Here is a 57,671-nt window from a genome sequence, read left to right as displayed (position 1 = left end):
CAGGAGATCCGTCGTCTGGCCCGCGCCCTGCCGAACGTCAAGCTGGTGACCCTGTGTGGCGGCACCCCGACCGCACCGCAATCTGCCACCCTGGGCTTCGGTGCCCACATCGCCGTCGGCACTCCGGGCCGCATTCTCAAGCACCTGGAGCAGGGCACCCTGGAACTCTCCAGCCTGGAGACCCTGGTGCTGGACGAAGCGGATCGCATGCTGGACATGGGCTTTGGCGAAGACATCAACAGGGTCATCAGCTATGCGCCCGAGCGCCGTCAGACCCTGCTGTTCTCCGCCACCTATCCGGAGGGGATCGCCCAGATGAGCCGCGGCGTGCAGCGCAACCCGGTCGAGGTGAGCGTGGAGTCCCTGCACGAGGGCAGTGCCATCGAACAGAAGCTGTATGAAGTGCCGGCCGGTCAGCGCCTCGACGCCCTCACCTGGCTGCTGAGCCACTATCAGCCGGGCTCCTGCGTGGTGTTCTGCAACACCAAGCGCGCCTGCAACGACGTGGCCGATCACCTGGCCGCCAAGGGCTTCTCGGCCCTGGCGCTGAACGGCGATCTGGAACAACGGGAACGGGATCAGGTGCTGGTACGCTTCGCCAACGGCAGCGCCACCATCCTGGTCGCGACCGACGTGGCGGCCCGTGGCCTCGACATCAAGGAGCTGGGCGCCGTCATCAACTACGAGCTGACCTATGACCCCGAGGTGCATGTGCACCGCATCGGCCGTACCGGTCGTGCCGGCCAGCAGGGCCTGGCCCTGAGCCTGTATCAGCCCAGCGAAGCGCAACGCGTCAACCTGATCGAGGAGTACCAGCAGGCCCCGATGCCGCTGGGTAATCTCGACAGCATAGGTCGCGAGATCAAGCCGATTGCACCGCAGATGGTGACTCTCTCCATCGATGCGGGCCGCAAGACCAAGGTGCGGGCCGGTGATATCCTGGGTGCGCTGACCGGCGAAGGCGGCATTGCCGGTGCCGACGTGGGCAAGATCCAGATCTCCGAGCAGTACTCCTACGTGGCGGTCAAGCGTCAGGTGGCGAGCGCCGCCCTCAAGCGACTGCAGGAAGGCAAGATCAAGGGGCGCAGCTACCGTGCCCGCAAACTGGGCTAAGGTTCTTTACAAGCCATTGGCCAGACCACAGGCGCCTGACAGGCGCCTGTTTCATATACTTGGATGCCGCCATGCGGCAAGACAGGCACCATGACCCAAGCAATCCAAACCGATGTGAGCTGCCAGAACTGTGAAGCCTGCTGCTGCCGTCTCGAAGTGATGCTCTTTACCGACACCGGCGTGCCGGATCGCTATGTACTCGATCGGGAAGGGGAGATCCCCGTGATGCGCCGGCTGGAAGATGGCTGGTGTGCGGCGCTCGACCGCAACACCATGATGTGCCGCATCTATGAGGTACGACCGCTGATCTGCCGTGAATTCGAGATGGGCGAGCCCGACTGCGTCGACGAACGGGACAAGTGGTTTATCAAGCTGGAATGAGACTGGCAGACAGAACAGCCTCGGGCTGTCGGGTCAGCTCACCGGTGTGACGTCGCCGCCGAGCCGCTCCCCCAACCAGTGGATGGCCGCAGCCTCCTGCTCAAAGTAACGCACCGCCCTGAACGGCAGATCGCTGAAGACCTGATCCGCCAGATAGCGTTTGAACCCACCCACCGCCACCACCGCCAGAAAGGCGCAGCCATTGGCGGTACACCAGCCAAACTGACGACGAAACCGCGCCAGCACCTCGGGACCGGCGGCTTCGAACTCGGTCGCCACCTCGACAATACCCCAGGGCGCATCGCGCAATCCTGCGATCTGCTGGCTGAACGCCGCCTCATAGGCCATGGCGCCCGCCAGATTGAAAGGGCCGCTCGGGCGGCAAATCAGCACCTGCCCCTGTCGCTGCATCTCGAAATGACCGTGTGGTTGCAAGTGCACGCCCCCTCCTCCCATGCGTTTTTCGCCGCGCCGGCGCCGCCTGATGTTGCAACAAGGTAAGGATTTATCTACAGAAAGTCCATGCCACCCCGCATGGCCAAGCCCTTGCTCCACCACCAGATCGCCCATGACTGGCCTGGCGACCCCGCCAGTATGGATTGGTCTCCCCTCTCGCCATGTTCTGTTGCAGTTAATAAAACGTTGCTGCTATCATCCGCGCCGCCACCAACATTCCACCAACTGAAACGTTGGTCATTGACACAAGGATCAGAGATGAAAAACCGGGACTCGAGTCACTACCAGCGGATCTGGCGCTGGCATTTCTATGCCGGTCTCTTCGTCGCCCCCTTTCTGATCCTGCTCTCTCTCACCGGCATCCTGTATCTGTACAAACCCCAGCTCGACAACCTGCTGTACCCTGAGCTGATGAAGGTAACCCCCGCCACCCAGACCCTGAGCGCCGATCAACTGCTGGCCAAGGCGACGATCGCCATGCCCGATGCCAGCCTGCGCAAATACCTGCCCCCGGCGGCCACTGACGCGAGCGCCCAGCTCGTCGTCAACCAGGGGGATCGCGAGCTGACCCTGTTCATGGATCCCGCCAGCGGCGCCCTGCTAGGCACCATAGATAACAAGTGGAACCTGCAGGCGGTGGCCCGCGCCCTGCATGCGGAACTGCTGCTCGGCACCACGGGGGATCGCCTGATCGAGCTGGCCGCCGGTTGGGGAATCGTGCTGCTCGTCAGCGGACTCTACCTGTGGTGGCCCCGCAGGGGGCCCGGTGTGGGTGGCATCCTCTGGCCCAGAATGCACCAGCGCGGCCGCCTCTGGTGGCGGGATCTGCACGCCGTGGTCGGCTTCTGGGGCGCGGGTTTCCTGCTGTTGCTGCTGCTGAGCGGCATGACCTGGACCGGTTTCTGGGGCGATCAGTTTGCCGCCGTCTGGAACCGCTTCCCGGCCGCCATGTGGAACGAGGTACCGAAATCCGCTCCTCTCGCCCGCACCCTCAACCATGCCCATGAACAGACGGTGCCCTGGGCCGTCGAGAGCACTCCCATGCCGAGCTCGCAGCCGGTTCCGGAAAATCATGATCACAGCGCCATGAACCATGGCGGAGAGCACGACGGCATGGTCATGGCCAGCCACCGCATCCCCCTGCAACGGGTGGTGGAGATCGCCACCGAACGTCGGGTTCATCCGGGTTACAGCATCACGCCGCCGGCCGGTGACACCGGCGTCTACACCATAGCCCTGTTCGCCGACGATCCGCGCAACGACGCCACCCTGCACATAGATCAGTACAGCGGCAAGGTGCTGGCCGACGTTCGCTGGCAGGATTATGGCGCGGTCGCCAAGACGGTGGAAACCGGCGTCATGCTGCACACCGGCAAGCTCTACGGCTGGCCCCACCAGCTCGTCATGCTGCTCATCTGCCTGATGGTGCTGGCCAGCTCGGTGAGCGGGCTCTGGATCTGGTGGAGCCGCCGTCCCCGGGGCAGGCTCGCCGCCCCGCCGCTGCCTGCCAAGCTGCCTCCCATGCGCGGTGCCATCGCCGTGCTGGTGCTGCTCGGGATCTGCTTCCCGCTGGTGGGCGCCTCCATGCTGGTCATCTGGTTGCTGGACTGCCTCTTCTTCGCTCGCCGCACGGCCGTGGCACCCGCCAACTGAGATCACTCCCCTGCGGGCGGCAAACAACCAGAAGGGCTCCTCATCAGGAGCCCTTCTGGTCTCTTCCCCGCCCTATCTCATCGCCTCGACCAGTGCGATGATCTTCCGTGCCTTCTCGAAGTGGTCGAGTCTATGGGTCTGGATCCACCAGGTCGCCGCCTCCATCAGCAGCTCGGGGTCGTCGTTCCTGTTGGCGAAAAAGGCATAGAAGGAGACTCCCACCCCCTCCCCCTTCCGGGCAATTTTCTGGTGGCAGACCTGGATGATTTTCTGCTTGAGCGAGTCGCGCATGGTGACGTTCCTGCCTGATGAGTGAAATGGCGGACAGCATACCTCAGCCTGCAAAAAGGGCTCCCATTCGGGAGCCCTTTGCATGACCGATAGCATGCCACTGGGTCAGGAGAGGGCCAGCCCCGCTGAGAGCAGCAGGCTGAACAGGAAGGCGCTGATGGCGGTCTTCTTGAGGGCGCCGGTCAACACCTCGCCATCGAGGCTCTCCCGCAGGGTACGGGCGGCATCGGTGAGCGGCTTCATGGCGGGCAGGAAGATCCAGGGCCAGACGCTCGCGGGCTGAGTCAGCAGGAAGGCGATGGTGGCCAGCAGCGCCGCCCCCAGCAGCACCCAGTGGTAGGCGATGGCGCGGTGGCGGCCAAGCCGCACCGCCAGAGTGATCTTGCCGCTGGCGGCGTCCGTCTCGATGTCCCGCACGTTGTTGATGTTGAGCACAGCGGTCGCCAGCAGGCCACAGGCGGTGGCAGGCAGCAACAGGTCCCACTCCAGGCTATGGGTGAACAGGTAGTAGGAGCCGAGCACCCCCAGCAGGCCGAAGAACAGGAATACCGAGATGTCCCCGAACCCCCGATAACCATAAGGAGTCTTGCCCACCGTGTAGGTGATGGCCGCGACGATGGCCGCGCCCCCCAGCAGGATGAACGTCAGGATCTGCTGCCAGGCCTCCCCGAAGGCGCAGACCAGCAGGGAGAGCCCGCTCACCACGGCCGCCAGCGCGGTCAATCCCATGGCCACGCACATCTGGTGCCTGGTGATGAGGCCGGAGACCACGGCGCGCTGGGGCCCGATCCGCTCCCCGTTGTCGGCACCGGAGACCGCATCACCATAGTCATTGGCCAGGTTGGAGAGGATCTGCAGCAGGATGGCGGTCAACAGGGAGAGACCCATGATGGCGCCGTCGAAGGCCCCCCGGCTGGCTGCGAGCCCCGAGCCCAGCAAAATGGAGGAGCACGCCAGAGGCAGTGTTCGCAAACGCGCCGCCAGCAACCAAACAGAGAAGGTATTTGTCATATTGTGATGGCCAAACAATCAGATATTGATCGTGTTAAGGGTTATCGAACCGGATTTCGGTATACTTGGCCCCTAGGGAGGTAGCTCCCCGGGCGATTTACATGGAAGAATGGGCAGATAATATATAGGAAATCATCGCCCTTTGGCATCAACCTGCGCCATCCTCCCCCGGAGCGATTGCGACTATCCGGCTCAGACAAGACATCCATGTTGGCTCAGACCCATCTCAAGCAACAACTGGACGCCCTGCGTCACAGCACTGTCAGCGGTTTCGTGCGGCTGCGCGTGGCGGCCAACGTCGACCTCTTCCCGGGCTGGCTGGCGGCGCAGACCCTCTACCCCCGCATCTATTGGCAGGCCCGTGGCCCCAAGAGCCCGGAGTATGTGGCGCTCGGCGCCATCCACGAGCTGACCCGGCCAGAGGATATCCAGCGAGTCTGCGATCTCGCCAATACGAGCAGTGAAGACAGCCCCCGCTACTACGGTGGCCTGGCGTTCGATCCGGCACAGCCCGGTTGGCAGGGGTTCGGTCCCTGCCGCTTCGTGCTGCCCCGTATCGAGCTGGTACGCCGTGGGGAGTGCATCAGTCTCTGCCTCAATCTCTGGTTGCCCGCCCAGGATAAGGTGCACGAGTTCGATGCCGAGCTGCAGGCGGCCGAGGCTGCCCTCGACGCCCTGCAACCGGAAGCGCCCCTGCCCTCACTGCAAAAACGGTCGTGGCAGCGCCGGGATGTCCCGGGCCCGGCCCAGTGGCAAACCCTGGTAGAGCGGGTGACGGACCCCGCCTTTCAGGCCCACACCCCCAAGGTGGTGCTGTCGCGGGAGAGCCTGCTCGAAAGCGAGGAGAGCATTCCCCCCCTCTGCCCCTGGTCCCTGCTGACCCAGTGGGCCCGTCACGCCCAGGAGTGCTTCCACTTCGGCTTCCAGTTCTCCCCCGAGCAGAGCTTCATCGCCTGCTCCCCCGAGCGCCTCTATCGCCGGGAGCAGTGCCACCTCTTCACCGAAGCACTGGCGGGCACCATTCGCCGTTCCGGGGACGAGGCGACCGACGCGGCCCTGGCCGCCGAGCTGCTGGCAGACAGCAAGAACCGGCTGGAAAACCGGCTGGTACACGCCGACATCCTCAGCCGACTGGCGCCGCTCACCACGGACGCCACCCTGACCGAGCCGCGCATCCTGAAACTGCGGCTGCTGCAGCACCTCAAGTGCGACATCGAGGCCGAGCTCAAACCCGGCGTGTGCGACTGGCAACTGCTGGCCGCCCTGCACCCGACCCCGGCGGTGGGCGGTGCCCCCCGCGAGGCGGCGCTCGCCTTTATCCGCGAGAGCGAACCCTATGATCGCGGCTGGTACGCTGGCGCCTGCGGCATGCTGAGCCGGGAGACCTCGGAGTTCTCGGTCGCCATCCGCAGCGCCCGCATCACGGCACAGGGCATCAGCCTGTTTGCCGGCGCCGGCATAGTGGCAGGCTCGGAGCCCGCCGCCGAATGGGCCGAACTCGACAACAAGATCGCCAACGTGCTCTCCCTGCTGGGATAGCGTTTTTCATCGACCCCTCACCGCGAGAGCCTTATGCCCGCCAGCCAATTGCCTGAGCACCGAGCGTTTACCAGCCAGCATGCCACCTTCAATCACGTCTGGTCTTCCCTCCTGCTGGAAGAGCTCCATCGCCTCGGCGTGCGCGACATAGCGCTGGCCTCCGGCTCCCGCTCGGCCCCGCTCACCATGGCTGCTGCCGCCCACCCCGGCTTTCGCCGTCATCTCCACTTCGACGAGCGCGGCCTCGGGTTCATGGCGCTGGGGCTGGCCAAGGGAAGCGGTCGACCGGTGGCGGTGATCATGACCTCGGGCACCGCGGTGGCGAACCTCTGGCCCGCCGTGGCCGAGGCGCAGCTGACCGGTGTGCCGCTCATCATCCTCTCCGCCGACAGGCCCCCCGAACTCATCGACAACGGCGCCAACCAGGCCATCGATCAGCAGGGGATCTTCGGGCGCTACCCCGTCCATCAGCAGAATCTGCCGAGCCCCACCCCCAGTATTCCGGCCGCCTTCGTGCTGAGCTCGGTGGATCAGGCGCTGGCCAAGCAGGCACTGACCCCCGGGCCGGTGCACTTCAACTGCATGTATCCCGAGCCCCTCTATCCCGGCGAGGCGTACCTGGACTTTTCCGACTACCTGGCGCCGCTCGGTGACTGGCTGCATTCAAGCGAGCCCTGGAGCCCCTGGCTACAGGGCGAACAACACTGCCCACACCAGCCCGACTGGGACGAGCTGCAGGGCAAACGCGGCGTCATCATCGCCGGCCGCATTCAGGATCCGGCCGAAGCGCATAGGGTGATCCAGCTGGCCGAGCGCCTCGGCTGGCCGTTGCTGGCGGACTTGCAGAGCCAGATCCGCTTCGACAGCCGCAATCTCATCCACATGGATCTCGCCCTGCAAAACAGCGGCTTCGTGACCGAGCTGGCCCGGGCCGAGGCGCTGTTGCAGTTCGGTGCCCGCCTCATCTCAAAGCGGCTCGGGCAGTTCATCAAGCAGCACCCCTGGCAGGATTACTGGCTGGTAGACCCACAACCGGCCAGGCTGGATCCGGACTACCGGCTGCGTCGCCGGCTGGTGTGTACACCCAGAACCTTTGCCACGGCTCATCCGGTGCACCATCGCCATCTGCCCTGGCACCGGCTGGCGGAACGCCAGCAGGGCATCAGCCAGCAGGTGCGCAGCGCCTGCGATCGCTTCTCCGAACTCGGGGTCTGCCATCGGTTGAACCGGCTCATCCAGGGCCAGCTGTTTGTCGGCAACAGCATGCCGGCCCGGCTGATGGACATGCTTGGCGAAACCGGTACGGGCCCCAGCAGGGTGATGACCAACCGCGGCGCCTCCGGCATTGATGGCCTGATCGCCACGGCCTTCGGCTTCTCCCTGTCGAGGGATGAGCCGACCACCCTGCTGCTCGGCGATCTCAGCGCTCTGCACGATCTCAACAGCCTGGCCCTGCTTGGCAAGGGGAGCCGGCCGTTGGTGGTGATCCTGCTCAACAACGACGGCGGCAGCATCTTCCGCATGCTGCCGGTACCGACCAGGGACTCGCTGCTGGAGACCTACTACTGCCTGCCCCACGGCCTGCACTTCGAGCACGCCGCCGCCATGTTCGGCCTGAACTATCGGGCACCGGCTACCCTCGACGAATTTGAACGGGACTACGCCACCGCGCTGAAAACCGGGGCAACCCTGATTGAAATCAAGGTGCCGAGCAACGAGGTAGCCGAGGATCTCAAGGCACTGGGAAGCGTAATCCGTGGCAGCTAGTGTCTACCAGCCGACGCTGGTGCTGCTGCACGGCCTGCTCGGCGATGCCGACGACTGGCGGCCGGTGATCACAGCCCTGCCGGAGATCGAATGCCACGCGCTGGATCTGCCGGGCCACGGCCGCAGCAAGGCGCGGCGGGTGACCGGCTTCGAGCAGGCCCATGAGTGGCTCTGTGAGGAGCTGGCCGCACGGGATATCGAGCACTACCGGCTGGCAGGCTATTCCCTGGGGGGGCGGCTCGCCCTCTATCATGCCAGCCAGTCCCCCGCCGGGTTGCAGGCGCTCTTGCTGGAGAACTGCCATCCGGGCCTGCCGGAGGCCGAGCGGGCCGCCCGACTCGCCCACGATGAGGGCTGGGCCCGGCGCTTCGAGCAGGAACCCCTGCCCCTGGTACTGGCGGACTGGTACCGGCAGGGGGTGTTCGCCGATCTCGACGAGACCGCCCGTGCCCGCCAGGCAGCCCGCCGCCTGGGCAACGAGGGCCCTGCCATCGCGACCATGCTGCGCGCCACGTCGCTGGCCAAACAGCCGGATCTCGTCCCCTGGCTGAGCCATACCCGATTGCCGGTGCGCTGGATCTCCGGCAGCCGGGATCACAAATTCCATCGCCTGGCTTGCCAGCTGGTCAAGCAAGGCTGCAATATCAATCACTTGGCTTTGGATGGCGGGCACAACCTGCACGCCAGCCAGCCCGACACCTTTGCCCGGCTCCTGCGGGAGTGGGTCAACCAACCAGAAGAGAAGAGTCATGACTGACGCAATGACGGATGCGCAACCCCATGCAACCGTCGCCCCTGACAGGATTGCCCGGCTGACTGCTACCACACCAGAAGGAAAACACCATGATTGAGGCAATGACGGAAGCGGAACTGTACGCTCCCATTGAGTGGCAGGATTGCTCCGCCGGTTACGAGGACATCCTCTATCACAAGTCCCTGGATGGCATTGCCAAGATCACCATCAACCGTCCCCAGGTGCGCAACGCCTTCCGCCCCCGCACCGTGAAAGAGATGCTGCAGGCCCTGGCCGATGCCCGTTATGACGATCATATCGGTACCATCATCCTCACCGGTTTTGGCGAGAAGGCCTTCTGCGCCGGTGGCGACCAGAAGATCCGCGGCGACTACGGTGGATACCGTGACGACGAGGGCACTCACCACCTCAACGTACTCGACTTCCAGCGCGACATCCGCACCTGCCCGAAACCCGTGGTCGCCATGGTAGCCGGGTATGCAGTCGGGGGCGGCCACGTGCTGCACATGATGTGCGATCTGACCATCGCCGCCGACAACGCCCAGTTCGGCCAGACAGGTCCAAAAGTCGGCTCCTTCGACGGCGGTTGGGGCGCCTCCTACATGGCCCGCATCGTCGGTCAAAAGAAGGCCCGCGAGATCTGGTTCCTGTGCCGCATGTACGATGCCCAACAAGCGCTCGACATGGGGCTGGTCAACACCGTCGTCCCCCTGGCCGAGCTTGAGCGGGAAACCGTGCGCTGGTGCCGCGAGATGCTGCAAAACAGCCCCATGGCGCTGCGTTGTCTGAAAGCCGCACTGAACGCCGACTGCGACGGCCAGGCCGGCTTGCAGGAGCTGGCGGGCAATGCCACCATGCTGTTCTACATGACCGAAGAGGGTCAGGAAGGGCGTAACGCGTTCAACGAGAAACGCCGTCCCGACTTCTCCAAATACAAGCGGAATCCCTGATGACACTCGCCCTCTATCGCTACCAACTGCCCTTTACCCAGCCCCTGACCTTTCACGGCAAGGTGGAGGTGGCGCGAGAGGGCCTGTTGGTGCGCATTGGCGATGGCTGGGGGGAGATAGCCCCCCTGCCCGGCTTCTCCAGGGAGAGCCTGGCCGAGGCGCAAACCGAGAGCCTCGCCTGCCTGGCGCAACTGGCCCGGGGGCAGACCATGACCCCCCGGCTGCCCTCGGTTCAATTTGGTCTGGACTGTGCGCGGCGGGTCTGGCCGGAACAAACGGCGGCACTGCCCGACCCCTATCCCCTCATTCAGGGCTCCCCTCAGGAACTGCTCAAGAACTGGAAGCAGTGGCTGCACGAGACACCCCTCAAGGCCAAGCTGAAGGTGGCTCGCTACCCCATGCGGGACGAGCTGGCGCTGATCCGCCTGCTGCTCGACAGGCGCCCCAATCTCAAGCTGGTGCTGGATGCGAACCAGGGCTGGACCCGCGAGGAGGCCTGGGCCTTCTGCGGCCACCTGGATCCGAACCGGATCGAATACCTGGAAGATCTGTGCGCCGACTTCGAGGACATCGCCTTCGTCGCCAGTCGTACCGGCATGCCGGTGGCCCTCGACGAGTTGCTGGCCCAGGGCAAGTCCTGGGAACCCATCCCCCAGCTGAAAGCCCTGGTGCTCAAGCCGACCCTGCTCGGTTCCCTGGCCAACAGCGAGGCCCTGGTGGCCCGCGCCCGCGAGCTTAAGCTGAAGGTGATCGTCTCCTCCTGTTTCGAGTCCGGTATCGGCCTCGGTCAGCTCGCCCGCCTCGCGGGGGAGTGGGCGCCGGATCAGGCCCCTGGGCTGGACACCCGACGCTGGCTGGCAAGGGATCTGCTGGACAAACAGGGTCAACCCGACCCAAGCCTGATGGAACCTCTGTTTCACCGTGACTGAAGGAGCCCCCATGCCGCCCGCCCGTGCAGCTGATGCCTCACTGGCAGCCTGCCCGGTGCGCCACTGGGCACAGGCGGCCCCCGGGCGCATCGCCATCCACGGCCATATCTCTCTCACCTATCGGCAGCTGGATACTCGGCTAAACGGCCTGTGCCAACAGCTGGCGCAGGCAGGATTGAAGCCGGGTGATCGCCTCACCGCCGTGGTGCGCGGCGCCCTGGAGGATGTGCTGCTGGCCTGGGCCTGCGTGCGCAGCGGCCTCGTCTTCTGCCCGCTCAATCCCGCCTTCCCCCTCGTCAGACAGGCCGAGCTGGCGCGACAACTCGAGGTGGTCGCCTGCTGGTCGGCGGGAGAGATGCCACCCGGCCCCTGGCGGCGGCTGCAACTGGAGTTCGAGGCCGAGGGGGAGCCCACCCCCGAGCCCCTGTGGCTGGATCCCAACCGGCCGAGCAACATGATCCTCACCTCGGGATCCAGCGGCAGCCCCAAGGCCGTGGTGCACCGCCTCGCCAACCACCTCGCCTCGGCCCGGGGCTCGGCCACCCTGATCCCCCTCGATGGCGATTGCGGCTGGCTGCTCTCCCTGCCGCTGTTCCACGTGGGTGGCTACGCCATCCTGTTCCGGGTCTTCCTGGCGGGGGCCAGCCTGGTGCTAGACGATCGTACCCAGCCCCTCAAGGAACGGCTCGAGCGCCAGCCCATCACGCACCTCTCGCTGGTACCGACCCAACTCTGGCGCCTGCTGGCGCAAGGCTTCGACCCCGCTCGCACCCGCTTGCGCGAGCTGCTGCTCGGAGGGGCCGCCATCCCTGAGCCTCTGGTCAACCACCTCAAGGCACTGGAGTTTACCCCCAAGTCGAGCTATGGCCTCTCCGAGATGGGTAGCCAGGTCTGCACCGGCCAGCCTGCCGGCGCCGGGGTAGTGGGCAGGCCCCTGCCCGGGCGGGAGGTCTGCATCCGTCAGGGAGAGATCTGCGTGCGCGGCGACACCCTGTTTGCCGGCTATTTCCAGGCCGGAGCGCTGGTGCTGCCGCTGGATGAGGAGGGCTGGTTTCACACCCGGGACAAGGGCCACTTCACCACGGACGGCGAGCTGGTAGTGGAGGGGCGGCTCGACAACCTCTTCATCTCGGGAGGGGAGAACATCCAACCCGAGACCATAGAGCAGCGGCTGGTGGATCACCCCGCCGTGGCCCAGGCCCTGGTGGTGCCAGTGCCGAGCGATGAGTGGGGGCAGAGGCCCGCCGCCTTTATCGACTGGCTGGCAGAGCCCGTGCCCCACGACGAACTGGCGACCTGGATCAGACACTCCTTGCCTGGCTTTATGGTGCCGGACCGCTGGCTGCCCTGGCCGGATCTCGGCGGCAATCTGAAACCCTCCCGCACCCTGCTCGCCCAGAGCCTGCGGCAAGAGGAGTGACGTAGCCCCCCATATGGGGCTGAGTCCTTGCTATCAATGCAGCCCCCTTTGGGGCTGTTTTTATGTTGTTTGCTCCCGAATACATGATTTCTCGGCGCCACCTGGCTCGTTGATATTCTTTTGGAGCCCAATACCCTGTCTGGTCCCCACGTCACTCCATCCACCAAAGGGATTATGATGAATCACCTCTCTACCCGGCTGCTGCTCCTGGCAGCCCCCGGCCTGCTCGCCACCTCGGCGCTGGCCAGCTACTCCCCCGACTGGCAACAGTATCAACTCATGGGCGAAGCCAGCCGTCAGCTGGGGGATCGTCTCACCGAAGTGACCTATGAGCTGAGCGCTCGCAACGGCAGCGCCCCCTATCAGCAGCTGAGGGTGTATCGCCGCTTCGACTGGCGCGAGGCCAACCTGGCGGCCCTGGCAGAGCGGCAGTGTGGTGAACCGCAACTCAAGATCGAGCAGGGCTGGCAGATCCGCTACCTCAGCTGTGAAGAAGTGGTGCCGGCCGGCAAGGCCGTCCCGGCCAGCAGCTATGACTTTGGCTACGGCATGAAGCAGGGCCGCTGGGAGCCACTGGCAGGCACCCCGACCGCGCCGCGTCAGGATCGTCTGCCGCTGGCGGAGCGGGTCATCCTGGGTCACAGCGAGCAGGAGTTGGATCGCTGCGAGCTCAACGCCGAGGGGCGCTGCGCCGAGCAGGCATGGCAGTACCAGCCCCGAGACTGGCAGCAGTTGAAGGTGCTGGAAGAGACCCCCAACGAACGGGATGGCCGGCTCGAGCAGATCTTCTTCCGCCTGCAACCCATCGCAGGCAGCCAGGCCGCCCGTCAGGTGAGCGAGCTGCACGTCTGGCGCCAGTACAGCTGGCAACTGGACGAGACCAAGGCACAGCAGGAGTGCGATGAACCCCAGAACCGGCAGGAGGGCGACAAGACCATCAGCTACCGGGTATGCCGCCAGACCCTGCCCGCCGGCAGCGAAGTGCAGGTGGTCTTGAAGGACACCGGCTATCAATACCCGGTGGGGGGCAGCGAATGGCAGACCCTGCCGGAAACAACCGAGTGGCAGGAGAGCCGGGTGCTCAACCGCCCCATCGTGCTGGCCAGCAAGGAAGAGCAGCTCGACTGTCGCCGTGCCGACGGCCGCGCCTGCTCCGAGCCGGATCTGCCGGGCACCGAGCTGCTGGACGCCGAAGCGGCCAGGATAGTGCAGGATGCCAGTGGCCAGCCCGCGCCGGTCTGGCAGGAGAACTATGGTCACGATGACCGCAAGCTGCTGGCCGTGTCCCGCGGCATCCAGCGCCTGCTGGCGGCCAATCAGCCGGCTCATCCGGCCATGAAGCTGCTGCTGGAATACGTGCGCGCCCACAACTACCACAACTACGGCAAGCACAAGGAGGACGGCCCGGCTGCCGCCGAGGCACTGGCCGAGGCGTTGACGGCGCTCGGCGCCCATCCGCTGCTCTTCCCGGAGCAGGCCAGCGACGAGGTAGGTACCGTCATGGGGGCCTGGAGCATCGCCCTGCACGGCCAGTTCAAGAGCCCGGCAGTGCAGAGCCGCTTTGGCACCCTGCTCGGCGAGTTCAACCAGATGCTGGCCTACGCCACCCGCCATGCCGGCGAGATCAACGGTCAGCACACCTGGGCGACCGGCCTGTTCGATCTGCTCAACTTCCTCGACTTCGCCAGCGATTACAGCGACCCCTTCGCCAACGACTTCCGCCAGCAGGATGGCGAGCTGCGCAAGCAGCTGCACGCCCTCGGCATGAGCGAGCTCGCGTTGTGGAAGGGACGGGATGGTGCCGATCTGTTCCTGCTCAACAACGTGCTGGATGCCTACACCCGCCTTTACCGGGTCGCCCGCTATACCCGCCCGGACGAGCTCGACGGCTACCGCAAGCTGCTGGATGACTCCGTCATCGCACTGGTTCGCCACCACGACCTGATCCCCGGCGGTCAGCAGAGCCAGGATCTGCTGGCAGACATGTCACTGACCCTCTCCACCTACTACCTGACCTACACGGATCGCACCAGCGAAGCCTGCATCAGCGGTGACTTCGCCGGGCTCTGCACCCCTGTCCGGGTGGAGGACGTGCTGCCGTTCGAGCACACCTGCTCGCCGACCCTGCGCCTGCGGGCCCAGGATCTGACCATGGATCAGGCCGAGGGGATCTGCCGTGAACTGGGTGCCGAAGAGCAGCAGTTCCATCAGCAGATGGAAACCGGCGGTCAGCCGGTGGCGGACGATCTCAACGAGGCGCTGGAGCTGGTGATCTTCGACTCCTCCGCCGACTGGCAACGCTACGGCAGCGCCCTGTTTGGCGGTGTCGCCACCGACAACGGCGGCATCTACCTCGAGGGGGATCCGGCCCGTCCCGGCAACCAGGCCCGCTTCTTCGCCTACGAGGCGGAGTGGAAGCGCCCCGCCTTCCAGGTGTGGAACCTGCGCCACGAGTACGTGCACTACCTGGACGGCCGCTTCAACCAGTACGGCAGCTTCGGCCACTACCCGCTCAACCGCACTACCTGGTGGTCGGAAGGGCTGGCGGAGTTCATCGCCCACGGCCAGTGCTTCGCCCGCGGCCTGGACAACGTCGCCGGTCGTCCGGCCAGCGATCGTCCGGCCCTGGCCGACATCCTGCACCTGGATTACGACAAGGGCGGTGAGATGGTCTACTCCTGGTCCTACACTGTGCACCGCTTCCTCAGCGAGACCGGCCGCAGCGCCAGCTGGCTGGCCATGGCCCGGGCCCTGCGCAACCCGGATCAGCAGCAGGCCATGAGCGCCTTCGAAGCCGAGCTGGACCAGCTGATTGCCAATGACAGCGAGGCCTACCAGCAGTGGTTCGGCCGTGAGCTGCTGCCCTGGTGGGAAGCCAACAAGGAGTCTGAGGAGTGCAAGGCGAACGACTCAGCCCATTGAGGGTGAGCCATGAATGAGGAAGGGCGGCCATGGTCGCCCTTGTTTATGGCGCCCCTTGATGGACTCAAGATCGCGCCGGGCTCTGCGACAGCCTGTGCCCGAGTGACGCCATGGGGGCGCATCAAACCTGACGCGCCACGGCAACTTGTAATAGAATGGCCCCCTGTCATCTCTTACTTCAGATCCGAACCGCACCGCGCATGAAGAAGTTTGCCAAGATCCTGCTCGCCTGCCTCTGCCTGTTGCTGGCCTCCGTTGCCGCACTGCTGGGCTACAGCGAGTGGACCGTGTCGGACGCCCGTCACTACACCTACGACGACGTCGATGCGGTGCCCTACAATCGGGTCGCCCTGGTGCTCGGCACCTCCAAGTATCTGATCGGGGGCAGCCCGAACCACTACTTCAAATACCGCATCAAGGCCGCTGCCGAGCTCTACAACAACGGCAAGGTGGACTACATCCTGGTTTCCGGCGACAACGCCACCGTCCAGTACAACGAACCACGCCAGATGCGGCGCGCCCTGATCCAGGCGGGCATTCCCGCCAGCGCCATCTACAGCGACTACGCGGGCTTCCGCACCCTGGACTCCATAGTCCGCGCCAAGGAGGTGTTCGGTCAGGCCCGCTTCACCGTGGTCTCCCAGGCCTTCCACAACGAGCGCGCCATCTTCATCGCCCACCACTTCGGCATCGAGGCGGTCGGCTTCAATGCCCTGGATCCCAGCGCCTATCAGGGCATCAAGACCCGGGTGCGCGAGGTGTTCGCCCGCCTGATGGGGCTGCTCGATCTCTACGTGCTGGACAAGGGGCCCAAGTTCCTCGGCGAGCCCATCGTCATCGGTGGTCCCATCCCCTGCCAGCCCCTGAGCACGATAGGGGCCAGCCAGCCCTGCCTGCCGATTCCCCCAGTGGCGCCGGTGCAGAAGCCGCTCGACAAGGCAACCAGTGCGACAACGGCCACCGCCCCCTGAACAGACAGAAACAAGAGACCCGCCTGATGGCGGGTCTCTTGTTTATGACGGAAGAAAAAAGGAAAAGGCTCAGGCCAGCGCCTGCCGGTAGCGGCGTGCCACCTCGGCCCAGTCGATCACCTTGTAAAACGCGGCTATGTAGTCGGGACGCTTGTTCTGGTACTTGAGATAGTAGGCGTGCTCCCACACGTCCAGCCCCAAAATGGGCACCAGCCCCTCCATCAGGGGACTGTCCTGGTTGGCGCTGCTCACCACCTGCAGGTGGCCCGCCTTGTCCACCACCAGCCAGGCCCAGCCGCTGCCGAAGCGACTCAGTGCCGCCTGGGTGAAGCTCTGCCTGAAGGCCTCCAGCCCGCCCAGATCCCGCGTGATCCCCTCGGCCAGCTCACCGCCCGGTTCACCGCCCCCTTGCGGGCTCATCACCTGCCAGAACAGGCTGTGGTTGGCATGGCCGCCACCGTGATTGCGCACCGCCCCCTGCACGCTCACCGGCAGTCTGTCGAAACGGGCGAGCAGTTCCTCCACCGGCAGGGCAGCCAGCTCGGGGAGCTCGACCAGGGCAGCATTGAGGTTGGTGATATAGGTCTGGTGGTGACGGCTGTGGTGGATCTCCATGGTCAGCGCGTCTATGTGAGGCTCCAGCGCGTCATAGGCGTAGCCGAGGGCAGGCAGGGTATGGCTCATGTTCGTTCTCTCTCTTGTTGGGCTCAATGCAATCGATGGGCGGGTTCGGTCTGGCACTGACATTGACCGAGACAGCGCAAAATGCCGTCGTGATGACCGTGTTTTTGCTCGAAGGCGAGCAGCTCGGTGCGGGTGCCGCGGCTATGGCGCAGGGCCGCCGCCCGCAGGGGGTCCGGGCTTGCGGGAGACTGGCTGGTGGCGAGCAGGCAGTCGTGGACATGGCACAACATGTCGGCGGCCCTGTCCGGCAGCGTCATGGCCACCAGCAGATCCGCCAGGTTGTGGTGGGCCACCACCAGGGCTGCCACGGCCTCGTCCGCATCCGGCCAGCAGGCGAACTGCTGACGGGCCAGCCACAGGGCCTGCTGGTAATAGTCGAGCGCCCTGGCGTGCTCTCCCGCGTCGAAGTGACGATTGCCGCTCAGGGTCTGCGCCTTCCAGTGCGCCATGCTGCTCTCCCCGTCGGTGGTACCGACCCATCCCTTCACCCAGGTTCCCGTCATGACTCAGACACTCAAATGATAATAATTATTATTTAACTTATTTGATGGGCGGACACAAGGAATAGTTGGCGCAGCCTTTTTTTGCCCATATGGGTAGGGTTTTTCTGCAATCCCCGGTTTAGTGATCCCCTCCACAGATACATATGAGTTCAGCTACCATGCTGCTACTGGCATGAGGCCGGTGGCTGCCCCGGTGACGATCGACGATCAGAGTGCAGCCGGTTTTTTCACAAGGATGGTGAAGATGAAAAGATGGCTATTGGTGCTGTTGTGCGCCCTGCCCATGCTGGGCCAGGGCGCCGGTTATACCCAGACCCGCTACCCCATAGTGCTGGTGCACGGGTTGTTCGGCTTCGACAAGCTGCTCGGGGTCGATTACTTCTACGGTATCCCCCAGGCGCTGACCCGGGATGGCGCCCGCGTCTATGTGGCGCAGGTTTCCGCCACCCAGAGTTCGGAGCTGCGCGGCGAACAGTTGCTCAAACAGGTGCAGCAGGTGCTCGCCATCACAGGGGCGGAGAAGGTGAACCTCATCGGTCACTCCCACGGTGGTCCCACCATTCGCTATGTGGCCTCGGTCGCCCCCGAGCTGGTCGCCTCCGCCACCAGCGTGGGGGGCGTCAACCAGGGTTCGGAAATTGCCGATCTGGTACGCGCCAGGGTGGAACCGGGATCGCCAGCCGAGCAACTGGCGGTGGCCGCCGCCTCGGCGCTCTCCGGGATCATCTCGCTGCTCTCCGGCGGCAGCGACCTGCCCCAGGATCCCCTCGCCTCCCTCGATGCCCTGACCAGCTCGGGTGCCCAGCGTTTCAACCAGCGCTATCCGGAAGGGCTTCCCAGCCAGCATTGTGGCGAGGGGCCGCTGCGCGCCGCCAACGGCGTCTACTACTTCTCCTGGAGCGGGCGCGGCAACATGACCAACATCCTGGATCCGGTGGATCCGGCGCTGGCCCTGACCGGCACCTTCTTCCGCGAGCCCAATGACGGCCTGGTCGGGGTCTGCAGCAGCCACCTCGGCAAGGTGATCGGCACCGGCTACCGGATGAACCACCTGGACGAAGTGAACCAGTCGTTTGGCATCCATCACCTGTTCGACACCGACCCCGTGACCCTGTACCGCCAGCACGCCAACCGCCTGCAGGGATTGGGGCTATGAACAGGGGCGTGCTGATACTGGCACTGCTGTGCCCGACCCTGCTGCTTGGAGTGCTGGCGCTCTGCCCGAGTGCGGAGCCACCCTTGGATGCCACCCCCGAGCAGGGAGCCCTGCGCCACCAGCTGGCCCAGCGCCTGGAGCGAGGCGAGACAGACGAAGAGGACCCGCTGCTGAGTCGCTATCAGGGCTTCCTGGCGGCGGAGTCCAGCCTGACGGTGCCGACGGATCCCGGCCTCGCCAGCCTGCAACAGCTGTTTGACAAGCGCGAACAGTTGCGCCAGCAGAGCTTCACCCCTGCCGAGCAGGAGCAGCTGTTTGCCGAAGATCGGCTGATGGAGCAGTGGACCCTGAGGCGCAAGGCACTGGCGGAGGCCAACGACGCCGACAGGGACGCACTCGGTGAGGAGCTCGCTCTCTGGCTGACGGAGCAGCCCCAGTGGTTTCGGGAGGCCGAGGCCAATGGCCGCCTGCTCGGCGATCTGCAGCGCCTGGAGCAGATCTCCCCCGCCGAGCGGGACGCCGTGCTGCTGGAGCAACTGGGACCGGAGGCGGTGGATCGGCTGCACCAGCTGGCGCAGAGCCAGCAAGGGTTCGAGCAGCAGTTGGCGGGTTATCTGGCGGAACTCGAGCCACTGCGCCCCCGGGATCGTGCCGAACAGCAACGGACGATCCTGGCGCGCTGGTTCGATCCCGGACAGTGGCGGCGGGTAGAGGCTCTCACCCGGATAAGGCTGGGGGAGCCAGCATCCGAATGAGAAGGGGCCCGCAATGGGCCCCTCTTGCTGGTTCTTTTATTGCGGCTTGTTGGCGCCCGGCAGCGGCTGCCAGGTGAGGCGAGTCACCTGGGTACCCCGCACCTCGCAGGTGAGGCAAAGATCCTGCCACCCCTTCTCCTGGCGCAGAGAGACCTCTCCCTTCATGCCCTGCTCGCTCGTCTTGAGTTTCGCCTGCTCGGCGATCACCTTGTCGCCCTTGGCGAGCGCCATCAGCTTGTCGTTGCAGAGCCACCGGGCCAGATCCGCCCCCTTCGGTTTGGCGCCTCCTTCGCTGGCCTTCTGCTCCGCCTGGCTCGGCACGAACAGCGCGCTCAGTTCAGCTGCCCGCCGAGTGAGCCAGGCTTCGCGCTGCTGCATACTCATCTTGCTGACGAACTCTGCCGGCTGGCCCTTGTCATCGAGCCAGCGGGTCAGCTTGCCCTGGTCATCGAAGGCGAACTGGGCCGCGGGCTCCTTCACCCCGAACAGCTTGCCTCCCTTGAAGTAGTAACGGCTCTCCCCCTCCTGCTTGCCCTGCTCGTTCAGGATGGGCACGGCGATAATGACGGGGGCGCCGTCGATCCAGGCCTTGATATCTACCCCGTCATGACTGAACTGGCGGGTATCGAGGGCACTCTGTGCCCCCTTCTCCATCAGGGCGAACTGCTCGGCCAGGGTGGTGGCGAGCGAAGGCAAGGAACAGAGTCCCAGGGTCAGAGCGATCAGGGTATTGCGCATAAGTGTCCTGTGATGGGCCCGAAGGCCGGGTTAACTCTCTACCAGCCAGGTCCTCAGTCCCTCCCGGTGAGCGTCGCTCAGGGGACGGGATTGACGAGTCTGGTAGTCAAAATGGATCAGGGTCGTCTCGGCGGTCACCGCCAGCTCGCCGCCCTGCCAGGCTTCCTGCCAGAGCGTGAAGGAGCTGGTGCCGATGCGCCGTACCCCCGTCTTGATCAATACCTGCTGGCCATAGAACAGTTCCCGTTTGAACTGCACCGCATAACCCGCGATGATCAGATGCCAGTTGTGCACATCCAGCTCGGGAGAGAAGAGGCGAAACAGGGGATCACGGGCCGATTCAAACCAGACCGCCGGTACCGTGTTGTTGATATGGCCGAGGGCGTCCGTCTCTTGAAAACGGGGTTGGATCTGCATTTCCAGCATGGATATCGACTCCTTGTCGTGGGACCGCGCACAGGCTAGCGCGCCAACCCTCATGACTCAAGCGTCCCGGCATCCGGGTGGGAGCCGTCTCCGGTTTCCGCTGCCGCCATCCCCTGTTCGGGTCTGAGCCAGGCGCTGCGAAAATCGAACCAGCCGAGGGCCGTCATGCGCACCCCGTGCACGCCGACCCGGCTCTCCAGCTCCAGCCAGTGGTGAAACAACGGCACGAACCAGCCCTGGCGCTGCACCTCGGCCAGCAAGGGCCGCGGGCCGGGCTCGGCGCCGCTGGCGCGCCACTGCGTCAATCCCTGCCACAAACGCTGCTGGCCGCCCCACACCTTGCGCAGCAAGGGGGTGCCCTGGAGCCAGGCATAGGGGGCGAAGGCGTGCTCATGCTCCAGGTTCAAGGTGCCGAGCCAGAGATCCACGTCCTCATCCTCCCCACTCACCCAGCGGCCGTAATCGAGGGTGCGCACCTCGAGCCGGATCCCCTGCTCCCCGAGCAGGCTGGCCATGGCGCCGGCACACTCCTCAAACTCCAGGTGCTGGTTGAAGCAGGCCAGCACCAGCCGGGTCGGCAACTGTGCCGGCCTTGGCTCCTCGGCGGGCAGTGTCTCGCGCCAGTGGGGCAGCAGGCCGAGGGCACTGGTCCAGCCCCGTTGCAGCTCGGGGGCGACCCGTCCCATCAGGGCGATGGGGTTCAGCAGCCGGGTCAGCCACTGGCGCAGAGCGGGATCCTGCAGCGGGGGGGATCTGTCGTCCTGCAGCAGGAAGTAGCAGCCCGATTCCAGCTCCGACTCGCCGCGCATGGTGCCGAGCTCGGGGCTGTCGCGCCCCAGCTGCAGGTGGCTCTCCAGCCGCTCCGCCAGCTCCGGCAGCATCCAGATGTCGATCTCGTCGAGCAGAGCCCGCAGGCCGAAGTAGTCGTCGAAGGCCTCGAGGCACAGTTGCAGGGGATCGTTGGCCACCACCTTGTAGGGGCCGGTGCCGACCGGCTGCAGGGCAAAACCCGCCTCTTCCTTGAGCTCGCGCGGCAGGATCGCCGCCACCGGCTCCGCCAGCAGATGGAGCAGCAGGGGATCCGGACTGTCGAGATACATATCCAGGGTGCGCGGCCAGGGGCTCTCCAGCCGTGCCAGATGGGCGAACAGCGGGCGCTCGCGCAAGGCATGCAGGCTCTCCATCACATCTTCCACCCCCAGCTCGCGGCCATGGTGAAAACGCACCGCCGGCCTCAGATAGAAGCGCCAGTGACAGGGGCCGAGGCACTCCCAGTGGTGAGCCAGATCCCCCTCGATTTCCCCATTTTCCTCATTTCGCCGGGTCAGTCCGTTGAAGATCTGCCGACTCAGGTGAATTTCGGAGCGGCGCAGGGGATCCGTGGGCAACAGCTGGGGCAGCGGACGATAGTAGGGCACCCGCAGGATCTGGCGCCCCTCCCGGGTGGCCTGGCCGAGCTGCTCGATGAGCAGCGGGGTGAGCAAATCCAGCCGCCCCTCCGCCAGCCGCACCGCCTGGGTGAGCTGCCCCTGACTCAGCAGATTCCGCAGCCGGCGACGAGTCAGGCTCTCCTGATTGTCCAGCAGGATGAGCCGGGAACGTCGTCCCCTGCCCGCCTCGGCCGACCAGCTGAGCCAGCCCTGATCCTGCATGCGACGCAGCAGCAGGCGGGCGTTGCGCGGGGTGCAACAGAGCAGATCCGCCACCTCGGCGAGGCTGATCTCCCGCTCATCGCAGCCAAGCTGCTGGGCGAGCCGTTGAAATTGCTGGTAGAGGCGGCTGCTGGGCATAAAAGAGGAAATCCTTTTGATGAAGTTTGTCAGTTTTTACTTCCTCATTTTAGCTCAATACTGTTGGCGAACGTGAACACCACAGCACAGGAGCACCATCATGAGCCAGACCACCCCCCATGCACCGAACCGGATCCAGCAGATCCTGCGCCGCTACTTCCGCCGGATCCTGCCTCGCACACTGACCCTGATCGAGGATCCCATGCATCAGCTCAACCGCCTGATGCAGTGGGACATGCACCAGATAGACGACAGGGAATATCGTCGCCGCCTCTGAATGGGCCAGGACTCAGGACGGGAAAGGGCGCAGCAGGATCACAACCCCACTGGCATTGCTTTGCCGGATTGGGTGGTTTACATCGGCGCAGGGCCTGCTAGATTGGACGTCTATCCATCTATAACTGCTACCCAGCAACATCCAACAAGGAGTGTGTGATGAAAGATGCGACCCTGGCCCTGCACCACGGCTTTTCCAGCGACCCCACCACCAAGGCGGTGGCCGTGCCCATCTACCAGACGGTGGCCTACGAGTTCGACAGCGCCCAGCACGGGGCGGATCTGTTCAACCTGGCGGTGCCAGGCAACATCTACACCCGCATCATGAACCCCACCAACGATGTGCTGGAGCAACGGATGGCCGCCCTGGAGGGAGGCATAGCCGGGCTGGTGGTCTCGGCGGGTTCCGCCGCCATCACCTACGCCATTCAGGCGCTGACCGCCGCCGGCGACAACATCGTCTCCACCCCCCAGCTCTATGGCGGCACCTACACCCTGTTCGCCCACATGCTGCCGAGTTTCGGGGTCGAGGTGCGCTTTGCCAAGGATGACAGCGCCGAGGCCATCGCCGCACTCATCGACGACAGGACCAAGGCGGTCTATTGCGAGAGCATCGGCAACCCGGCGGGCAACATCGTCGATCTGGCGGCTTTCGCCAAGGTGGCCCACGCCCGTGGCGTGCCGCTCATCGTCGACAACACGGTCGCCACCCCTGTGCTGTGCAAACCCATAGAGCACGGCGCCGACATAGTGGTACACAGCCTCACCAAGTACGTGGGCGGCCATGGCAACTCCCTGGGGGGCGTCATCGTCGACTCGGGCAAGTTCCCCTGGGCGGATCACGCCGAGCGCTTCCCCCAGCTCACCCAGCCGGAGCCCTCCTATCACGGAGTGGTCTATACGGACGCCTTTGGCCCGGCCGCCTTCATCGGCCGGGTGCGCACCGTGCCCCTGCGCAACACGGGGGCGGCGCTGGCGCCCATGAACGCCTTCCTGCTGCTGCAGGGGCTGGAGACCCTGAGCCTGCGCATGGAGCGCCACGTGGACAACGCCCTGCGGGTGGCCCACCACCTCAAGCATCACCCCAAGGTGGCCTGGGTCAGCTATGCCGGTCTGCCGGGTCACCCCCACTATCCGCTGGCGGAGAAGTACATGGGCGGCCGTCCCTCGGCCATCCTCTCCTTCGGTCTGAAGGAAGGGTATGAGGCGGGGGTACGCTTCTACGATGCGCTCAAGATCTTCAAGCGGCTGGTCAACATCGGCGATGCCAAGTCGCTGGCCTGCCACCCCGCCTCCACCACTCACCGCCAACTGAGCGAAGCCGAGCAGGCCAAGGCCGGGGTCAAGCCGGAGATGATCCGGCTGTCGGTGGGGATCGAGGCCATCGAAGACATACTGGCGGATCTGGATCAGGCGCTGGAAGCCTGAGTCAGCACAGAGCGGGCATTAGCCCGCTCTTTTTTGTCTCCTGGTGAACCACTCACCGCGCCAGCACGTATCAGCCGTTTCCGCTCCCCATCGAGGTTCCCATGATAGTTCTGCACCATCTGAACAAGTCCCGCTCCCAACGCATCATCTGGCTGCTCGAGGAGCTGGGCCTGCCCTACGAGCTCAAGGCCTACCAGCGCGACGCCACCACCTTCCTCGCGCCCCCCGAGCTCAAGGCCATTCACCCCCTCGGCAAGTCACCCGTCATCGAGTTCGACGGCCGCGTGCTGGCCGAATCCGGTGCCATCACCGAATACCTGATCGCCCGCCATGCGGCCGAGCGGCTGGCGCCGGCCCCCGATAGCCCCGACTATCCCGAATACCTGCAGTGGATCCACTTCGCCGAGAGCTCCGGCATCCTGCCGCTGCTGCTGGACATGTTCGTGCGAAAAGATGGCAGCCCGATGCGCTTCCTGCCGGACTACGCCAAGGCGGAGTGCGCCAAGGTGCTGGGCTATCTCAACGAGGTGCTGGCAAGCCGCCGCTATCTGGTGGGGGAGCGCCTCTCCGGCGCCGACATCATGAACTCCTTCCTGGTGGATCTGCTGGCCCAGGGCGGCCAGCTGGCGCAGTTCCCGCACCTTGAGGCCTACTGGCAGTTGCTCAATACCCATCCGGCCCGCCAGAAGGCGGCAGCCCTGGAGTGCGAGCTGGACAAGATCGCCTGATCCTCTCCCGCCCCACCCCGGAATGCAAAACGCCCCGACAATCGGGGCGTTTTCTTTTCAGCTCGGGAGCCAGATGATCAGAGCGCGTGGGACAGGATCCTGGCTACCTTGTCGGGATCGATATCCTGCTGCTCCCCGAGGGCGGTCAGGCCAAAGCGTTTGAGGTTGGAGCAGATAGCCGGGATGCAGCTCTCTGTCAGACCGTAGTCGGCGAGGCGGGTGCCCACCCCCATCTGCTGGAAGAACTGCTCGGTGCGAATGATGGCCTCCTCGATGCGCAGCGCCCTGTCCTCGCGGCCGGAGTGCCACACCCGTTCGGCGAACTGGGCCAACTTCTCCTGCTTCTGGGCCGATTGCTCCCGCAGTAATGAAGGCAGCACCACCGCCAGGCTCTGGGCATGATCCAGCCCGTGCAGGGCGGTGAGCTGATGACCGATGGCATGGGTGGACCAGTCCTGGGGCACACCGCGCCCGATGAGGCCGTTAAGGGCCAAGCTGGCGGCCCACATCAGGTTGGCGCGCACCTGGTAGTTGGTGGGCTCCGTCAGCGCCCGTGGGCCGTTGTCCACCAGCACCTGCAGCAAGCCCTCCGCCAACCTGTCCTGCACCTCGCCCCCCACCGGGAAGGTGAGGTACTGCTCCAGGATGTGGACGAAGGCATCCACCACGCCGTTGCCCACCTGGCGCGGTGGCAGGCTGTAGGTGGTGGTGGGATCCAGCACCGCAAACCGGGGCAGCACCAACGGGTTGTAGAAGGAGAGCTTGGCCTCCCCCCGGCTCACCACGGCGGCCGGATTGCTCTCGGATCCAGTGGCTGGCAGGGTCAGCACGCAGCCGAGCGGCAAGGCCGCCTTGACCGGTGCCTTGTCCAGCAGGATCTCCCAGGGATCCTCGCCCTCGAAGCAGGCCGCCGCGGCCACGAACTTGGTGCCATCCACCACGGACCCGCCGCCCACCGCCAGCAGGAAGTCGATGCGCTCGCGCTTGACCAGAGCCACCGCCTCCATCAACTGATCGTACTGAGGGTTGGCACCTATGCCGGGAAACTCCAGCCACTCCCTGCCCGCCAGCGCCTGGGTCAGCTGCTCATAGACACCGTTCTGCTTGATGCTGCCGCCGCCGTAGAGTACCAGCAGGCGGCTGCCTGCAGGGACAAGCTCCGGCAATGTGGCGATCTGGCCCTCCCCGAAACAGATGCGAGTGGGATTGGCATATTGGAAGTTGTACACGGCAGAGCCCTCGGTTGAATGCATGCAGGGGGATTGTGCGCCAGCCGGCCCATCGGGTCAAAAAACGGGAGCAAGCCATCAAAATGGTGATCCGCCTCCTTTGGCATGATGGTACTCAGGTGTGACTTTGCTATGGTGTCACTGGAGAAGGGGTCACTCCCCTGCTCCATCATGGCGCCGCGCCATGTCGTCATCCTGACGCCTCTCACGGGGTTCTGTTTTCCAGCCATAGGGTCTAATCATGAAACTGAAGCACGCATGGATCGCAGGAGTGCTCACTCTCTGTGTCAATCCCCTGATACAGGCCGCCGAGGTCACCACCAATGTGGCCGTCACCCCGGGCCAGGCCAGCCTGGCCGAAGAGGTGAAAGCCGAGGCGACCGTTACCGCCATCGATCTCGCGACCCGCAAGGTCAGCCTGAAGAATGCCGAAGGCAAGACCTTCGATCTGGTTGCCGGGGAAGAGGTGACCAACCTCCAGAATCTCAAGGTGGGGGACGTGGTGGCGCTGCGCTACCTGCAACTGCTGGATCTCGAGCTGCTCAAGGGCACCGCCGGGGTGAGAAAACGGGTGGTGGAAGTAGACGGGAGCAAGGCGGCCGCCGGTGAGCAACCGGGCGCCGGGGCCGGCATGCAGGTGACCATCTATGCCGACGTCATCGACGTCGACAAGGCGCAGCAGACCATCAGGGTCAAGGGCGTGGACAATACCCTCACCCTCAAGGTGAAGGATCCGGCCCAGTTCGCCCTGATCGCCAAGGGGGATCAGATCAAGGCGGTCCAGACCACGGCAATCGCCATAGGGATAGTGCCAAAGCCCTGAGGCACGCCCTCTACGGCAGGGAGGGCACTGGCGCTCCCTGCTTCATCCTTCCCCGGCATCCGGGGCAAAACCTTGCCCGGCTGGCACCAAAGATTGCCGTTCGAGTCATTGGTCTCAGACCTGGGCGCTCTGCCCGCTCGACGACTTGCCGGTGAGCCTGTCCATGGCCGCCTTGAGCATGGCATCACGCTGCTCGGTCAGGGCCCGGGTCTGGGTCTCCCGCTCTTCGGCCGAGAGCGTCTTGTCGTCGGCCACCCCCTTGATCTGGCTCTCGAGATCGTCAAATTTTTTGCGATCGAAGCCGAGTGCCTTGTCCACCAACTGCTGCACCACCGTATTGCTGGCGCTCCCGGCCAGGGAGGCGCTCTTGCCGCTTCTGGCCAGATGCTCGTAAGTCAGTACCTGTTGCGCCTTGCCGGTCAGCACCTGGCTGGAGAGGCTGACCTGCTGATCCCAGCTCCCCTGCTGGCTGTCGTCGCCACCCAGGGTAGCCAGGGCACGGCTGTGGGACGCACTCTGGGCGAGTTGTTGACCATAGGGTTTGATATCCATGAAGGCTCCACGCTGCTGCCGGCCGAGCCGGCGTCCGGGGAGACACTCCCCGCCAATCACCATGACTCAGCAAGTTGCAGGCCAACTTGACCACTCGCTGGCAGCGATCTGGGATAGAGGGTGGATGACGCCAGACGGGGGCGGCGGGCAGGATAGAAAACAGAGCGAGAAGAGGCACCCAGGGGTGCCTCTTCTCGTCCCGGCAAGACGGGGTTCAGCGACGACTGATATGGAGCGGGCCGAAGGTCTGGGCCACCGGCATGATCTCGATGCTGTTGATGTTGACGTGGGCGGGCTGCTGACTGACCCAGAGCACGGTATTGGCGATGTCCTCCGGCTGGATGGCCTGCACCCCCTGATAGACGGTGGCCGCCTTGGCGTCGTCACCGTGGAAGCGCACGTTGGAGAACTCGGTGCCACCGCACAGACCCGGCTCCACGTTGGTGACGCGGATGGCGGTGCCCGCCAGATCGGCGCGCAGATTCAGGCTGAACTGCTTCACGAACGCCTTGGTGGCGCCGTAGACGTTGCCACCCGGGTAAGGGTAAGTGCCAGCGATAGAGCCGATGTTGATCACGTGGCCGCGATTGCGCGCCACCATGCCCGGCAGCAGCAGGCGGGTGAGCAGGGTCAGGCCACTGATATTGGTGGCTATCATCTGCTCCCAGTCTTCGAGATCCGCCTTGTGGGCGGGCTCCAGCCCCAGCGCCAGCCCTGCGTTGTTGACCAGCAGATCCACCTGTTGCCAGGCGGCCGGCAGCCCCTCGATGGCGGCGCGGGTGGCGACCTTGTCCTGCACGTCGAACACCAGCGGCAGGAACTGTTCACCCAGCTCGTCGGCCAGGGCGGCCAGCCGTTCGGCGCGGCGACCGGTGCCTATCACCCTGTAACCAGCCTGCACCAGCAGACGGCTGATGGCCTCACCAAACCCGGACGAGGCGCCCGTTACCATTGCGATCATCTGAACCTCCATTGTGATTTATCTTGTTGAAACAAAAAGAATTCATTCATCATCCAGCTCGCGGCCCGTCGCTTTTCGCCAGATAAACACCGCCAGATGCAGCAGCAACAGGCCACTGCCCCCTAGGGCAAACAGCAGGCCGGTGAGGGCGTTGACCGAGGTGTCGGCGCCACACCACCACCAGACCAGCCAGCCCACCAAGCCGATGACGAGCGTCTGGATGGCGCAGAGCGGGCAGCGCCCCAGCCTGGCCCTGATGGCGGTGGCAAGACAGTCGTCACAGCCCATGGCGTCCCCTCGATGTCGCGGCAGCGCGGCTCATGCTGACCCAGAAGGCGGTTGCCAGGCAGTCATCACAGCCCATGGCGGCCCCTCGATGTCGCGGCAGCGCGGCTCATGCTGACCCCGAAGGCGTTGGCAAGACAGTCGTCACAGCTCATGGCTGCCCCTCGATGTCGAGGCAACGCGGCTCATGCTGACCCTGATGGCGGTGGCGAGGCAGTTGTCGCAGCTCATCCTCTCTCCTCTCTCAAGCCTGCTTCAGCGCCAGCACCAGCCGGTGGGCGTGCTGGCCCGGGCCGTAGTAGTCCGGCAACCTGAGCCTGGGGCGAAACCCCAGCCCATGGTAGAGGGTCTGGGCCTCCGGGTTGGCATCGGCGACCTCGAGCCGGATAGCCCCCCAGCCCGCTTCCCGGCCCTCCCGGATCACCTGCTCCAGCAGGCGCCGGGCCCAACCCTGGCGGCGCACCGTCCAGCGAATGGCGAGGGTCTGGATGATGAGCCTGTTCCAGCCCCTGTGCTCCAGCACGCTGAGGTAGCCCATCAGTTGCGCCTTTTCATCCAGCAGCAGCAGGGTGCGCCCCCTGGCATGGCTGAGCAGGTAGTGCCAGCGGCTGCGGCCGAAGGCGACCTCGGGGGGAAAACAGTAGCGTTCCAGCTTCACGATGGCGCCCAAATCATCGGTTCGGGCCGCGCGCACGGTCAACACGGGGAGTCCTTGTTCGGTTATTTATCCTCAGCACCAGAAATGCGACTTGTATCACAAGTTACCAAGGCAGAATATTAGGCACTGTAACCTCTTGTTTCCCCTCGCGCCATTGTCGTGCTTGTCGGTGCATCGAAGCCCACTGGGGATCCTGCCTTTTCAGGCAGTCCTTTCTGTGGAGCCGAAAATATGAGTACCTATGTCATCGTCGACGAGCCGGGCGACTGGCCCTGCCGTGCCGATTATCTGCTGACCGCCCGCACCTATCTGCAACACGGCGTGCCCACCACCGGCGGCCGTCCCCGCATCATCAATCTCTGCCGCAGCCTGGAGCACCTGAGTGCGGGCTATTACTGTTCCCTGCTGGCCCAGGCCCGCAGCCACCACTGCCTGCCGGGACTGCAGGCCATCAGCCGGCAGCAACCCCAGCAGCCACCGGCCAAGCTGTGGCGCAAGCTGCAGGGCTGGCTGGCCCGCCAAAGCGAGGACAGGATCCGGGTACGCGCCATCTTCGGTCAGTGCGAACAGAGCGAGCTGGCGGGGCTGTCCCGCTACTACTACGGCCTGAACCAGCTGCCGCTGCAGGAGCTGACGCTGAAACGAGGCCGTCACGGCTGGTCGGTGCGCCAGCAGCAGAGCCTCTCCCCCCTGGTGCTGAGCCCGCGAGAGCGGGAGCTGATGCTGCAGCACGCCCAGGCCCTGGTCGGTACAGGGGACGAGGAGCAGACGGCGCCGCTCTATCAGCTCGCCATCCTGATGGATCAGAACGATGGCCGGGCCAGCAGCGATGCCCTGGCGATCGAGCGCTTTATCCAGACCGCCGCCGCCCAGGGGATCCAGGCCGAGATACTGGCGCCCTCCGCCATCGAGCGGCTGCCGGAGTTTGACACCCTCTGGCTGCGGGCCGAGACCGCGGTGGGCCACTACACCTTCGAGTTCGCCCGCCGTGCCGAGCAGCTCAAGATGCCGGTGATCGACAGTTCCCGCGCCATCCTCGCCTGCAGCAACAAGCTCTACCTCTACGAGCTGATGGTGCGCAGCGGCGTGCCCATGCCGCCCACCATGGTGGTGACCCGCCGTGGCCGCCACCAGGTGGACGAGCTGGTGCAGCGCCTCGGTCTGCCGCTGATGGTGAAGGTGCCCGACGGTGCCCAGGGCCGTGATCTCGCCATGGCCAGCGACGAGACCCAGCTCGCCCGCCTGCTGGACGAGGGGCTGGGCCGCTCCGCCCTGCTGCTGGTGCAGAGCCGGATCCCCGCCGAGTTCGACTGGCGCATCGGCTTTCTCGACGGCTCGCCGCTGTTCGCCTGCCGCCGCTACCGGCCGGAGCCCGGCAACCGCATCCGCCGCCGCAAGCACCCCCTCGACATGAGCCGGATCGAGGCGCTGCCGCTCACCGAAGTGCCGGAACGGGTGTTGCAGACCGCCCGCCGTGCCGTGCACCAGCTCGGCAACGGCCTGTTCGGGGTGGATCTGCGCCAGCAGGGCCAGGGCTGCGTGCTGCTGGAAATCATCGACAACCCCTGGATCCGTGGCGACATCGAAGACAGAGAGGCCAGGGATCTCTATGAACGCCTGGCCAGGGCCTTCCGGCAACGGCTGGAGAACCGGGGGCAGAGCACCCCTGACCGACCATAAACAAAGAGGGCCCCGTGCAGGGGCCCTCTTTGTGATGGGACAGGCGTTATTGCAACTGCAGGAAGCGACCACTGAGGGGTGGCAAGTCCACCGTCAGGCTGCTGCCTCCCATGGCCAGGCGCTCGCCGCTCTGCAGATCCACCAGGGCGCTGCCGCTGCGCAGCTTGCCAACCGGCACGGCATAGCTCTGGGGCGTGGTGGAGACATTGAGCAGGTAGACTATCTGCTCCGCCGCCGTCTGCTTGATGTCGCCGTAGACGCTGCCCTCGGCCACCAGCTTGATCCTTTCCCCCTGATAGAGGGCGGGGTGGGCGGCACGCAGGGCCAACAGCTGGCCAAGCCACTGCTTGAGCTCGGCCTGCTCGCTGCTCGGGGCAAAGCCGGTGACACCGGGCACCTTGCCGTCGCTGCGGGCCACGTGATCGTCACACAGCCCCTGGGCCGCACAGTCGCCACCCACCTGGGCCGCAAAGCCCGGCACCTCGTCGCCAAACTCCTCGCCGTAATAGAGGGTGATAGGGCCGGAGCGTGCCGCCAGGAAGCTGAAGGCCGCCTTGTGACGCTGCCAGTAGTCCGCCGGATTGAAGTTGCCGCGTTCCAGCAGATCCCCGAAACGCACCAGATCGTGGTTGCCCAGCATCAGGTTAGGCATGGCGTGATCCGGGTAGTTCTCCACCTTGTTCCAGCTGGCATCGAGCACGCTGGCCCCCTGGCCACCCTTGCCGGACTCCTCCACCGCCAGCGCCTGCACCAGGCCGTAGCGCAGCGGGAAGTCGAACGCAGAGGAGAGCGCCGGGTTGTCGCTGCTGCCGTAGGCCTCGTTACGGATGTCGTCGGCCCCTTTCCACACCTCCCCCACCATGTAGCCCAGGGTGCCCCACTGCTGGCCGGCAGCTTTGCGCGCCGCACTGGCCTGCTCCACCTCGCTGCGAATGGCGCGCCACTCGTCCAGCCCTAGCTGATAGGCCTGATCGAGGCGCCAGCCGTCGATGCCGTACTGCTCGACCCAGTAGCGGGCCACTTCCTTGAAGTAGGCAAGGCTCTCGGGCTGATCGTAATCCACCAGCTGGCCAGGGTAGCCGGCGCCGCCACTCTTGAGGGCGGGCAGACGCCCCTCCGGCGAAGGCTTGCTCACCCCGACCCGGTTGACGTGGCCGAACACGCCGTCCAGGAAGACATGCAGCCCACGCTGATGGGCTGCCTCGACCAGTTTTTTCAACTGGGCATTGCTGCCGAAGTTCGGGTCCACGTTGAAGAAGTCGCAGGCGAAGTAGCCGGTGGCATCCAGCCGATCGTCCCCGGTCTGACCGGCACAGGAGTCGAACACAGGGGTCAGCCAGATGGCGTTGACGTTGAGGCTCTTGATGTGGTCCAGGCTGTCGATGATCCCCTGCAGATCGCCGTTGTGCCGGGAAGGACCGTAGCCGACACCGTAGTTGGCACTGCCGTCGCCATCGACGAAGGACTCCACCATCACCTGATAGGTGCGCAGGTTGCAGGCGGGCTGATCATCGCCGTAGCAGGCGCGGCTGTCCGAGGTGGGGGGCGGATTGACCACGGGGGGCTGGGGTTCGCTGCTGGAGCCCCCGCCGCCGCTGCCGCACGCTGTCAGTAACAAGGCGGCCCCGATCAGGCCGCCATGGCGCAACCTTCCTTGTTTCATTGTTATCTTCCCGCTGTGATGGTGCTGGCGCAAAATACGCCACCCTGGGGCCATGATAGCGGCCTCGCCAAAGCGGGTCTGTGACTGAAAACGTTACCTGACTCAACGCGTTAGCAGGCAAGGCTCAATGCGTATTGCGATCGTGGAAGGCGTCGCGCTCGTCGATGGGCTTGATAAGGTGATAGACCTCCTGGGCCGACAGGGTGAAACCTCCAGGCCACTCCAGCTGGTGGCGGCGATTGATGAAGACCCGGGCGAAGCGACGCTCGGTGTCAATGGCGGCAAACAGGGGCTGGCTGCGCCAGGGGGTCAGGTCCAGCACCCCGGTAGTGCCATCCGAGAGCACCACGAACAGGCACCAGTCATGCACATACTCCACATCGATGAAGACCGGCATCCCTTCGGCTCCGATTGAGAAAATCCGGCGCCATTATAGGCAAGCCTCCCGCCCCGCTTTGCAATGAGGATCACACAATGCCCAGTCATTTATGCTGTCTTTTGGCGACCCAGGAGCCCTCATTTAAAAATCAATGTTATCAATAGAGTCCAGTAGGGCCCTGCGCCGCAACCTTTCTCCGCCCCCATTGTCATAACCCTGCAATATAAAAAAGTTGTCCTCGGATGGGCATCAAAGAACAGGCTTTATCAGGAAAAACAATGACAAAAATAAGACATTGGCTGGGTCCATTTTGGCCCATCGCCATTTTTTCAGTGATCGCGCTCATCACCCTCTCCGCCAGCCGGGCAGGCCTGGGGCTCTGGCAACAAGAGCGGGTCGACGCCGTCGCCGGTTGGTCGCAACTGCTGCTGCAAGGTATCCGGGTCGACCTTGCCACCCTCTGCTGGTTGTGGGGTGTCCCCGCCGTCTTCACTATGCTGCTGGCCGGCCCCCACGCCCTGGGCCGCGCCTGGATGCAACTCATCCGGGTTTGGCTGACCCTGGGGCTCTGGCTGATGCTCTTCCTCGAGATCTCCACCCCCGCCTTCGTCACCGAATACGGGGTGCGCCCCAATCGCCTCTATATCGAATACCTCATCTACCCGAAGGAGGTGCTCGCCATGCTGTGGGCGGGCCGCAAGGGCGAACTGCTGCTGGCCCTGGTGTTCAGCCTGCTGACTCTGGGGGGCGGCTGGTGGCTGAGCGGGCGCCTGATGCGGCACCTGAGCTTCCCACGCTGGACTCTGCGCCCGGCCTTCGCCCTGCTGATCCTGGCCATCGGCTTCCTCGGTGCACGCTCCAGCCTGGGGCACCGGGCCCTGAACCCGGCCATGGTGGCATTCGCAAGCGATCCCCTGGTCAACGCCCTGACGGTCAACTCCGCCTACTCCCTCTTCTTCGCCATCAAGCAGATGAGCAACGAGGAGAGTGCCGGCGAATTCTACGGGGAACTGCCCAAGGAGCGGATCCTGGCGCTGGTGCGCGAGGAGAGCGGCCGCCCCGACCAGGACTTCAGCTCCGAGACCCTGCCCAGCCAGACCTTCAACTCAGCCAGCCATAGCGGCAAGCCGAAGAACCTTGTGATCCTGCTGCAAGAAAGCCTGGGCGCCCAGTTTGTCGGCTCCCTCGGCGGCCTGCCGCTGACCCCCAACATAGATGCGCTGTCCCGGGAGGGCTGGGCGTTCGAGCAGCTCTACGCCACTGGAACTCGCTCGGTGCGCGGCATAGAGGCGGTGCTGACCGGCTTCACCCCGACCCCGGCCCAGGCCGTGGTCAAGCTCGGCAAGAGCCAGACCAACTTCTTCACCATCGCGGATCTGCTCAAGCAGCGGGGCTATGACACCAGCTTCATCTACGGCGGCGAGAGCCATTTCGACAACATGCGCAGCTTCTTCCTCGGCAATGGCTTCACCACCATAGTCGAGCAGAAGGACTTCAAGAACCCGGTGTTCGAGGGCTCATGGGGCGCCTCGGATGAAGATCTCATGGCCAAGGCCAACGACACTTTCGAAGCACTGCACAAGCAGGGCAAACCCTTCTTCAGCTTGGTGTTCAGCTCCAGCAACCACGATCCCTTCGAGTTCCCGGACGACCGTATCTCCCTCTATGAACAGCCCAAGGCGACCCGCAACAACGCCGCCAAGTACGCGGATTACGCCGTCGGCGAGTTCTTCAGGAAAGCCAAGGCATCGGACTACTGGAAGGACACCCTGTTCCTGGTCATCGCCGATCACGACAGCCGGGTCGGCGGCGCCAGCCTGGTACCCATCCCCCGCTTCCATATCCCGGGGGTCATTGTGGGAGAGGGCATAGCGCCGAAACAGGATCCGCGCATCGTCAGCCAGATAGACATGGCGCCCACCCTGCTCTCCCTGATGGGCATAAGTGCCGACTACCCCATGCTGGGCAAGGATCTGACCAGCATGCCGGCAGACTGGCCGGGGCGCGCCATCATGCAGTACGACAAGAACTTCGCCCTGATGCGGGGCAAGGACGTAGTGATACTGCAGCCGGAGCGGGCGCCGGAAGGCTTCATCTATGACGATGCCAGCGAGACCCTCACCCCGGCCCCGCAAGCGGATACCATGAAGGATGCCGCACTGGGCCTAGTGCTCTGGGGCAACCTGGCCTACCAGCAGGGCCTCTACCAGACGGCGCCGGACGACAGGTTCGCCCTCAACTGAAGGGATGAAGAAACGAAAAAACCGCCAGCTGGCGGTTTTTTCGTTTTTGCTGCCTCATCCTGAATATGGCCCCACCTTTCCTCTCTGAAATAGGATCCCCCGGTGCGGTACATCGGGGGCTCAAGGCTGGCTGAAATGAGGTCTATCCACTGCCGAAGCGGATATGGGCTGATGGGGATCAGGCCTGGCCTTTCGGCCTCACACCCAGGGTATGGCAGATGGCGTAGGTCAGCTCGGATCGGTTCAGGGTGTAGAAGTGGAAATCCTTCACCCCTTCCTGGCTCAACACCCGCACCTGATCGATGGCGATGCTGGCGCCCACCATGTTGCGGGTCATCTGATCGTTATCCAGCCCCTCGAACCGCTGGTGCATCCAGCGCGGGATCTTCACGTTGGTAAAGCCGGCAAACTTGTTGAGGGTCTGGAAATTGGAGACCGGCAGTATCCCGGGCACGATTTCGGCATCGATGCCGATGGCGGCGCAGCGATCACGAAAACGCAGGTAGGTCTCCACATCGAAGAAGAACTGGGTAATGGCGCGGTTGGCACCGGCATCTATCTTGCGCTTGAGGTTGAGCAGGTCAGACTGCGCGCTCCTGGCTTCGGGGTGGCCTTCCGGATAGGCGGCAACCGAGATGTCGAAGTCGGCCTCGGACTTGAGCAGGGCGACCAGATCGGTGGCATACATGTCCGGCTTGTCGAGTCCGGGGGGCAAGTCACCACGCAGTGCCACTATGTGGCGAATGCCGCTGTTCCAGTAGTCACGGGCAATGGTTCTCAGCTCGTCGCGGCTGGCATCGATACAGGTCAGGTGCGGCGCGGCGATGAGGCCGGTGCGCTCCTTGATGTCCTTGATCACCTTGTGAGTGCGATCCCGGGTGCCCGAGTTGGCGCCATAGGTCACGGAGACAAACTTGGGTTCCAGCACCTGCAGTCGTTCGATGGATTGCCAGAGGGTGTTCTCCATCCCTTCACTGTTGGGTGGAAAAAACTCGAAACTGACCGAAATGTTGTTACCCAAGTCAGCCAGACTCTGGTTGAGTGCCTCGACCTGACGCGCGCTGTGAAATCCCATCTGCTCTCTCCCTGTCCTACAACCGATTCCTGTACGTCAAAACGGATGTTTGGACGTCTAAACGTCTTTCTATCTTTATGAGAAAACGGCTCAAAGTCAACCTCGATTTACCCACGAAGGCGGGATAAGCGATTTTTTTTATTTTGCAATTCAACCCAAGTCGCGAGCGGCCCCATCCCAAAATGTCCTCAGGCACGCTATGATGCGGGCGGATCGTCCTGGACGTTCTGAATCTGCGTGTGATTGTTTGGCCGGGTTTCCCGGCCTTTTTTTAACTTCTCCCCCTCCCTGCCGATAATCAATTCAAGCATTTGCAGGAGCCTTGTCATGGAAGATCACCCCGGTTTTGCCACCGATTTGCTGTTCGATCGCTATCAGGGCGAGGTGACGGACCATGAAGGGTTCTGGACCGTGCGCACCCCGACCGCCCCGGATTACTACTTCGGCAACTATCTGCTGCTCCCCACTCCGCCCAGCGACCGTGACAAGGGTTGGCTCGAAGCCAGCTTCGACAAGCTGATCGGCCAGGATCCCAGGATCCGCCATCGCACCTTCCAGTGGCCGCTGGCCGAGGGACAGAACAGCCGGGTCGCCGGCTTCGTGGCGGCGGGATACCAGTACATGGAGTGCGTGGTGCTGGCACTGGAGGCGGCCGACCGTAAGGCCCCGAGCGACCAGGACCTCGCCCCGGCCCGCCCCTTCACCCCCGCAGACTGGGATGACTGGCTGACCCTGGAGCTCGATGACAGGGACTCGGGCCATGAGGAGGATAGCTACCTCGCCTACCTGCGGTCACGGCGCGACCTCTATCAGGCCATGATCGCCGACGGACTGGGACAGTGGTGGGGGATCTGGCATCAGGGTCGCCTGGTCGCCAGCTGCGGCCTCTTCTTCACCGGCGCCATGGGGCGCTTCCAGCTGGTTCGTACCCATCAGGATTGGCGCAACCGGGGCCTCTGCCGTCAACTGCTGAGCCAGGTCGCCCGTCAGGGGTTCGAGCGAGCCAGGCAGCTCATCATAGTGGCCGACGAGCACTACCACGCCCAGCGGGTCTACCGCGCCCTGGGTTTCGTCCCGGTGGCACGTATCGGCAGCCTGTGCCGCTGGACTCACCAGCCATAGCCGTCTGGCGCAAATGAAAACGGGAGGCTGATGCCTCCCGTTTTTTTTCATGGTGCCGCCCTTCAGGGCTGCGGCGCTTCCAGCTCGCTGGCCAGCGCCTGCTCGACGTCGGTCGCGGCAGTAGCCGAGGGAGCCACAGCCGCAGACACGGGGGACGCGCTCAGCGCGGTCGAGATGGCCGCGGATGGCGTAGCAACGGAAGCCTCAACCGTGGCGGGCGCGGCAGAGACGGCGGCGGGAGCCGTGCATTGGCAGTCCACGGCCTTGGCCTGCTGGCCCTGATGCGGGGCATACCAACCCTTCAGCCCCTGCTCCAGCCGGTCGGCGGCGGCTTGCGGCGCCATGGTGCCGAGCAGCACACTCTGACTCACCTCGGCCAGCTCATCCCCCAGCTTGGGGGTGCCGCGAGAGAGGATCTGGGTGGCGACCCGGATGGTAGAGTCACACTGATCTCGCCACTCCATCATCTCTTTGGCCGCCGGGTTGGTGGCCTCGAAGAAGTGGTTGGAGAGGGAGAAGAACCCCGGCAACGAGTTGGTATAGAGCTCGGCAAACTGGGAGGTGGTCAGCCACTGCAGGAAGGTCATGGCGGCCTCCTTGTTCTTGCTGGCCGGGTTCATCCCCATGCCGATGTCGGTGTGATCGGTGAAGAAGCAACCGTCACCCTGCTTTGCCACAGGGGGGCGCATGACACCGAAGTCCACCTTGCCGGTGAAGGGGGCTATCTCCCAGGAGCCGGCCGCATAGAAGGCAGCCTTGCCGGAGGTGAACAGCTCGTTGGTAGTGGCGTAGTCACGGCCTTCGCCCCCCTCGCCGAGATAGGCGCGCCAGCGGGCCAGCTCCTCGAACACCTTGACGTATTGCGGGTTGTCGAGCCGCTCCTGGCCGCCAATCAGCGCCAGCCTGCCATCCTCCCCCTTCCAGTAGTTGGGGCCAATGTTCTGGAAGCCCAGCTCGGAGGCGACCCAGCTCTCGGAGCCACTCATGGCCAGCGGCACATAGCGACCATCCGCCTTCACCTTGTCGAGCACGGCGAAAAACTCGTCCCGGGTCTGGGGCACGGCCAGCCCCAGCTCGCTGAAGATCTGCTTGTTGTAGAAGAAGCCGTGAATGACGGAAGCCATGGGCACGCAGAAGGTCTGGGCGCCGCTGTCGGTCTGCCAGGGGGACTGGGCGAAGCTCGGGAAATTCTCCATCCCGGCCATCTCGCTCAGCTCCGCCAGATGACCCGCCTTGAACAGGGCCAGGGAGTCATCGAATGGGCGGCAGGTGATGAGATCCCCGGCCTTGCCCTCCTTCAAACTGGCCCAGAGCGTCGGCATGTAGTCGACGTTCTGCACCCCGTTGAAGCTCACCTGGATGCCCGGATGAGCGGCCTCGAAGGCGGGGATGATCTTCTCCTCCCACAGGGCCTTGTCATCGATCCGCCAGCTTTCGATCACCAGCTCGCTGGCCATCAGCTGGCCACACAACAGGAGACTCAGGGCCCCGATCCACTTGTTAGCCATAAGTCCTCCTACACCTTGAAATGAGCGATCAATTGCTGCTGTTTGGCGACCAGATCCGCCAGCACTTCACTGCTGCCTGCCGATTCACGGGCCTCCCGTTCGGTCTCGTAGGCCACGTCCGCAATGCCGGCGATATGACGGGCCACCCCCTGACTGACCGAGATCTGTTCCTGGGCCGCATGGGCGACCTGATCCGCCATCGACTTGATGGCACTCATCCGCTCGGCGATGGATTGCAACGCCTGATCCATGGCCCGGGTCTGTGACACGCAACCCTGGGTCTGCTCCTGGCTGCGTCCCATCACCTCCATCACCTGCTTGCTGGAGCTCTGCAGGTTTTCGATCATGGCCTGGATCTCTTCGGTCGAGGTCTGGGTCCGATTCGCCAGCGCCCTGACCTCGTCCGCCACCACCGCAAAGCCGCGGCCGGCATCACCGGCCCGTGCCGCCTCGATGGCCGCATTCAGTGCCAGCAGGTTGGTCTGCTCGGCAATGCTGCGGATCACGTCCAGAATGCTGCCGATGTTGTTGCTGAATTCCCCCAGCTTGTGGGTGATGCCGACCGCCTCCTCCATGGCGCCCGCCAGCTGTTCGGTGATCCGGCGCGTGGTCGCCACCTGCTTGCGACCGGCGCGTGCCTCCTCGTCGGCCAGATCCACCTCGCGCTTGGTGCCGTCGGTGGAGCGGGCCACCTCGGTGGCGCTCACCTCCAGTTCAGTGATGGCGGCGGCCACCTGATCGGTCTGGCTCTTCTGATCCTGCACCCTGGACATGGCCCTTTCGCTTATTTCGGCGGCGCGGCTCGCCTCCTCCACCAGATGGCGGGAACCGGCGTTGATCTGGGAGAGCAACTCCCCCGTCTTGTCCGCCAGGGTGTTGATGGAACGGGTCAGGCTGCCGAACTCACAGGGGCTCTGGTAGTCAATGCGCCGGGTCATGTCACCGGTGGCCATGCGATCCAGTGCCCGATCGATCAGCTGTAGCGGGCGCTGTATGCTGCGTGCCGTGGTGTAACCGATGATGAGCGCGGCGGCGGCGGAGATGGCGGAGACGATCAGGATCCAGAAGCTGGCACTGCTGACGGCGTCATCGGCCCCGATCCGGCTCTGGCTGGCGATGCTGCCCGCCGACTTGCCCATCTCGTCCAGCAGCGCCAGGCTGTTGACCAGGCTGGTATCGAGCTGCTGATTCAAGGTTTGCAGCGAGGCCGCAAGCTGCTGGGCATGGCGCATGGTGGCCAGCAGCCCCTGCGGGCCGAGCGCCAGCTCCTGCATCCTGTCCAGATTGACGACGAAGCGCTGCCTCACGTCATCGGGTACCAGCACCCGCTCGAGCCGCTTGCGCGCCATCTCGATGTCCTTGGCGAGCACCTTCTCCAGTTCGTTGAGATCTGTCTTGGCGTCGGCTCGACGGATGTTCTTCAGATCACGGGCGATGCCGGAGGTGATGAGTTCGGCCTTGTTGCGCATGGAACGCTTGCTGGCGGTCTGCTGCAACAGCAGATCGGCGGCCCACTGATAGGTGTCTTCCAGCCTGATAAAGGCCAGCTCCAGCTCATGACGGCGATCGAGCGCGGCTATCCACTGACCATGCTGGCTCAGCACCTGATCCGCCAGACCGTAGAACTCCCGGGTGGCCCCATCGACCTGACGAAAGCGCTCGCCCGCCTCGGCCACATCGTTGAAGCGGACCATCTCCTTGCTCTGGGCAACGAAGCGCGCCTGCTGCGCCTTGAACTGGCTGGCCAGCTGCGGCAACTGGGTGGCATCCTCGCTGGTCCTGTAGGTCAGCACCCAGCGGTTGCTGTCCTGCAGTGCCCCCTTGAGCCCGGCGACGGCGATCACCAGGGGAGTGGCACGATCCGATACCTGGGACAGTCCCTCATTGATCCCCCGGATCTTCAGAATACTGATGAAGCCCAGCAGAACCAGCAGCAGCAACATCAGCACAAATCCGGCGATGATCCGCTGCACGATAGATAAACCCATGGAGACATCCTCACTCGTTGGGAAATAAAGGGGTTAACGCAGAGGCTATCGGCACGCCGAGGCAATGGAAGAGCAATAAGTGACACTATGAGGGGCCGGATCACAGTTATTGCCCCGAGCCAGACAGAAAAGGGCCCGAACAGAGCCGGGCCAAAGAGACATGCTTGGTTGTCATGGCCTTGAGGCGGCCAACCCTGTCATCAGAAGCGATAGCCGACGCCAAACATGAAGGCAACCGGATCGATGGAGGTGTTGATGGTGCCCACTGCGGTGTGCACGTCGGTGTCGATGTCGATGAGCCAGGCGGAGGCGTTGACGAACCAGCGGTCATTGATCGCCATGTCCAGCCCCACCTGACCCGCCAACCCCCAGGAGGAGTCAACGCTCACATCCGTGCCCGCCAGGGCCCCACGGCCCTCTTCATCGAAGAAGGTGGTGTAGTTGATACCGGCACCGACATAAGGACGCACCTTGCTGTTGGCATCACCGAAATAGTACTGCGCCATCAGGGTCGGTGGCAGGTGCTTGACCTTGGCGACTTCACCCAGCCCCGGGGTCGACACCGAGTGGGAGAAGGGAGTCGCCGCCAGCAGCTCGACACCCCAGTTGTCCGTCAGCATGTAGGAGAGGGTCAGCCCCAGCTGCATGTTGCTGTCGATATCCAGCTCGCCGGTGCCGAGGACGTCGTCACTGCTGGTCTGGGGGGAGACAAAGGCCAGACCACCACGCACCAGAATGTCGCCAGCCTGGTGGGCCAGGACGGTGGGGGAAGCAAAAGCGGCTGCGATCAGGAGAGGAAGGACTTTTTTCATCACATATTTCCTTTTTGTTTTCTTTCTATGTTGTAAGCCCGAAAACTATAAAAGGATGTGAATGACTGGTTATTGATTTGGCTCAATAGTTATCAAGAAATAGATGGATGTACACAACAGCTTCTAACAATCATGAAATCAACTAAAAATACTAAAAAACCATTTAAATACAGTATATTGAAATATAATCACACCATGAGAACAGGCTTAAAATATCAAATAAATACACCTTAAACGCGCTCACATTGCCTTTTAACTGTTGTTTAATTATGCCGGTCAGCGTATTTTATTAAAGCAATGTAGCCATGCTGTAATTTAATCTTTATGAAACCACAAACACGCAAAGACAAAATCATCGGCATCCTGGCAGCCATCTGGGGCATCGGCTCCTTCCTGTTTATCCTGCTCGGCTTTCTGTTTGCCCTCGCCTTCCTGATGCTGGCTCACTGACACTCCGCCGTCACCGCTCATACTCCCGGTGACTGTCCTGCCGTGCCCGATCCAATGCCACATTCAGCCACTCCCAGGCTCAGTGTCTGCGCCCGTCGCTGACGCCGGCCCGAGGAAAGATCCCTCGCGTCCCTCTCGATCGCCCACAAAAAAGGGGCCAAGGCCCCTTGTCTGTCTGATGTGCCCTTACTTGTTCAGCAAGGGGGCCAGGAAGCGCGCGGTGTGCGACTCCTTGCAACGGCTCATCTCCTCCGGCGTGCCGGTCACCAGGATGCGGCCACCACCGGCGCCCCCTTCCGGCCCCAGATCGACGATCCAGTCGGCGGTTTTGATGACGTCCAGATTGTGCTCGATGATGACGATCGTATTGCCCCGATCCCGCAGCTGGTGCAGCACTTTGAGCAGTTGCTGGATGTCGTGGAAGTGCAGCCCCGTGGTCGGCTCGTCCAGGATGTAGAGGGTCTGGCCGGTGTCGCGCTTGGAGAGCTCCCGCGCCAGCTTGACCCGCTGCGCCTCGCCACCCGACAGGGTGGTGGCGGACTGGCCGAGGCGGATGTAGGAGAGGCCCACGTCCATCAGGGTTTGCAGCTTGCGCGCCACCGCAGGGACGGGATCGAAGAATGCGCGGGCATCTTCCACCGTCATCTCGAGGATCTCGTGGATGTTCTTGCCTTTGTACTTCACCTCCAGGGTCTCGCGGTTGTAGCGCTTGCCCTTGCAGACGTCGCACGGCACATAGACATCCGGCAGGAAGTGCATCTCCACCTTGATGACGCCATCCCCCTGACAGGCCTCGCAGCGGCCCCCCTTGACGTTGAAGGAGAAGCGACCCGGCAGGTAGCCGCGGGAGCGCGCCTCCTGAGTACCGGAGAGCAGCTCGCGGATCGGAGTGAACAGGCCGGTATAGGTGGCCGGATTGGAGCGCGGGGTGCGGCCGATCGGGCTCTGATCGATGTCCACCACCTTGTCAAGGTGCTCCAGCCCTTCCACTTCGCGATAGGGGGCCGGCGTGGACTCGGTGGCCTTGTTGAGCTCCCGGTGGGCGATGCGGAACAAGGTGTCGTTGATCAGGGTCGACTTGCCGGAGCCGGAGACCCCGGTGACGCAGGTCATCACCCCGATGGGCAGATCCAGGTTGACGTTGCGCAGGTTGTTGCCGCTCGCCCCCTTGAGCTTCAACCACTTGCCGGTGAGCGGGGTGCGCTCATCCGGAATGGCGATCTGCTTGCGACCGGAGAGGTAGTCACCGGTCAGCGATTCGGGGTTGGCGATGATCTCTTCCGGTGTCCCCTGGGCGACGATGGCACCACCGTGCACGCCGGCCCCGGGGCCGATATCGAGCACATGATCGGCGAGGCGGATGGCATCCTCGTCGTGCTCCACCACGATGACGGTGTTGCCCAGATCGCGCAGATGAGTGAGGGTCTTGAGCAGCCGCTCGTTGTCCCGCTGGTGCAGGCCGATGGAGGGCTCATCCAGTACGTACATCACCCCCACCAGACCGGCGCCGATCTGGCTCGCCAGCCGGATCCGCTGCGCCTCGCCGCCGGAGAGGGTCTCGGCGCTGCGAGACAGGCTCAGGTAGTTGAGGCCGACGTTCACCAGGAAGCCGAGCCGCTCGACTATCTCCTTGAGGATCTTCTCGGCGATCTGGGCGCGCTGGCCGCTCAGGTTCAACCCCTCGAAGAAGGCGAGCGCATCGCCGATGGACTGTTCGGCGATGGCCGGCAGATTACGGTTGTCCACGAAGACATGGCGCGCCTCTTCCCGCAACCGGCTGCCACCGCAGCTGGTGCAGGACTTGTTGGCGATGTACTTGGCCAGCTCTTCCCGCACCGAGTTGGATTCAGTCTCCCGGTAGCGGCGCTCCATGTTGTGCAATATCCCCTCGAACGGGTGCTTGCGTACCACCACATCGCCGCGATCGTTCATGTAGCGGAATTCGATCTCGGTGCGGCCGGAGCCGCGCAGGATCACCTCCTGGGTCTTGGCTGGCAGATCCTCCCAGGGTGCCTCCAGATCGAACTTGTAGTGCTCGGCGAGGGATTTCAGCATCTGGAAGTAATAGAAGCTGCGTTTGTCCCAACCGCGGATGGCGCCACCGGCCAGGCTCTGACCCGGATCGTGGATCAGCTTGGCGGGATCGAAGTACTGCTGCACCCCGAGACCGTCGCAGGTGGGGCAGGCGCCGGCCGGGTTGTTGAAGGAGAAGATGCGTGGCTCCAGCTCCGACATGGAGTAACCGCACTCGGGGCAGGCGAAGTTGGCGGAGAAGATCAGCGGGGCAATCCCCTCCTCCCCGTCCATGGGCGCCACCAGCACGATGCCGCCGGAGAGGGTCAGTGCCGTCTCGAAGGACTCCGCGAGACGCAGCGCCAGGTCATCACGCACCTTGAAGCGATCAACCACCACTTCGATGGTGTGCTTCTTGTGCAGCTCCAGCGGGGGAGGATCGGAGAGATCGCACACCTCCCCATCGATGCGAGCACGAATGTAGCCCTGAGCCGCCAGGTTCTCCAGCAGCTTGGTGTGCTCCCCCTTGCGATTGCGCACCACGGGCGCCAGCAACATCAGCTTGGTGCCTTCGGGCTGGGCCAGCACCTGATCCACCATCTGGCTGATGGTCTGGGCGGCGAGCGGGATGGCGTGGGTCGGACAGCGCGGCTCGCCGACCCGGGCAAACAGCAGACGCAGGTAGTCGTAGATCTCGGTAATGGTGCCGACGGTCGAACGCGGGTTGTGGGAGGTGGACTTCTGCTCGATGGAGATGGCTGGCGAGAGCCCCTCGATATGATCCACGTCCGGTTTCTCCATCAGGGAGAGGAACTGGCGGGCATAGGCGGAGAGCGACTCCACATAGCGGCGCTGGCCTTCGGCATAGAGGGTATCGAACGCCAGGGAAGATTTGCCGGAACCGGACAGGCCGGTGACCACGATCAACTTGTCGCGGGGCAGAATCAGATTGATGTTTTTGAGGTTGTGGGTGCGGGCACCCCGGATCACGATTTTTTCCATCTTGTTGCGCGCTCGATACGGGAACCAGAGCGGGCCAGTATGGCATAGAGACTACTGGATGAATAGACAGCCTTTTATCATCCCATCCCGGCGCTCAGAGATACTCCTTGGCCCAGCTCACCGCCTGCAGGCGGTTCTTGACGTTCAACTTCTTGAACACGTTATATAGGTGGGACTTGATGGTGTGTTCGCTCACGAACAGGCTGTCGGCAATCTCGGTATTGGAGGCCCCCGTCATCAGATGGCGGACTATCTCCTGCTCACGGGCCGTCAGCAGCGTCTGGTTGCGCAGGGGCTGGCCGCTTCCCTTGCGGTAGTAATCCACCAGATCGCACAGCAGATGGCGCGGGATCCAGTACTCCCCCTGCAACACCTTGCGGATGCCGATCACCAGCCTGTCCAGGTTGTCCTGACGGAAGAAGAGCCCACTGGTATGAGGCCACATCAGCAGCAGCTCCCGATCCGTGCTGGTCGGGGCATTGAGCAGCACGGCACTGGCCTCGCCGAAACGGCTGCAGATGGCCTTGCTCCAGTCTGCCTGCTGAGCCGACTTGAGATAGTCCAGATCGATCAGCAGCAGCGTCTGAGCTCCGGTTTCGGAGGGCTCAGGCAAGGCATCCAGCTCCCCGACCAGCAAGATGGACAAGCCAAGCTGTTCGCTGAGGTGACGCTGGAAACTGGTGGCTTGTGCATTATTTTCGGTGATCAGCACTAGGGGATATTCGGGCGTCATCAAGAGAACTTCCTTGCACATTCGAGTCGGGGTTTTCGGCAAGGAAGAGTACCAATCCCCCTCCTGGCTGCAGCATTAAAAAAGTATTAGACGCCGTTGTGATTCCTTTGAAGCTCAGCAATTTTCCAGCCAATACAAATGACTAGCACGCCCCCCCCATTTGGGGGGTCAGGTAGTGCCGACCACCACCATAACAGGCCTTGGCCGTCGTTGCAGCACTCTGCTCCGCCGTCCCCTTGCTGGTGGGCCCCAACCTCGGGTAAGTTACTCGGACGCCAGCGGCGGGGTTTGGTGCTCGCCGGGACAGGAAGGTGTGCGCTCATCTTCGCCAACTGGTATTATTGCGGGCAAACGCTGCGGCGGTGGCCGATAAACGCGTCGGTTGAATCTGGCACAGCCGTGACATGCGTGAAGATGAGGCCCATCCGTGGCGCACATCTCATTGCAAACAAACGACATATTGAATGGGCCCAGGCATTTGGCCTGGCCGGTATACATAAGGGTGGAAGAGAGATTATGGCCAGTCGAGGCATCAACAAAGTCATTCTGATCGGTAACCTGGGGCAAGACCCGGAAGTGCGCTACATGCCGAGCGGCGGTGCCGTGACTAACATCACCCTGGCCACCTCCGACACCTGGCGCGACAAGCAGACCGGTGAGCAGAAAGAGCGAACCGAGTGGCACCGCGTGGTGTTCATGGGCAAGCTGGCCGAAGTGGCCGGCGAATACCTGAAGAAGGGCTCCCAGGTCTATGTCGAAGGCAAGCTGCAGACCCGCAAGTGGCAGGATCAGAGTGGTCAGGAGCGCTACACCACAGAGGTGCTGGTCGACAGTTTCACCGGCGTGATGCAGATGCTGGGCGGCCGTCCGCAAGGCGGCGCAGGCCAGGGCATGGGTGGCCAACAGTCCCAGGGCAACTGGGGTCAGCCACAACAGGCCGCCCCCCAGCAAGCGATGCAACGCCCGGCCGCCGCCCCGCAGCTGAATATGCAGCCGCAGGGTGGTTACGGTCGTCCTGCCCCGCAGCCTCAGTCTGCACCGCCGGTCTACAACGAGCCGCCGATGGATTTCGATGACGATATCCCGTTCTAGATCTTGTAAAAGATGAAAGTGTAAGAATAAATCACTTTCACCATCTTGAGTGCAAAGCAACCCAGCAGAAATGCTGGGTTTTTTTTATTTTTGCATTTCACTTGCCATCGCGATTTTCAGCACTATAACTTTATGTATGAGGAAAATGTAAGATTAGGATGCACAGTGTATAAGCTAGATAGATTGATTTTTGCAAATGGTGAACGTTACCCTGTCTTAATGGGCAATGATGGTATGCCTCATTTTCTTGCCACCCTCTGGGTGACAACAAAACTTCGTAGCAGCTTGTCGGTGAATACCATTTCAAATCGCCTAGGTGCATTAAAGTGGTTTCTTCAATGGGAAGAAAATAAACACAGAGACCTGTTCTCCGAGTTTCAGAAAGGTAAGTTTCTTAGCGACACTGACATTGACAACATCAAAGAACATCTCAGTCATGATATTTCTCATGTCAAAGGCTTAGCTAAAAGTAAAAAAACCAGAGATAAGGTCATTGATTTATTTAATACCCCAAGACTAATCAGTGTCACCCCCACTGTGGGACGTAACAACATTTACAATCGAGTGACAGCTATTGCAGGTTATTTAGATTTCATTGCTAGAGTAGCTGTACAGAACTGTAATAGCACTAAACTACTCACAGAAATTAACAGTATGAATAAGCGCATACTGGATGTTCGCCCTAAAGGCAAAGGTAAGAATGTTGTAGACAAACTGGATGGTAAAGATTTGCCTGATGGATTAATTGAGGAATTTATGGCTGTGGCACAATTCGACCATCCAAAGAATCCATTCAAACATGCTTCGACAAAAAAACGAAATCATCTTATGTTTTTACTTTTAAAAGAACTAGGCATACGGAGAGGTGAGTTACTCTCACTATCTATTGAATCGAATTTTTTAATGCTTCACGGGCCAAATAAATTCATATGGGTAAAACGTCACCATGATGACATATATGATCCTCGCAAAAATCAGCCTGTAGCAAAAACGAAAGAAAGAATGTTGCGAATTAGAGATGAAACTGCGGCCCTCATTGATGACTACATCATAAATATACGAGCAAAGACTCCTAACGCGAACAAGCATCCATATTTGTTTGTTACACATAGGAAGGGAAAAACGCAAGGACTGCCAATCTCGACCAGTACATTTGATAGTATCATCGTGCCAACAATGAAATCTGTAGATGAGCGGTTCAAATCAATACACCCACATTATTTTAGGCATAACTGGAACCAGTGGTTCTCAGAAATAATTGACAAGAACAATGTTCTATCTAAAGACCCGAACAACAACCGTACGTTTATTTCACCTAGTGAAGAAGCAAAAAGCCGAATGCATCAAATGGGGCACACATCAGAAAGTTCTGCCAAACCATATGTTGAACGTCATATTCGCAAAAAAACAAACAAGCTCGTACTCGAAGAGCAAGAAGAACTACAGAGACAACTTATTGAATCTCAAAGAATAGAGGGTACAAATGAATAAATATGATTACATTGAGGAAGAAAATGACGATTTCCCATCAAGGTTTAGCTCAAAAAAATTAGTATCAAAAGATGGTTACAGCTTTGATTTTCACTCAGAGCGCTGGATGTTGAATAAAGATGTCAGCATTGCATTCATGCCGGATGTTTTATCTATGGAACCAAAACTGCTAGATGGATTTAAAAAAACACTAGCAACCTATGCTGAAGAACAATCAGCACACCATACATCCAATATGTATCTACGCTTCCAACGACTATTGCGAGACACTAGATTCAAAAAACTAGATGAGGATGTATTACTCAATTGGCGAGCAATGCTTGATAAAAGTCATGAATGGTACTTAGGTTCACTCCGTGGCTTTCTTGTTAGCTGGAATGAATATGGCTATTATGGTGTAACAACAGAGATGGTGAAAACACTAGAAATACTAACTCTATCAGGAAACAAGAAAGGAGTATCTGTTGCTAATCGTTGCCCTGAAACAGGTGCCTTTACTAACAATGAGGTACTTGCATTAAATCATGAACTTATTCGCTTATTCAGGGATAACTATATCTCATTTCAATGCTATGCATATGTGAGCTTATTGCAAGCTACAGCTAGACGCCCCACACAGTTACGACAAATAAAGGCTGCCGATTTATTTAAAGAACATGATCACAGTAAGAATGTGACAAATTTTTACCTCAATATACCGAGAGCAAAGCAGCGCGGTGGTGGGTTCCGTTTCTCTTTTAAAAAATTTCCAATTACGGAAGAGCTCTATCTAACGTTGCGTAATTTAATTAGAGATGAAACAAAGAAGTTTGAATCAAAATTCTCAATAAAATTGACTGCTTCTCAAGCAACAAAAATCCCATTATTTATTGATTGGGAAATGGTTTTTGAGTTAGCGGCGCAAAGAACATCATTGACTGATGAGTTATTAGAAACTGACATTTTCAATATGTCATCAATAGATCTAAGAAATCACCTGCTAAAAAATTTCCAAAGAAAACAAAAAGCTATTTCTGAAAGAACAGGAGACTATATTCATATAACGGCTCGGCGGTTTCGTCATACAAGAGGAACAAACCTTGGTCGAAAAGGTTTGGGGCCGTTGATCATAGCGGAGGCATTGGATCACAACGATACACAAAATGTTAAGGTCTATACAGAAAATACCGCAGATACCGTGACCTATATTGACAAGGCTATTGGTAAACAACTGGCTCCCTTTGCTAATGCATTCCTAGGTCGCATTATCGTTGACTTAGAGCAGGGTGAGCGAGGACATGACCTTGCTGCTCGCATACCAAACAAGGATAACGATATCGTAGGAGCATGCGGCACCAATGACTTTTGCATTAAGGGGTATGAAAGTTGTTACACTTGTGAAAAATTCAGACCATTATTAGATGCTCCTCACGAGAAATTCTTATCCCATCTATATGCGGAGAAAGAGGTAAGGTTGAAAACGACAAAAAGTGAAGAGTACGCGGCAACAAAAGATAGGCTAATTTTAGCAGTTGAATGGGTTGTGCAGAAATGCTTTGAACTGAAACAACAACGAGCATGAGGATAATCAGTGGACAGTAACATTTTTCATTTTAAGCCTGCGATAGAACTGAATTCAGAAGCGAACCTAGAAAAGTTCATTCAAAGTAGCAAAAACAAATTAACTGTTTTCGGTGAAGATTGCTGGGATCATAATTTATGGCACACTTTTCACAATACTCGCCGTGTTGTTGCCCGTTTCTCCACAAATTTAGAGCCATCAACTTCCTATAGTTTCTCTCCCCTAGGTGCACCATTTATTGATTTTGCAAAAGCATACATTCGCTACATTTACGCATTAAAACCCATAACAAATCTTCACAGACATTTCGAAGCTATTCGAATACTTGAAGAAGCATTGATTCAATCAAAACATAAAGCAGATATTCTGATGCTCGATGGCCTAGTTTTAGAAAGGCTAGGCGATATCTTTAATAGACGCATATCAAATCTGGCAGGTCGAAATAAAGCGGGCTATCAAATGGAGCTTCTTCTTAATTTCTGCCGTGACAATTTTATAACACCGAGTCTTCCTGGGTGGTCAAATCCATATCAAAAAGTAAAAGATTTAATTATTCAACTTGATGAGAATGGAAAAGAACATCGTAAAAATAAATTGCCCTCAGAAGAGGATATGATGTTATTTGCTAAGTTATTTCATGACGCGCCTTCATTAGGTATTGAAGCAGAATATTTTACTTCTGTAATAGCATTGCTCATGCAAGCGCCATCCCGATGCTCTGAGTTATTCTCATTGCCTATAGATTGTACTGTATGGGAGGAGAATCGCAGTGGAGAACTTAAACTTGGAATACGTTGGGTGCCTGCCAAAAATGGCAACGAAGGGATTAAATGGGTTCCTACTGTCATGCAAGATGTAGCTTTGGAAGCTATCGAACGATTGAAAAAAATTAGCATGCCTGCACGGGAGGCAGCGATGTATGCAGAAACGCATCCAGATAACAATGGGAGTATGGCGTATATCAGTAAATTGGTTAACTGGCCTTTTGTTGATAACGCAAAAAAAGTTAAGGCCTCAGAGGCTTTGTTACTATATAGAGACCGTGAGTTACATGCGGAACATGATGTTATTCAACACTCGTTTGTTTTACCTACGGTGAACATAATTAATGCAAGGATTTCTAGGTCTGAGGCCAGAAAAGGAGGCCTCCTTTGGAAGAAACATAACATATTACGAGAGGATGGCTCACAACCCGATATAACATCCCATCAAGCTAGGCATTGGCTAAGTACCAAAGCTGAACGGGGTGGGATGGATGAATTGACGCTTGCAAACTGGGCAGGGAGAGCAAGAGTTGCTGATAATGCCAGCTATGATCATCGCACAGAAGAAGAAAAGTCCAATGCAATTGCAGTTATTACTATCCCTGAAAATGCAAACACGTTGGACAAAATAAAATGTAACCTTCCAATTAGTTTCGAGGAAATCGGAAAGAACCTTACTGGTGCAGCGATAGTAACAGAGCTAGGCGTGTGTGAGCATGATTTTGCCATGATTCCATGTCAGCGAAACGGTGACTGTGAAACCTGCAAAGAATTGGTCTGTATCAAAGGCTTCCGTAGCTCATTGGAGCTGTTGAAAGTACGAGAAGTTCAAGTGGCAGCTCAACTCGAAAAAGCACAGCAAAGCCATAAAATGGGGGCCTTTGGTGCTGACCGCTGGGTTAGCTCACACGGTTGGCGACTTGCTCATATTAGAACAAAGATCCGGCTATTAGAGGATGAAAATGTTCTTGATGGCACCCCCATTCGTATTCCTGATGTATATGATCCATCGCCAGCCAAGGTTGTTCTTTTAGAGAAGGGACTTAATATTGAAGTTCAATCGCCTGACTCTATCGATTCTAAAGCTTTTAATATTATGGGTGATTTGTTATGCCTAAAATAGTTATCACAGAAAAAAATCTGCCTAATATACTAGGTCTAATTAATACTTGGGAAGGAAAGTTAACTTGGGACTTGCTCTGTAAAAAAGTTGCCATAATGATTGATGTTAAAGGTGGCGTCCAACGTCAATCATTATCCTCTTACAAAGATATTCAAGATGCATACTCGCGAAGAAAGACATTTTTAAAAGAACTTTTTTCTCAACCTGAGCCTACCAAAGAGCGTGATGTAACGCTTGAGTATCTTATAAAAAAGGTTGCTCTTTTAGAGAATGAATTGGCCAGATTAAATAGTTTGAATGATGCATACAAACAGCGTTTCATAGTATGGCAATATAATGCTTACATGCATGGTGTCAGAATGACATCAATTGATAACTTCCCAACAGATAGTGCCGATCTAAAAAAATTACAGGATATGCTTGGAAAGCCGCTTATAGAAGTTAAACGCCGAACAGGAGGTCAATGATGGGGAGCTGTGCGGAGAAAGCCAAGGAGTTCGTCAGGACGTTTGAGCTATGGACGGCAACACAAACTGACGAGAGCTACCGGCAGATAATTCACAGAGGCAATCTCAGCCGAGGTGAAATCGCCAAGGCCATTGGCTGTGGCCGCTCTGCCTTGGCCCAGAATCCTGAGCTGCGCAGACAATTACAACAATTAGAGGACGGTTTAAGAACACAAGGGGTGCTGCCACCGTTAACCGCTCAGGCCAAAGCCAGTTCCGATAACCCTAAGACTTATGACCCTACGGCTCATCGACGCCAACTCGATGCGAAACGTGTATCGACATTGGAGCAGGAAAACATTGAGCTGAAAGCGCAACTCAAAGAACTAAAAACCAAACTTGAGCGCTTTGGTGAGCTATCTGAGACATTGGCTGAAATGGGGATCTTGCCACGATGATCCAATCCCTGCATTCCGAGCAAATTCGTGTCACCAGTATCCCATATAGCTCATCCGGCTACGTGATCTTCTCTGGTATCCCACTCCATGGCGACACCAGCCAGATTAGGGACGGCAAATACTATGTGACCATTAAGGCGCGGCCTGACACCCTTCCGGCACAACCGTCACAGGGCCAGCAATGGACAGTCCATGGAAAGCCCCTCATTGAGAGGGTTGAGGTTGGTGACGTTGTTATGCGGCAACACACCTATGAATCACCTGAGCACGTAATATGCACCCTGCCAGAGACAGGTGAGCAGCTGATCCAGTTCATTGCCAAGGAGCCTGATTTCAAGGGAATTGGCCTCGGTAAAGCCAGGGCGTTATGGCAACTACTCGGTGAGCAATTTCACACCACCCTGCGCACCGACACACCAGAGTCCAGAGAGCGCCTCAAGGGTATTCTGAGTGATGTATCTATTAATGCCCTGTTCAACGGCTATGCAAAATACAAAAATCTGAGCCACTGCAATTGGATGGCAGAGTGTCGGATCCCCTCGTCCATTCAGCAGCGCCTATTGAAGTTCCATGGCGAAGGATCCGTTGAAGCAATCAAAGATAATCCCTACTTGTTGGTCGGCTTCGGAATGGAGTTTGAAGAAGTGGATACCCTTTCTCAAACGAAGTTTGAGGTAGAACTAAAAGATCCGAAGAGACTGAGTGCCGCCCTAGAGTTCGCCATCCACGCGGAAGTGGAAAAAGGCCACACCTACACCACGCAGGCCAGGCTTCGCCCCCTGCTGACCAAATTGCTTGGTGACGGCGAGTTGGCAGCACAAGCATTCAAGGCCGGTTACCACCAAGCCCAGTATGTGCTGAACCATGAAGCAGGCACCTATCACCCTACCGCACAATTGCTGATGGAGACTGTTGTTGCCAAGCGGCTGTTGAAACTTGCTAAACAGCAAAATCGTTACGACGAGTCCACCAATGCTGCGTTTCTCGCTGCGGTTAATGAGCTGCCCTATGAATTGACCGCGATGCAAAATGAAGCGGTGCTCACCGCGCTAGACAATGCGGTGAGTTGCATCACGGGGGGCGCAGGAACTGGCAAAACCACAGTGCTCAGAACTGCACTGCGGGCCTATGGCAAAATGGGCTTTGAGGTGCATGCTGTCGCCCTGTCTGGACGCGCTGCAATGCGCCTACATGAGTCGATAGGCTTTAAGACTATGACTATTGCCGCCTTATTGCGGCACGAGCCCATAGAGCCATCTGATGGGTCTCCCAATCATCTGTTAGTGATCGATGAAGCATCCATGATCGACCTGCCCACCATGTATCGGCTCACCAACCATCTGCACCCCGCCGTGCGGATCATATTCACGGGTGACCCAAACCAGCTACCTCCGATAGGATGTGGCAAGGTGCTAGCCGATATCGTTGCATCACAGGCCATTGCGAACGTGACCCTGGACATCGTTAAACGTCAGAAGGGAGCCACAGGCATTCCTGAATACTCTATGCAGGTCAATCAAGGTCTCATACCGGAGCACTTGAGCATGGGTAACGTCTATTTCCACGAAACATCCAAAGAGAGGATCGCCCAAGTCTGTGCCGAGTTATATCAGCAATCCCCCGAGAACAGCCGAGTGGTAGGTGCGACCACCGCTATGGTGGCGGAGATCAATAATCTTATTCAGGAGGCCGTCAACCCTGATGGTGCTCGGATGATATTTGAGATGTATGGCGAAACCTACCGCCGCAACGATTTGCGCCAAGGAGATGTGATCCTCTTCACTCAGAACAATTACGAGAAAGGCATTCAAAATGGCTCGCTCGGAACGCTAACTCGCGCTGTCGGGGCTGGAGATGACTACGGAGTGGTTGAACTGGACACAGGCGAGAGCGTGTATGTCACCCAATCCCTGCTGGACTGTATGAGGCTGGGCTACTGCATCACACTCCATAAAGCTCAGGGTTCGCAGTTCCCACGCATCATCATCGCGCTGCAAAAGGGGAGGATCGTTGACAGGGCCTGGCTCTATACCGCAATAACCAGGGCCGAGCATGAGGTCCATATCGTGGGCAGCACAGCTGAGTTTGCAGCCATCACCAAAGCGCCCAGCAATGCCCATAACCGGAACAGCTATCTGCGTGATCTGTTGAAGAAATGAGAGGAGATTGATTCCCTTGGGGAGCGACTACGGGTACAAGCGGAGATAAGCGGTGCGTCAACGCGCAGCGTTGTCCACGGCTTATTCCGTGCTCTTGCGTAGCAAGATGTGCCCGTAGCTGAGCGATCGGAAGGGCTAGAACCTTAAAAATCAATACCTTACAAGGCCTTGACATAGTACCACCAGAGTCTCTTTTGTACCAAGAACGAACTCCAACGTGAGTCATCAATTGACCTTCGCTGATTACGAGTTCAACAGCAAACGCCGCCAGACCCGTAAAGAAGTTTTCCTCTCTTGAATAGAGTAACTGCTTCCCTGGCCCTGGATGCTGGTCATCATTACGCCCATCTATCCCAAGGTCGGCAATGGCCGTCACCCCTAACCACTGATGCAAATCCAGCCATAAGAACCTTCTCTAAAAAGGCTGGGTGCAAAGTAAGTGGTCAAGTCAGTGTAATTACCCACGAAAGGCCTCTCGCAATTATGATAGGCATGGCCCCGTGGGCGCGGGCATCGGACAGACTCAGGAGCAGTAACATGAAGCATCAAACCCTCACCGTGGAAAATAGCCGCATTCGCGTCACCGTCAGCCGCGAGATAGCCGATAAATTCCTGCCAACCGGAGTTATCGGTCGCGATGAGTCCCCCGGTCAGGCGCAACGTGGTCGTCTGCTTTCTGCCGCGATGGGCAAATTAGCCAGCGCAACCGAATTACGCCTTCGGCTCACTAACGATATCGAGCGGGCTGATGTCATCGCGCTGGCCCATAAGCTCCTTGTCCGTGACTATCTGGAGGAACACAGTCACTACAACGTCAACGAGGTGATCATGCGCCTCGAAGAGGGTCACCTCATGCACAAATACATGGCCCAGGAGGTCACTCTCGCCAATGAGTACGCTCGCGGTGTCTTGAAGACTATTTCGCAAGACGACGCCCGCCTTTACGTAGCGCCAAAGGTAATGGCCGGGGTACTCTCCCCCCATGAACGCAGGCAACTGGAGACCCGCGTTGAACTCCTGCTAAACCGCATTGGCATCAATGCAACTGAGGCACTAGATAAAGCCCGTCACGCCTTGCAAGCGCAGGCCAACATCGCGCACCATTATCACATGTGTCGGGCCAATATGACGGGTTGGAAGATTGAGGTCATCGGGGAACTACCGGCTCAAGTGGGCCTATCTCGGTTGCTGCCAAAGGATGATTAATGGATCGCAATCCCAGACCCACCTACCAGCTCACCTCTATCCACCGAGTAGGGCGCCAGAATTTACGGTGCTGTACAGCATTGTTGCTCAAATTCTCTGCTGTACATCGCTCTTATTTATCGGGTGGATTACCCTACCTGGATGGAAAAACCTCAGTATAATCAATGCAACTACATATAATCCGCAGCCAATTATCCATACCCATCCATTCCACGTTTCGCGGGTTGCACTATACAAAAATGCAAAAACAAGTGGACCGATTACACCTGTCAGGTGGGTCAAACTGGTCAGCACCCCTTGTAATTGTCCCTGTGCTACCTGACCGACACGAACAGATATAATTCCCTGCAAGGCGGGAAGTGTGATGCCACCACAAGCTAGTAACAGCAAAACCGGCCAAACCATCCAGCTTTGTGTAATGACCGCCAATAAAAATAGGCCACAACCGTCAGCCAAAATGCCAACCGCTATAGCTTTCCGTTCTCCCAAATGTTTAGCGATAAAACCAGCAGCAAGTCCTTGAAACAGTGCGTGTGTCAGCCCGAACACAGCCAATGAAACACCGACCATTACGCCATCCCATGCGAAGCGCTCTTCTCCGAATAAAACCCATAATGTTGCGGGGATTTGGCCAATCAATTGAATGATGAAAAAGACAACTAACAATCCCGATAATGGGGAGATCATCTCGCGTATGGAGGATGTGGTTTCATTGATTGTTTCATTCTTTAACTCGTCACTAACCTGATTAGCATTATGGGTCTCATGTAAAATGAATAGGGAGACCAGAAATGCCAGCCCGTTAATAGCAGCAGCGAACATAAACGGTGCCTGTACCGAAAGTTGACCGGCAAAACCACCAATGACTGGTCCAGCAATCATACCGCCACCAAAACAGGCACCCATCATACCAAACCAATGTGTCCTGGATTCCTCAGGTGTGACATCGGCAATTGTTGAGGCTGCAACAGCTCCAGTCGCACCGGTAATACCAGCAATTAAGCGTCCCAAATACAACACCCACACTACGCTGGCTGTTGCCATTAATGCGTAGTCCAGTGTTGCACCTAAAAGTGAAAGTAACAATACAGGGCGACGACCTATGCGATCTGACCAGCGGCCGAGAAGAGGGGCAAAAATCACTTGCATCATTGCATACAGCGCCAATAAAACACCGTAGTTCTCTGCAACATTAGCCTTTCCAACAAACTCCCGTAATAACGCCGGCAAGACAGGCATAATTATGCCAATCCCCATAGCATCTAAAAAAATGATGACCAGTGCCATCATCACAGTGCGGTTCATAGTTAACGTTCTCTATCGATGATAGGGTTTGAAAAATAACTCTATCAGTGATAGATTGTCAACAGCAAAAGGAGATAGTGATGGCACGACTAAGCTTGGACGACGTAATTTCAATGGCGCTCACCCTGCTGGACAGCGAAGGGCTAGAGGGCTTGACTACGCGTAAGCTGGCGCAGTCCCTAAAAATTGAGCAACCGACTCTGTATTGGCACGTGCGCAACAAGCAGACTCTTATGAACATGCTTTCAG

Annotated in this window: 51 protein-coding genes and 2 pseudogenes (2 of these 53 cut by a window edge); 31 read left to right on the top strand and 22 right to left on the bottom strand. The window is 60.4% G+C overall.

Going from position 1 to position 57,671, the window contains the following annotated elements; translation table 11 throughout:
• On the top strand, window positions 1-1,113 hold the 3' portion of the coding sequence (gene dbpA, locus KI797_RS01710) for an ATP-dependent RNA helicase DbpA (protein WP_161506850.1). Its footprint begins 267 nt before the window's first position; the window shows 1,113 of its 1,380 coding nt (coding positions 268-1,380); its start codon lies off the left edge, out of view; the stop codon is at window positions 1,111-1,113.
• Window positions 1,114-1,203: 90 nt separating this feature from the next.
• Window positions 1,204-1,494, top strand: coding sequence for a YkgJ family cysteine cluster protein (locus KI797_RS01705; RefSeq protein WP_041206500.1), 291 nt, complete (start codon window positions 1,204-1,206; stop codon window positions 1,492-1,494).
• A gap of 33 nt (window positions 1,495-1,527) precedes the next feature.
• Here the strand turns inward: KI797_RS01705 and KI797_RS01700 are convergent, their stop codons facing one another.
• Complete coding sequence (locus tag KI797_RS01700) at window positions 1,528-1,935, bottom strand: hypothetical protein (protein WP_042649394.1); 408 nt, start codon at window positions 1,933-1,935, stop codon at window positions 1,528-1,530.
• 273 nt (window positions 1,936-2,208) lie between these two features.
• On the opposite strand from KI797_RS01700, the gene KI797_RS01695 reads away from it, so the two are divergent.
• Complete coding sequence (locus tag KI797_RS01695; RefSeq protein ID WP_226171177.1) at window positions 2,209-3,603, top strand: PepSY-associated TM helix domain-containing protein; 1,395 nt, start codon at window positions 2,209-2,211, stop codon at window positions 3,601-3,603.
• A gap of 72 nt (window positions 3,604-3,675) precedes the next feature.
• Here KI797_RS01695 and KI797_RS01690 read toward each other — a convergent pair whose 3' ends face one another.
• Together KI797_RS01690 and KI797_RS01685 are read right to left on the bottom strand one after the other, a co-directional pair.
• Window positions 3,676-3,894: a DUF6500 family protein gene (locus tag KI797_RS01690; protein ID WP_005327038.1), complete on the bottom strand. Its 219-nt coding sequence runs from the start codon at window positions 3,892-3,894 to the stop codon at window positions 3,676-3,678.
• Between the two features lie 105 nt (window positions 3,895-3,999).
• Window positions 4,000-4,905: a 1,4-dihydroxy-2-naphthoate polyprenyltransferase gene (locus KI797_RS01685; RefSeq protein ID WP_043132588.1), complete on the bottom strand. Its 906-nt coding sequence runs from the start codon at window positions 4,903-4,905 to the stop codon at window positions 4,000-4,002.
• Window positions 4,906-5,112: 207 nt separating this feature from the next.
• Here KI797_RS01685 and KI797_RS01680 point away from each other — a divergent pair, with 207 nt between their 5' ends.
• The 8 genes and pseudogenes from KI797_RS01680 to KI797_RS01645 form a co-directional block, all read left to right on the top strand.
• Entirely contained in the window at window positions 5,113-6,444 is a 1,332-nt protein-coding gene (locus tag KI797_RS01680) for an isochorismate synthase (RefSeq protein ID WP_226171174.1), read from the top strand.
• A 33-nt stretch (window positions 6,445-6,477) separates the two neighbouring features.
• Window positions 6,478-8,211, top strand: coding sequence for a 2-succinyl-5-enolpyruvyl-6-hydroxy-3-cyclohexene-1-carboxylic-acid synthase (menD, locus tag KI797_RS01675; RefSeq protein ID WP_226171172.1), 1,734 nt, complete (start codon window positions 6,478-6,480; stop codon window positions 8,209-8,211).
• Window positions 8,201-8,968: a 2-succinyl-6-hydroxy-2,4-cyclohexadiene-1-carboxylate synthase gene (menH, locus tag KI797_RS01670; RefSeq protein ID WP_226171170.1), complete on the top strand. Its 768-nt coding sequence runs from the start codon at window positions 8,201-8,203 to the stop codon at window positions 8,966-8,968. Before menD ends, menH begins: the two co-directional genes overlap by 11 nt.
• Window positions 8,969-9,054: 86 nt before the next feature.
• Window positions 9,055-9,915 (top strand): 1,4-dihydroxy-2-naphthoyl-CoA synthase, encoded by an 861-nt coding sequence (gene menB / locus KI797_RS01665; RefSeq protein WP_005329409.1) that lies wholly within the window; start codon window positions 9,055-9,057, stop codon window positions 9,913-9,915.
• Window positions 9,915-10,844, top strand: a complete 930-nt coding sequence (gene menC / locus KI797_RS01660) for an o-succinylbenzoate synthase (protein WP_226171168.1) — start codon at window positions 9,915-9,917, stop codon at window positions 10,842-10,844. Before menB ends, menC begins: the two co-directional genes overlap by 1 nt.
• Before the next feature lie 10 nt (window positions 10,845-10,854).
• Window positions 10,855-12,264, top strand: coding sequence for an AMP-binding protein (locus tag KI797_RS01655; protein ID WP_226171167.1), 1,410 nt, complete (start codon window positions 10,855-10,857; stop codon window positions 12,262-12,264).
• A 177-nt stretch (window positions 12,265-12,441) separates the two neighbouring features.
• Window positions 12,442-15,186 (top strand): collagenase, encoded by a 2,745-nt coding sequence (locus KI797_RS01650; protein WP_226172967.1) that lies wholly within the window; start codon window positions 12,442-12,444, stop codon window positions 15,184-15,186.
• A 155-nt stretch (window positions 15,187-15,341) separates the two neighbouring features.
• A pseudogene (locus KI797_RS01645) lies at window positions 15,342-16,151 on the top strand (SanA/YdcF family protein); the annotation flags it as partial.
• A 75-nt stretch (window positions 16,152-16,226) separates the two neighbouring features.
• Here KI797_RS01645 and KI797_RS01640 read toward each other — a convergent pair.
• Window positions 16,227-16,841: a superoxide dismutase gene (locus KI797_RS01640; protein ID WP_226171165.1), complete on the bottom strand. Its 615-nt coding sequence runs from the start codon at window positions 16,839-16,841 to the stop codon at window positions 16,227-16,229.
• Between the two features lie 23 nt (window positions 16,842-16,864).
• Entirely contained in the window at window positions 16,865-17,290 is a 426-nt protein-coding gene (locus KI797_RS01635; protein WP_226172964.1) for a hypothetical protein, read from the bottom strand.
• Window positions 17,291-17,588: 298 nt separating this feature from the next.
• Here KI797_RS01635 and KI797_RS01630 point away from each other — a divergent pair, with 298 nt between their 5' ends.
• Window positions 17,589-18,500: a lipase family alpha/beta hydrolase gene (locus KI797_RS01630; protein WP_043128902.1), complete on the top strand. Its 912-nt coding sequence runs from the start codon at window positions 17,589-17,591 to the stop codon at window positions 18,498-18,500.
• Window positions 18,497-19,255, top strand: coding sequence for a lipase secretion chaperone (locus KI797_RS01625; protein WP_226171163.1), 759 nt, complete (start codon window positions 18,497-18,499; stop codon window positions 19,253-19,255). The genes KI797_RS01630 and KI797_RS01625 overlap by 4 nt, the downstream gene beginning before the upstream one ends.
• Window positions 19,256-19,291: 36 nt before the next feature.
• Here KI797_RS01625 and KI797_RS01620 read toward each other — a convergent pair whose 3' ends face one another.
• Genes KI797_RS01620 through sgrR form a run of 3 tightly spaced genes read right to left on the bottom strand, consistent with a single transcriptional unit; the run spans window position 19,292 to window position 22,209 of the window.
• Entirely contained in the window at window positions 19,292-19,993 is a 702-nt protein-coding gene (locus tag KI797_RS01620; protein ID WP_005329375.1) for a hypothetical protein, read from the bottom strand.
• Between the two features lie 30 nt (window positions 19,994-20,023).
• Window positions 20,024-20,419, bottom strand: a complete 396-nt coding sequence (locus tag KI797_RS01615; protein WP_005329373.1) for an acyl-CoA thioesterase — start codon at window positions 20,417-20,419, stop codon at window positions 20,024-20,026.
• Window positions 20,420-20,469: 50 nt separating this feature from the next.
• The gene (sgrR, locus tag KI797_RS01610) at window positions 20,470-22,209 is read right to left on the bottom strand and encodes an HTH-type transcriptional regulator SgrR (RefSeq protein WP_226171162.1); all 1,740 of its coding nucleotides are present in this window, start codon (window positions 22,207-22,209) and stop codon (window positions 20,470-20,472) included.
• Window positions 22,210-22,309: 100 nt separating this feature from the next.
• Here sgrR and KI797_RS01605 point away from each other — a divergent pair, with 100 nt between their 5' ends.
• From KI797_RS01605 to KI797_RS01595, 3 genes are all read left to right on the top strand, one after another.
• Entirely contained in the window at window positions 22,310-22,486 is a 177-nt protein-coding gene (locus KI797_RS01605; RefSeq protein ID WP_226171161.1) for a hypothetical protein, read from the top strand.
• A 158-nt stretch (window positions 22,487-22,644) separates the two neighbouring features.
• A complete protein-coding gene (locus KI797_RS01600; protein ID WP_226171160.1) occupies window positions 22,645-23,913 on the top strand; it encodes an O-acetylhomoserine aminocarboxypropyltransferase/cysteine synthase family protein in 1,269 nt (422 codons plus the stop codon).
• Between the two features lie 101 nt (window positions 23,914-24,014).
• Entirely contained in the window at window positions 24,015-24,641 is a 627-nt protein-coding gene (locus tag KI797_RS01595) for a glutathione S-transferase family protein (protein WP_226171158.1), read from the top strand.
• A gap of 77 nt (window positions 24,642-24,718) precedes the next feature.
• Here the strand turns inward: KI797_RS01595 and KI797_RS01590 are convergent, their stop codons facing one another.
• Window positions 24,719-25,894, bottom strand: a complete 1,176-nt coding sequence (locus KI797_RS01590; RefSeq protein ID WP_226171157.1) for an iron-containing alcohol dehydrogenase — start codon at window positions 25,892-25,894, stop codon at window positions 24,719-24,721.
• Window positions 25,895-26,111: 217 nt separating this feature from the next.
• Between KI797_RS01590 and KI797_RS01585 the strand changes: the two genes are divergently transcribed.
• Window positions 26,112-26,693, top strand: a complete 582-nt coding sequence (locus KI797_RS01585; protein ID WP_041206510.1) for a hypothetical protein — start codon at window positions 26,112-26,114, stop codon at window positions 26,691-26,693.
• A gap of 114 nt (window positions 26,694-26,807) precedes the next feature.
• On the opposite strand, the gene KI797_RS01580 is transcribed toward KI797_RS01585, so the two are convergent.
• From KI797_RS01580 to KI797_RS01565, 4 genes are all read right to left on the bottom strand, one after another.
• Window positions 26,808-27,245: a hypothetical protein gene (locus KI797_RS01580; protein ID WP_161506840.1), complete on the bottom strand. Its 438-nt coding sequence runs from the start codon at window positions 27,243-27,245 to the stop codon at window positions 26,808-26,810.
• A 214-nt stretch (window positions 27,246-27,459) separates the two neighbouring features.
• On the bottom strand, window positions 27,460-28,206 hold the full coding sequence (locus KI797_RS01575; RefSeq protein WP_161506839.1) for an SDR family oxidoreductase: 747 nt from the start codon (window positions 28,204-28,206) through the stop codon (window positions 27,460-27,462).
• A 42-nt stretch (window positions 28,207-28,248) separates the two neighbouring features.
• Window positions 28,249-28,494 (bottom strand): DUF3624 family protein, encoded by a 246-nt coding sequence (locus KI797_RS01570; protein WP_161506838.1) that lies wholly within the window; start codon window positions 28,492-28,494, stop codon window positions 28,249-28,251.
• 241 nt (window positions 28,495-28,735) lie between these two features.
• Window positions 28,736-29,194 (bottom strand): GNAT family N-acetyltransferase, encoded by a 459-nt coding sequence (locus tag KI797_RS01565; protein WP_041206513.1) that lies wholly within the window; start codon window positions 29,192-29,194, stop codon window positions 28,736-28,738.
• 186 nt (window positions 29,195-29,380) lie between these two features.
• Here KI797_RS01565 and KI797_RS01560 point away from each other — a divergent pair, with 186 nt between their 5' ends.
• Window positions 29,381-30,829, top strand: a complete 1,449-nt coding sequence (locus KI797_RS01560) for a RimK family protein (protein WP_226171155.1) — start codon at window positions 29,381-29,383, stop codon at window positions 30,827-30,829.
• 46 nt (window positions 30,830-30,875) lie between these two features.
• Here KI797_RS01560 and KI797_RS01555 read toward each other — a convergent pair whose 3' ends face one another.
• Window positions 30,876-32,492, bottom strand: a complete 1,617-nt coding sequence (locus KI797_RS01555) for an alpha-amylase family protein (RefSeq protein WP_041206514.1) — start codon at window positions 32,490-32,492, stop codon at window positions 30,876-30,878.
• Window positions 32,493-32,616: 124 nt separating this feature from the next.
• Window positions 32,617-32,889, bottom strand: a complete 273-nt coding sequence (locus KI797_RS01550) for a DUF2442 domain-containing protein (protein ID WP_005328751.1) — start codon at window positions 32,887-32,889, stop codon at window positions 32,617-32,619.
• Window positions 32,890-33,149: 260 nt separating this feature from the next.
• Between KI797_RS01550 and KI797_RS01545 the strand changes: the two genes are divergently transcribed.
• On the top strand, window positions 33,150-35,114 hold the full coding sequence (locus KI797_RS01545; RefSeq protein WP_041206516.1) for an LTA synthase family protein: 1,965 nt from the start codon (window positions 33,150-33,152) through the stop codon (window positions 35,112-35,114).
• A gap of 178 nt (window positions 35,115-35,292) precedes the next feature.
• Here KI797_RS01545 and metF read toward each other — a convergent pair whose 3' ends face one another.
• Entirely contained in the window at window positions 35,293-36,189 is an 897-nt protein-coding gene (gene metF, locus KI797_RS01540) for a methylenetetrahydrofolate reductase (RefSeq protein ID WP_025328549.1), read from the bottom strand.
• Window positions 36,190-36,516: 327 nt separating this feature from the next.
• Here metF and KI797_RS01535 point away from each other — a divergent pair, with 327 nt between their 5' ends.
• Entirely contained in the window at window positions 36,517-37,311 is a 795-nt protein-coding gene (locus tag KI797_RS01535; RefSeq protein WP_226171153.1) for a GNAT family N-acetyltransferase, read from the top strand.
• A gap of 62 nt (window positions 37,312-37,373) precedes the next feature.
• Here the strand turns inward: KI797_RS01535 and KI797_RS01530 are convergent, their stop codons facing one another.
• From KI797_RS01530 to KI797_RS01520, 3 genes are all read right to left on the bottom strand, one after another.
• Entirely contained in the window at window positions 37,374-38,819 is a 1,446-nt protein-coding gene (locus KI797_RS01530) for an ABC transporter substrate-binding protein (RefSeq protein ID WP_005328755.1), read from the bottom strand.
• A gap of 8 nt (window positions 38,820-38,827) precedes the next feature.
• The gene (locus KI797_RS01525; RefSeq protein ID WP_226171151.1) at window positions 38,828-40,807 is read right to left on the bottom strand and encodes a methyl-accepting chemotaxis protein; all 1,980 of its coding nucleotides are present in this window, start codon (window positions 40,805-40,807) and stop codon (window positions 38,828-38,830) included.
• A 200-nt stretch (window positions 40,808-41,007) separates the two neighbouring features.
• Entirely contained in the window at window positions 41,008-41,619 is a 612-nt protein-coding gene (locus KI797_RS01520) for an OmpW family outer membrane protein (RefSeq protein ID WP_226171149.1), read from the bottom strand.
• A 324-nt stretch (window positions 41,620-41,943) separates the two neighbouring features.
• Between KI797_RS01520 and KI797_RS20985 the strand changes: the two genes are divergently transcribed.
• Window positions 41,944-42,069 carry a hypothetical protein gene (locus tag KI797_RS20985; protein ID WP_005328766.1) on the top strand — a complete coding sequence of 42 codons (126 nt, stop codon included), beginning with the start codon at window positions 41,944-41,946 and terminating at the stop codon, window positions 42,067-42,069.
• Between the two features lie 186 nt (window positions 42,070-42,255).
• On the opposite strand, the gene uvrA is transcribed toward KI797_RS20985, so the two are convergent.
• Together uvrA and KI797_RS01510 are read right to left on the bottom strand one after the other, a co-directional pair.
• Window positions 42,256-45,084: an excinuclease ABC subunit UvrA gene (gene uvrA, locus KI797_RS01515; protein WP_005328767.1), complete on the bottom strand. Its 2,829-nt coding sequence runs from the start codon at window positions 45,082-45,084 to the stop codon at window positions 42,256-42,258.
• Between the two features lie 94 nt (window positions 45,085-45,178).
• Entirely contained in the window at window positions 45,179-45,817 is a 639-nt protein-coding gene (locus KI797_RS01510; RefSeq protein WP_139750669.1) for a LuxR C-terminal-related transcriptional regulator, read from the bottom strand.
• Window positions 45,818-46,333: 516 nt separating this feature from the next.
• On the opposite strand from KI797_RS01510, the gene KI797_RS01505 reads away from it, so the two are divergent.
• The 9 genes and pseudogenes from KI797_RS01505 (at window position 46,334) to KI797_RS01465 (ending at window position 56,117) form a co-directional block, all read left to right on the top strand.
• Window positions 46,334-46,909 carry a single-stranded DNA-binding protein gene (locus KI797_RS01505; RefSeq protein WP_226171147.1) on the top strand — a complete coding sequence of 192 codons (576 nt, stop codon included), beginning with the start codon at window positions 46,334-46,336 and terminating at the stop codon, window positions 46,907-46,909.
• Between the two features lie 165 nt (window positions 46,910-47,074).
• Window positions 47,075-48,400 carry a site-specific integrase gene (locus tag KI797_RS01500; protein ID WP_043147737.1) on the top strand — a complete coding sequence of 442 codons (1,326 nt, stop codon included), beginning with the start codon at window positions 47,075-47,077 and terminating at the stop codon, window positions 48,398-48,400.
• Window positions 48,393-49,961, top strand: coding sequence for a site-specific integrase (locus tag KI797_RS01495; RefSeq protein ID WP_174218922.1), 1,569 nt, complete (start codon window positions 48,393-48,395; stop codon window positions 49,959-49,961). Before KI797_RS01500 ends, KI797_RS01495 begins: the two co-directional genes overlap by 8 nt.
• 9 nt (window positions 49,962-49,970) lie before the next feature.
• A complete protein-coding gene (locus tag KI797_RS01490; RefSeq protein WP_034524358.1) occupies window positions 49,971-51,848 on the top strand; it encodes an integrase in 1,878 nt (625 codons plus the stop codon).
• Window positions 51,836-52,315: a hypothetical protein gene (locus KI797_RS01485; protein WP_021140823.1), complete on the top strand. Its 480-nt coding sequence runs from the start codon at window positions 51,836-51,838 to the stop codon at window positions 52,313-52,315. Before KI797_RS01490 ends, KI797_RS01485 begins: the two co-directional genes overlap by 13 nt.
• Window positions 52,312-52,752, top strand: a complete 441-nt coding sequence (locus tag KI797_RS01480) for a VPA1267 family protein (RefSeq protein WP_017780892.1) — start codon at window positions 52,312-52,314, stop codon at window positions 52,750-52,752. Before KI797_RS01485 ends, KI797_RS01480 begins: the two co-directional genes overlap by 4 nt.
• Complete coding sequence (locus KI797_RS01475; RefSeq protein ID WP_069785361.1) at window positions 52,749-54,911, top strand: AAA family ATPase; 2,163 nt, start codon at window positions 52,749-52,751, stop codon at window positions 54,909-54,911. The genes KI797_RS01480 and KI797_RS01475 overlap by 4 nt, the downstream gene beginning before the upstream one ends.
• A 217-nt stretch (window positions 54,912-55,128) precedes the next feature.
• Window positions 55,129-55,290: pseudogene (locus KI797_RS01470) on the top strand (IS5/IS1182 family transposase); the annotation flags it as partial.
• A 158-nt stretch (window positions 55,291-55,448) separates the two neighbouring features.
• On the top strand, window positions 55,449-56,117 hold the full coding sequence (locus KI797_RS01465; RefSeq protein WP_017780890.1) for a hypothetical protein: 669 nt from the start codon (window positions 55,449-55,451) through the stop codon (window positions 56,115-56,117).
• 87 nt (window positions 56,118-56,204) lie between these two features.
• Here KI797_RS01465 and tet(E) read toward each other — a convergent pair whose 3' ends face one another.
• Window positions 56,205-57,422 carry a tetracycline efflux MFS transporter Tet(E) gene (tet(E), locus tag KI797_RS01460; RefSeq protein ID WP_017780889.1) on the bottom strand — a complete coding sequence of 406 codons (1,218 nt, stop codon included), beginning with the start codon at window positions 57,420-57,422 and terminating at the stop codon, window positions 56,205-56,207.
• A gap of 80 nt (window positions 57,423-57,502) precedes the next feature.
• Between tet(E) and tetR the strand changes: the two genes are divergently transcribed.
• On the top strand, window positions 57,503-57,671 hold the start of the coding sequence (gene tetR / locus KI797_RS01455; RefSeq protein ID WP_017780888.1) for a tetracycline resistance transcriptional repressor TetR. It continues 467 nt past the right edge of the window; only the first 169 of its 636 coding nucleotides appear in the window; it begins with the start codon at window positions 57,503-57,505; the stop codon falls past the right edge of the window.

The sequence above is a fragment of the Aeromonas media genome (assembly GCF_020423125.1).
GTDB classification, from domain to species: domain Bacteria; phylum Pseudomonadota; class Gammaproteobacteria; order Enterobacterales; family Aeromonadaceae; genus Aeromonas; species Aeromonas media.
The sequence above is the reverse complement of the archived record's forward strand: the minus strand, read 5'-3'. Positions and strand labels throughout refer to the sequence as shown.

Coding starts and splice junctions, on each gene's coding strand:
- KI797_RS01705 (WP_041206500.1), top strand. CDS start 1,204: ATGACCCAAGCAATCCAAACCGATGTGAGCTGCCAGAACTGTGAAGCC.
- KI797_RS01695 (WP_226171177.1), top strand. CDS start 2,209: ATGAAAAACCGGGACTCGAGTCACTACCAGCGGATCTGGCGCTGGCAT.
- KI797_RS01690 (WP_005327038.1), bottom strand. CDS start 3,894: ATGCGCGACTCGCTCAAGCAGAAAATCATCCAGGTCTGCCACCAGAAA.
- KI797_RS01685 (WP_043132588.1), bottom strand. CDS start 4,905: ATGACAAATACCTTCTCTGTTTGGTTGCTGGCGGCGCGTTTGCGAACA.
- KI797_RS01680 (WP_226171174.1), top strand. CDS start 5,113: ATGTTGGCTCAGACCCATCTCAAGCAACAACTGGACGCCCTGCGTCAC.
- menD (WP_226171172.1), top strand. CDS start 6,478: ATGCCCGCCAGCCAATTGCCTGAGCACCGAGCGTTTACCAGCCAGCAT.
- menB (WP_005329409.1), top strand. CDS start 9,055: ATGATTGAGGCAATGACGGAAGCGGAACTGTACGCTCCCATTGAGTGG.
- menC (WP_226171168.1), top strand. CDS start 9,915: ATGACACTCGCCCTCTATCGCTACCAACTGCCCTTTACCCAGCCCCTG.
- KI797_RS01655 (WP_226171167.1), top strand. CDS start 10,855: ATGCCGCCCGCCCGTGCAGCTGATGCCTCACTGGCAGCCTGCCCGGTG.
- KI797_RS01650 (WP_226172967.1), top strand. CDS start 12,442: ATGAATCACCTCTCTACCCGGCTGCTGCTCCTGGCAGCCCCCGGCCTG.
- KI797_RS01640 (WP_226171165.1), bottom strand. CDS start 16,841: ATGAGCCATACCCTGCCTGCCCTCGGCTACGCCTATGACGCGCTGGAG.
- KI797_RS01635 (WP_226172964.1), bottom strand. CDS start 17,290: ATGGCGCACTGGAAGGCGCAGACCCTGAGCGGCAATCGTCACTTCGAC.
- KI797_RS01630 (WP_043128902.1), top strand. CDS start 17,589: ATGAAAAGATGGCTATTGGTGCTGTTGTGCGCCCTGCCCATGCTGGGC.
- KI797_RS01625 (WP_226171163.1), top strand. CDS start 18,497: ATGAACAGGGGCGTGCTGATACTGGCACTGCTGTGCCCGACCCTGCTG.
- KI797_RS01620 (WP_005329375.1), bottom strand. CDS start 19,993: ATGCGCAATACCCTGATCGCTCTGACCCTGGGACTCTGTTCCTTGCCT.
- KI797_RS01615 (WP_005329373.1), bottom strand. CDS start 20,419: ATGCTGGAAATGCAGATCCAACCCCGTTTTCAAGAGACGGACGCCCTC.
- sgrR (WP_226171162.1), bottom strand. CDS start 22,209: ATGCCCAGCAGCCGCCTCTACCAGCAATTTCAACGGCTCGCCCAGCAG.
- KI797_RS01605 (WP_226171161.1), top strand. CDS start 22,310: ATGAGCCAGACCACCCCCCATGCACCGAACCGGATCCAGCAGATCCTG.
- KI797_RS01600 (WP_226171160.1), top strand. CDS start 22,645: ATGAAAGATGCGACCCTGGCCCTGCACCACGGCTTTTCCAGCGACCCC.
- KI797_RS01595 (WP_226171158.1), top strand. CDS start 24,015: ATGATAGTTCTGCACCATCTGAACAAGTCCCGCTCCCAACGCATCATC.
- KI797_RS01590 (WP_226171157.1), bottom strand. CDS start 25,894: ATGCATTCAACCGAGGGCTCTGCCGTGTACAACTTCCAATATGCCAAT.
- KI797_RS01585 (WP_041206510.1), top strand. CDS start 26,112: ATGAAACTGAAGCACGCATGGATCGCAGGAGTGCTCACTCTCTGTGTC.
- KI797_RS01580 (WP_161506840.1), bottom strand. CDS start 27,245: ATGGATATCAAACCCTATGGTCAACAACTCGCCCAGAGTGCGTCCCAC.
- KI797_RS01575 (WP_161506839.1), bottom strand. CDS start 28,206: ATGATCGCAATGGTAACGGGCGCCTCGTCCGGGTTTGGTGAGGCCATC.
- KI797_RS01570 (WP_161506838.1), bottom strand. CDS start 28,494: ATGGGCTGTGACGACTGTCTTGCCACCGCCATCAGGGCCAGGCTGGGG.
- KI797_RS01560 (WP_226171155.1), top strand. CDS start 29,381: ATGAGTACCTATGTCATCGTCGACGAGCCGGGCGACTGGCCCTGCCGT.
- KI797_RS01555 (WP_041206514.1), bottom strand. CDS start 32,492: ATGAAACAAGGAAGGTTGCGCCATGGCGGCCTGATCGGGGCCGCCTTG.
- KI797_RS01550 (WP_005328751.1), bottom strand. CDS start 32,889: ATGCCGGTCTTCATCGATGTGGAGTATGTGCATGACTGGTGCCTGTTC.
- KI797_RS01545 (WP_041206516.1), top strand. CDS start 33,150: ATGACAAAAATAAGACATTGGCTGGGTCCATTTTGGCCCATCGCCATT.
- metF (WP_025328549.1), bottom strand. CDS start 36,189: ATGGGATTTCACAGCGCGCGTCAGGTCGAGGCACTCAACCAGAGTCTG.
- KI797_RS01535 (WP_226171153.1), top strand. CDS start 36,517: ATGGAAGATCACCCCGGTTTTGCCACCGATTTGCTGTTCGATCGCTAT.
- KI797_RS01530 (WP_005328755.1), bottom strand. CDS start 38,819: ATGGCTAACAAGTGGATCGGGGCCCTGAGTCTCCTGTTGTGTGGCCAG.
- KI797_RS01525 (WP_226171151.1), bottom strand. CDS start 40,807: ATGGGTTTATCTATCGTGCAGCGGATCATCGCCGGATTTGTGCTGATG.
- KI797_RS01520 (WP_226171149.1), bottom strand. CDS start 41,619: ATGAAAAAAGTCCTTCCTCTCCTGATCGCAGCCGCTTTTGCTTCCCCC.
- KI797_RS20985 (WP_005328766.1), top strand. CDS start 41,944: ATGAAACCACAAACACGCAAAGACAAAATCATCGGCATCCTGGCAGCC.
- uvrA (WP_005328767.1), bottom strand. CDS start 45,084: ATGGAAAAAATCGTGATCCGGGGTGCCCGCACCCACAACCTCAAAAAC.
- KI797_RS01510 (WP_139750669.1), bottom strand. CDS start 45,817: ATGACGCCCGAATATCCCCTAGTGCTGATCACCGAAAATAATGCACAA.
- KI797_RS01505 (WP_226171147.1), top strand. CDS start 46,334: ATGGCCAGTCGAGGCATCAACAAAGTCATTCTGATCGGTAACCTGGGG.
- KI797_RS01495 (WP_174218922.1), top strand. CDS start 48,393: ATGAATAAATATGATTACATTGAGGAAGAAAATGACGATTTCCCATCA.
- KI797_RS01485 (WP_021140823.1), top strand. CDS start 51,836: ATGCCTAAAATAGTTATCACAGAAAAAAATCTGCCTAATATACTAGGT.
- KI797_RS01480 (WP_017780892.1), top strand. CDS start 52,312: ATGATGGGGAGCTGTGCGGAGAAAGCCAAGGAGTTCGTCAGGACGTTT.
- KI797_RS01475 (WP_069785361.1), top strand. CDS start 52,749: ATGATCCAATCCCTGCATTCCGAGCAAATTCGTGTCACCAGTATCCCA.
- KI797_RS01465 (WP_017780890.1), top strand. CDS start 55,449: ATGAAGCATCAAACCCTCACCGTGGAAAATAGCCGCATTCGCGTCACC.